A 57034-nucleotide genomic window follows, 5' to 3' on the forward strand; every position below is an offset into this window, starting at 1 on the left:
GAGCGCCTCGTGATCAACGCGCAGAACTGCGTGCACTGCAAGACCTGCGACATCAAGGACCCGACGCAGAACATCGTGTGGGTCACGCCGGAAGGCGGCGGCGGGCCGAATTACCCGAACATGTAACCTGCCGGAACGCGCCGCCACGAGCGGCGCGTTTTTTTGGGACATGGCACACCGCGACAAACGAAACGGGGCGCTGCTTGAAGCAGCGCCCCGTTTTGCATGCTGGGCAGACCACCAGGCGAGGCGCCTCCGCGCCTCCCCTGCTTTGTATCAGGTCGCGCTGCCGGCGATCTTCGGCGTGGGCGTCTCGACGTCGCCGCACTGCGCACGATGGCGCAACGCATGGTCGATCAGCACCAGCGCGAGCATCGATTCCGCGATCGGCGTCGCGCGAATGCCGACGCACGGATCGTGGCGACCGAAGGTTTCGACCGTCGCCTCTTCGCCGGACTTCGTGATCGAGCGGCGCGGCGTGCGGATGCTCGAGGTCGGCTTGATCGCGATCGACACGGTGATGTCCTGCCCCGTCGAAATCCCGCCGAGCACACCGCCCGCGTGGTTGCCGACGAAACCGGCCGGCGTCAGTTCGTCGCCGTGCACCGAGCCGCGCTGCGCGACGCTGTCGAAGCCCGCGCCGATCTCGACGCCCTTCACCGCGTTGATGCTCATCATCGCCTTCGCGATATCGGCATCGAGCCGGTCGAACACCGGCTCGCCCCAGCCGACCGGCACGCCCGACGCGACGACGTCGATGCGCGCGCCGATCGAATCGCCCTCCTTGCGCAGCGCATCCATGTACGCTTCGAGCTCCGGCACGACCGCTGCATTCGGCGAGAAGAACGGGTTCTCGTGCACGTGCGACCAGTCGACGAACGGCACGTCGATTTCGCCGAGGCCGCTCATGTAGCCGCGCACCTCGACCCCGAAGCGCTCGCGCAGCCACTTCTTCGCGACCGCGCCGGCGCCGACGATCGGCGCGGTCAGGCGCGCGGACGAGCGGCCGCCGCCGCGGTAGTCGCGGATGCCGTATTTCTGCCAGTAGGTGTAGTCCGCGTGGCCGGGACGGAACGTCTCGACGATGTTGCCGTAATCCTTGCTGCGCTGGTCGGTGTTGCGGATCAGCAGCGCGATCGGCGTGCCGGTCGTCACGCCCTCGAACACGCCCGACAGGATCTCGACCTCGTCGGCCTCCTGCCGCTGCGTCACGTGCCGCGACGTGCCCGGCTTGCGGCGGTCGAGCTCGACCTGGATGTCGGCTTCGGTCAGCCCCATCCCCGGCGGGCAGCCGTCGATCACGCAGCCGATCGCGGGACCGTGCGATTCGCCGAAGGTCGTGACAGTGAAAAGCGTGCCGAGGGTATTGCCGGACATGATGGAACCGCCCAAAGAGAAATGGGCAAACCGATGCGCTGCCGGGGCCACAGGCAGGTCGATCGTTTGCCGGTCGAGAAAAAGAGGTAAACCGCTATTATGCCAGCCGTCCCGGGCCCGCGGGCCGCGTGAACCGTTCAGACCACACGGGCCGGCGCGGATAAGGGCAGAGGCAACGCGGTACGGCGATCGCAGGCCCTCGGTGTTACGCGCGGGAGCCGCCGAACCGCGGCCCCCATCCCGGCCCGGCGCGCGGATCGATCATTCCGCGCCGGGCTCGGCGCCCGCCTACTTCCGCGCGCCGCGCAGCTCGGTCACCGCCGCCTGCAGCGCCTCGGGCGTCGCCACCGACGCCGGGATCGGTTCGCCGACCGCGAGCGTCAGCCGGCTCATCACGCCGCGCTTGATGGGGCGCGGCATCCGCGCATCGGCATGTCGCGAAAAATAGCTGCCCCACAACCCGCGCAGCGCCATCGGGATCACCGGCGCCGGCGTGCGGCTCAGGATCTCGGTGATGCCGTGATGGAACGTGTTGATGTCGCCCGTCTTCGTCAGCTTGCCCTCGGGGAAGATGCACACGAGCTCGCCGTCCTTCAGCGCGGCCTCGCACAGGTCGTACGCCCGCGCGAGCATCGCGGGATCCTCGTGGCGCGGCGCGATCGGGATCGCCTTCGCATGCCGGAATACCCAGCTCGCGAAACGCGTCTTGAAGATCCGGTGATCCATCACGAAGCGAATCGGGCGCGGGCTCGCGGCGGCCAGCACGAGCGCATCGACGTAGCTGACGTGATTGCACACGAGCACCGCCGCCCCTTCCGCCGGAATCCGTTCCGCGTGCACGAGGCGGATCCGGTAGAACGTATGTACGAGCACCCACGCGACGAAGCGCAGCAGGAACTCGGGCACGAGCAGGTAGATATACGTCGCGACTACGACGTTCAATAGCGCAGTGACGAGGAACAGCCCCGGAATGTCGACCCCGGCCTTGGTCAACCCCATCGCCATCACGGCCGACAGGATCATGAACAGCGCGTTCAGGATGTTGTTCGCGGCGATGATCCGCGCGCGGTGCGTCGGCGCGCTGCGGCTCTGGATCAGCGCGTACAGCGGCACGCTGTAGAAACCGCCGAACATCGCGAGCAGGAACAGGTCGGCGAGGATGCGCCAGTGGCGCGCGCCGGCCAGGAATTCGCCGACCGACAGCAGATGGCCGGGTGACGGCAGCGCGTGGCTCGCGAAATACAGTTCGATCGCGAACACGCTGATGCCGATCGAGCCGAGCGGCACGAGGCCGATCTCGACGCGCCGCTGCGACAGCCGCTCGCACAGGAGCGAACCGAGGCCGATGCCGACCGAGAACGTCGCGAGCAGGATCGTGACGACGTCGGGGCTCGCGGACAGCACGTCCTTCGCGAAATTGAAGAACGACGTGAGGAACGTCGCGCCGACGAACCACAGCCACGAGATGCCGAGCAGGCTCAGGAACACCGTGCGGTTCTGGCGCGCGAGCCCGAGGTTGCGCCAGGTCTCGCTGATCGGGTTCCAGTTGATCACGAGGTCCGGCTGCGGCGCGGGCGTCGACGGCACGCGCTGCGCGACGAGCCGCCCCGCCAGCGCGATGGCGACGACGCTCACCGCGAGCACGCGCTCGCCGCTGCCTTCGATGCCGGCCGCCGCGCCGCCGATGATCGTGCCGATCAGGATCGCGATGAACGTGCCCATCTCGACGAGCCCGTTGCCGCCGACCAGCTCGTGCTCACCGAGATGCTGCGGCAGGTACGAATACTTGACGGGTCCGAACAGCGTCGAGTGCATCCCCATCATGAACGTGCACAGATACAGCAGCGTCGCGCTGTGCGTGACGAAGCCGGCCGCGCCGACCAGCATCAGCACGATCTCGAAGGTCTTCACGAAGCGCGTGAGGGTCGCCTTGTCGTATTTGTCGGCGATCTGGCCGGACGTCGCCGAGAACAGCACGAACGGCAGGATGAAGATCGCGGAAATCAGGAATGCGGCCGTCTTCGCATCGACGCCGGAGAACCGCGCGGTGTGATACGTGACGAGCGACGTGAACCCGATCTTGAAGACGTTGTCGTTCAGCGCGCCGAGGAACTGGGTCGTGAAGAACGGCGCGAAGCGGCGCTCGCGCAGCAGGTCGAACTGGGATGCGTGGGCGCGCCGTTCGTCGCGCCGCCCCGAAGTGGCTTGCGTGTGATCGCTCATGCGGAATGCGCGCGCGTCGTCTGGGCGATGCTGCGCGGGCCTCGTGTTGTCGTTGAAAAAACGGCGGCGCAGGACATGCCTGCGCCGCCGCGTGCCGGATGGCGGCGCCCATGCATCGACGTGCCGGGCGCGACGCGATTCACGGTTTGTGCGCTTCGGCTTCCGATTCCGGCCAGTCGCGGATGTACGCCTTCAGCATCCGGTTCTCGAAGCTCTGCGCCTCGACGACCGTCTTCGCGACGTCGTAGAACGAAATGACGCCCATCAGCACCTTCTTGTCGAGCACCGGCATGTAGCGTGCGTGACGCTCGAGCATCATCCGGCGCACTTCGTTGACGTCCGTTTCCGGCGTGCAGGTGAGCGGCTCGTCCATCACCTTGCGCACCTGCACGTCGCCGATCGCGCCGCCGTTCACGTGCAGGCGCAGGATGATCTCGCGAAACGTCAGCATGCCGACGAGATCGCCGTACTCCATCACGACGAGCGAACCGATGTCGTGTTCGGCCATCGTATCGACCGCTTCGCGCAGCGGCTTATCGGGCGTCACCGTAAACAGCGTGTTGCCCTTCACTTTCAGAATATCGCTGACGCGCATCGTAGTCCCCTCATGCTTGAATGCAAAATCTCTTTCGATCCTATCGGAAAGCCTGTCAAAAGGAAAGCACGGGCCGGCGCGGCGGCCCGCCGCCGCTTGCGGACGCCGGCCGCCGGCCGCACAATGGCCGCATGAACAGCGGCCCGAGGAGACGGCCATGGCGCATACGCATACGGAGCAATTCGCCAGCTTCGCTGATTTCTACCCGTATTACCTGAACGAGCACCAGAATCTCACGTCGCGGCGGCTGCACTTCATCGGCTCGCTCGGCGTGATCGGCTGCGTGGCGATGGCGGTCGCGACCGGCTACTGGCTGTGGCTGCCGGCCGCGGTCGTCTGCGGCTACGGGTTCGCGTGGGTCGGGCACTTCTTCTTCGAGAAGAACCGCCCGGCCACGTTCCGGCACCCGATCTACAGCCTGATGGGCGACTGGGTGATGTTCAAGGACATCTGCACCGGCAAGATCCCGCTGTAGCCGCCGGGCCCGCCTTCAGGCAGGCCGCGGCGGTCGCGCGTGCGGATCGGCCACGCCCGGCGCCGGACCGGCGCTGCCGGCCAGGTGCGCGCCCGCCAGCCGGTGCGCGGCGATCAGCGACGCGAGCGTCACGTCGAACCGGTCGTTCGACAGCACGTCGAGCAGCGCGGCCCCGTCGACGTGGCTGCGGCGTCGCTGGAGTTGGTAGGTCAGCTCGGTGCGATCGATCACCAGCACGTCGAACAGTTGCGCGAGCGTCAACTGCTCCGGATTCGCGAGCAGGATGTAGCGCGGCGTACTCTCGCCGCCGCCGTCGAGCCGCGCGACCCATTCGCGCTCCTCCATCGTCGTCAGCAGCCGCTGCGCGGTTTCCATGTCGCAGCGCAGCATCGTCGCGAGCCGCATCGCCGTGTAGCCGCGCTTGCCGGCCGCGCGCGCTTCGGCCAGCCGCGCGAGCAGCTCCAGCGCGTCGAGCAGGTCGCTGCCCGGATAGTGGATGCGGTGGAATTGCCCGACGCGAATCGCCGGCAGCGCCGACGCCACCATCGCGCCGAGCAGCGCGATGAACCAGCTCAAATACACCCACAGCAGGAACACCGGCAGCGCCGCGAACGCGCCGTACACGGCCGTATAGGTCGGAATGCGCCGCACGTAGTAGCCGAAGCCGCGCTTCGCGAGTTCGAACGCGATGGCCGCGAACAGCCCGCCGATCACCGCGTCGCGCCATGCGACCGCGCAGTTCGGCAGGTACACGTACAGCAGCGTGAACGCGAGCACCGTCAACGGCAGCGACGCGAGCGCGAGCAGCCACTCGACGATCGACGTGGACGGCCCCGCGCCGGTGAACGCGAGCGACTGCGTGAACAGGTACGACGAGATCGACAGGCTCACGCCGAACAGCAAGGGCCCGAGCGTGATCAGCGCCCAGTACGCGAGCACGCGCTGCGCGAACGGCCGCGACTTGCGCACGCGCCAGATCAGGTTGAACGCCGATTCGATCGTCATCATCGTCATCACCGACGTGACGACGAGCACGATCAGGCCGGCCGTCGTCAGCCCCTTGGCCTTCGACGCGAACTGGTTCAGGTACTTGAAGATCTGGATGTTGAACTGCGCGGGCATCAGGTGATCCGCGAGGAACCCCTGCAGCGAGATCTGGAACGACGCGAACATCGGGAACGCGGTGAATAGTGCGAACGCGACCGTCACGAGCGGCACGATGGCCAGCATCGTCGTGAAGGTCAGGCTGCCCGCCACCTGCGGGATCCGGTCCTCGGCGCTGCGCCGGGCCGCGAACTGCGCGAGGCGCTTGATGGTGTCGAGATCGACGCTCAACTTCGGCAAACGGCTTCTCCTTCTTGATGCTGCGCGCGTCACGGCACGCCGCCGCCGCGCTGCGCGACGGCTTCAGCCCCTATAATAGCCGCTCGATTCCAGCAGGGGCCGACTGCACCGGGCACGCGCGCGGCCGCACGCGGCTCCGTCGCCCATGAAAGACATCCTCGTCCTCTATTACAGCCGTCACGGCGCCACGCGCGATCTCGCGCTCGCGATCGCGAACGGCATCGACAGCGTGCCGGGCATGCAGGCCCGCATCCGCACCGTGCCGCCCGTGTCGGCCGTCTGCGAAGCCACCGCCCCCGACATCCCGGCCGACGGCCCGCCGTACGCGGAACTGCGCGACCTCGAGGAATGCGCGGGCCTCGCGCTCGGTTCGCCGACCCGCTTCGGCAACATGGCCGCCGCGCTCAAGTATTTCCTCGACGGCACCACGCCGCAATGGCTGTCGGGCGCGCTGACCGGCAAGCCGGCGAGCGTGTTCACGTCCACCGGCAGCCTGCACGGCGGCCAGGAATCGACGCTGCTGTCGATGATGCTGCCGCTGCTGCATCACGGGATGATGATCGTCGGGATCCCGTACACCGAATCCGCCCTCAGCACGACGCGCACCGGCGGCACGCCGTACGGCGCATCGCACGTCGCGCAGCACGACCGCGCGGCGTCGGGCGGGCTGTCGGCGGACGAGAAGGCGCTCGCGGCCGCGCTCGGCGTACGGCTCGCGCGCGCCGCCGCGGCGCTCGCCAGCGCCCGGTCCGCCGAGGCGGCATGAACGCCCCCGCCCGCCCCGCCGTCGCGGCCCGGCCGCGCTACGCGCTGGCCGCCGCCGCATGTCTCGTCGCGCTGATCGCCCTGTCGCTCGCGTGGGAGCTGTGGCTCGCGCCGCTGCGCCCCGGCGGCTCCGCGCTGATGCTCAAGGCCGTGCCGCTCGCACTCGCGCTGCCCGGCGTCTGGCGGCGTAACATCTATACGATGCAATGGGCGAGCATGCTGGTCCTCGTCTATCTTGCCGAAGGCATCGTGCGCGGCATGTCCGATCGCGGGCTGTCCGCGACGCTCGGCTGGTGCGAGACCGCGCTCGCCGTCGGCTTCTTCGTGGCGGCGCTGGCTTACGTCGCGCCGTTCAAGCGCGCGGCGAAAAAACCGCGCGCCACGTCCTGACCCTTACGCGACAAGGTGATGATGTCCTCCGAAGCTTTCGTTTCCGCGTGCCGCGACGCGATCGGCGCCGACCACGTGCTGACCGATCCGCACGATACCGAACCGTTCCTGACCGACTGGCGCCGCCGCTACAAGGGCGCCGCATGCGCGGTGCTGAAGCCCGCGAACACGGCGGAAGTCGCCGCGCTCGTGAAGCTCGCCAACGCGCACGGCGTCGCGCTCGTGCCGCAGGGCGGCAACACGGGCCTCGCGGGCGGCGCGACGCCCGATGCGAGCGGCAGCCAGGCCGTGCTGAGCGTCGCGCGCCTGAACCGCGTGCGTGCGCTCGATCCGCACAACAACACGATCACCGTCGAAGCCGGCGTGATCCTCGCCGACGTGCAGGCGCGCGCCCGCGAAGGCGGCCGGCTGTTCGCGCTGAGCCTCGCGGCGGAAGGCAGTTGCACGATCGGCGGCAACCTGTCCACCAACGCAGGCGGCACCGCGGTGCTGCGCTACGGCAACGCGCGCGAGCTGTGCCTCGGCCTCGAGGTCGTGACGCCGCAGGGCGAGATCTGGGACGGGCTGCGCGGACTGCGCAAGGACAACACCGGCTACGACCTGCGCGACCTGTTCATCGGCGCCGAAGGCACGCTCGGGATCATCACGGCGGCCGTGATGAAGCTGCATCCGCTGCCGGCCGCGCAGGTCACGGCGCTGGCCGCGCTCGAGTCGCCGCACGCGGCGCTCGATTTCCTCGCGCTCGCGCAGCGCGCGGCCGGGCCTTTGTTGACCGGCTTCGAGCTGATGTCGGATTTCTGCATGCAGCTGGTCGGCAAGCATTATCCGCAACTGCGCTACCCGTTCGCGCAGACGCACGCGCAAACGGTGCTGCTGGAGCTGTCCGACAACGAAAGCGAAGCGCATGCGCGCGCACTCTTCGAGAAACTGATGGAAGAAGCGTTCGAGGCCGGGCTCGTGGTCGACGCGGTGGTCGCGGAGAATCTCGCGCAGTCGCGTGCGTTCTGGGACCTGCGCGAGCACATCCCGCTCGCGCAGGCCGACGAAGGGCTCAACATCAAGCACGACATCGCGGTGCCGATCTCGTCGATCGCACGCTTCATCGACGAGACCGACGCGGCGATCCAGCAAGCCGCGCCGGGCGCGCGCATGGTCACGTTCGGCCACCTCGGCGACGGCAACCTGCACTACAACGTGCAGATGCCCGAAGGCGGCGATGCGAAGGCGTTCCTCGCCGCGTTCCAGGCGCCGATCAACCGGATCGTCTACGACAACGTGCACCGCCACCACGGCACGATCAGCGCGGAGCACGGCATCGGCCAGTTGAAGATCGACGACGCGCAACGCTACAAGTCGCCGGTCGAAACGACGCTGATGCGCACGCTGAAGACCGCGCTCGACCCGCGCGGCCTGATGAATCCCGGCAAGGTCCTGCGCTGAAGCCGCCCACTCCGGAGCCAAGCCCGTGAAAATCCGCGTCCTGTCCGACCTGCACCTCGAAAGCAACCTGCCCGACGCGATCCCGCACGCCGATGCGGATCTCGTCGTGCTGGCCGGCGACATCCACAACCACGCGGAAGGCCTGCGCTGGGCCGCCGAGACGTTCGACCCGGCGGTGCCGGTGATCTACGTGCCGGGCAACCACGAGTACTACGACGGGGAATTCGGCGCGCTGGAGACGGCGATGCGCGACGCGGCGCATACGCTCGACAACGTGCATTACCTGAACAACGGCGTCTACGTCGATCCCGCCCAGCGCTTTCGCGTGCTGGGCACGACGCTCTGGAGCGATTTTTCGCTGTTCGGCCGGGACGAAGCCGACATGGCCGCCGCGATCGACGCCGCGCTGCGCGTGATGCTCGATTTCAAGGGATTGATCCAGGTGACCTGGCCGCACGATGCGGCGCTGCATGCGGCAGCGGGCGAGCCGGAACGGGATTTCGCGCCGGCCGACGCGATCGCGCTGCACCGGCACGGCCGTGCATGGCTGGAAACGCAGCTGGCGGCGCCGTTCGCGGGCAAGACGATCGTCGTCACCCATCATGCGCCGCACCGGCGCTCGCTGGCGGAACGCTATGCGGACGATCTGGCTTCGGCGGGATTCGTGACGGACATGGCGGAACTGGTACGGCCGCCGGTGGATCTGTGGCTGCACGGCCACACGCATACGTCATTCGACTACGTTGCGGACGGCGGCACGCGCGTCGTGTGCAATCCGCGCGGCTACATTCATCGCCGCACCGGCGAACGGGAAAACCCCGCGTTCGCGTGGGACAAGGTCGTCGAGCTCGGCTGAGCGCCGGCCCGGGCGGCCGCGTGGCGCGGCCTTGCCCGTCCGAAACGTGACGGCGGGATCAGCGGCCGGGGCGGCGCGGCTCGCGCACGCGGACCGGCACCGGCTTCATCTGCGCCTTCGCCTTCATCGCACGCAGCAGGTCGCGGGTCGCCGCCGCGGCGGCAGCCGCGCCCAGCAGGACGCCAAGGCCGATCATCAGGTGCGTATCCATCGCTACTCCGGTGTGGTGTATCTCGTTAATTCCAACAGTATCAAACTGTCTGACACACGTTCGTAAAAAAATGTTGCGTGAAGGACAAATCTCGTCAGATTGCGGTCGACCGCGCTGTCATGTCGCACGCGTGTACTGCTCGAGCGCCGCTTCGTCCGCTTCGAGCGTGAGCGGCAGCTCTTCGCGCAGGAAATCGACCCAGGTGCGGATTTTCGCGTCGAGGTACTGGCGCGACGGATACAGCGCGTAGATGTTCATCACGTGCGACCGGTACTCGGGCATCACGCGCACGATGTGCCCGCTACGCAGCCAGCCGATCGCCGAATAGAGCGGCAGCCCGCCGACGCCCATCCCCTCCCGCACGGCCACCGCGAGCGCCTCGGCGACGTTCACGCGAAACGGCGGCGCCGTGATCGGCACAACCTCGTCGCCGTTCGGCCCCGCCAGCGCCCATTCGTCGAAGTGAAAGCCCGGCGCGACCATCCCCAGGCACACGTGCTGTGCGAGATCGGCCGGCCGCTGCGGCACGCCGTGCGACTCGACGTAGCCCGGCGATGCGCAGACGACGCTGTAGCTCTCGCCGAGCCGCTGAGACACGAGCCCCGAATCGGGCAGGTCGCGGCCGACGACGATCGCGACGTCGTACCCCTCGTCGAGCAGGTCGGGCATCCGCTGCGCGAGCGTCAGCTCGACGTGCACGTCCGGATAGCGCTCGCGGTAGCGCGCGATGGCCGGCACCAGATAGTGCTGGCCGAGGCTCGTGAAGCAATGGACCTTCAGCTTGCCGGACGGGCGCGCGTGCGCGTCGCCCGCCTCGGCTTCGGCCTGGTCGACGTAAGCGAGGATCTGTTCGCAGCGCTGCAGATAACGCTCGCCGGCCTCGGTCAGCGCGATCCGGCGCGTCGTGCGGTTCAGGAGACGCGTGCGCAGGTGGGCCTCGAGATCCGAGACCGCGCGCGACGCGTAGGCGGTGGTCGAATTCATCTGCTGGGCGGCCGCGGTAAAGCTGCCCGCGTCGACCACGCGGACGAATACCCGCATGTTTTGTAACGTATCCATCCCATTACCCGTGTGAATCCGGAGGGATTGTTGCACAGGGTCCAACAAATATTATCTCAGGATTCGTAAAAATGACTTGCACCGTTGTCCATTTATTCAGGAATCACTGAAAAATATAATCGCCTCCGACTCATCTATATCCGAAAGGGAGAAAATCGTGCAGTCTCCGGCGACAAAAGGGACGCTCGCACTGGCGGTTCTTGCAGTCTCATTAATAATGGCCGGTTGCGCGAGCATGGGCGACAACAAACCCCAGTCCACTCGCATCGAAGCGAACGCACTCGACGCCGGCGCGGCCATCCGCGCCGCCGACCGCGACGCGGGCTGGCCCGCCGCCGACTGGTGGCGCGCGTACCGCGATCCGCAGCTCGATGCGTGGATTGCCGCCGCCCAGGCCGGCAACCCGACCCTCGCGGCCGCCGAGGCCCGCGTGCGCGAAGCGCAGGCAATGGCGCGCGTCGCCCGTTCGGCCGAACTGCCGCAGATCAACGGCAACCTGTCGCTGATGCGCCAGCACTGGCCGGACAACGTGTACTACGGCCCGGGCCCGCTCGCGAACGCCGACACCTGGAACAATACCGGCTCGCTCGGCCTGTCGTACCACCTCGATCTGTGGGGCAAGGACAAGAACGCGACCGAGCGGGCGCTCGACACCGCGCATGCGACCGCCGCCGACGCACGGGCGGCGAAGCTCGAACTCGAAGTCAACGTCGTGCGCGCGTATGTCGGCATGTCGATGAACTACGCGCTGCTGGATCTCGCGCACGAGACGTTCGAACGCCAGCGCTCGCTCGCGGATCTCGCGCGCAAGCGGCTGCAGGCCGGCCTCGGCACGCAGCTCGACGTGAGCCAGGCGGAATCGACGCTGCCCGACTACGAGCGCCAGATCGACAGCTATGAAGAAGCGATCCAGCTCGCGCGCCATCAGCTCGCCGCATTGGCCGGCAAGGGCCCGGGCGCCGGCGACGCGATCAAGCGGCCGCAGCTTGCGCTCGACGCGCCGGCCGGCCTGCCGTCGGCGATGCCGGCCGACCTGCTCGGCCGCCGCCCCGACGTCGTCGCGGCGCGCTGGACGGTCGACGCGCAGGCACGCGGCATCGACGTCGCGAAGGCGTCGTTCTATCCGAACATCGACCTGCTCGCGACGGTCGGCGGCTTTGGCGTGACCGCGCCGTTCACCGACTTCCTGCGCGCGATGAACGGCGGCTGGACGGCCGGCCCCGCGCTGTCGCTGCCCATCTTCGAAGGCGGCCGGCTGCGTGCGCAGTTGGGCGCCGCGAATGCCGGCTACGACCAGGCGGTCGAGCGCTACAACCAGACGATCGTCGGCGCGCTCAAGGACATCGCCGACCAGGTCGTGCGGATCCGCTCGCTCGATACGCAGAAGAAGGACGCCGCGCGCTCGGTGGCGGCCAACAATCGCAGCTATCAACTGTCGCGCGAAGGCTTCCGCCGCGGGCTGACCGATTACGTGAACGTGCTGGTCGCGCAACAGCAACTGCTGCGCGCGCAGGAGACGGCCGCCCGCATCGATGCGGAACGCCTCGCCGCGCATGCACAGTTGATGGCGGCGCTCGGGGGTGGGGTCGAGACGGGCAGCGACGTGCCGAAGGACGAAGCCGCCGCCGCGGTTGCCGTGCCGGGCACGAAGTCCGCGGCAGCGGTCGCCCGGCCCGCGGAAGTCGCCACCACCGGCGCGTCCGGCGTGCCGGCCGCACGGTAACGCGGAGCGTCGCCATGTCTGCCTCCTCCCCCGCTTCCACGCCCGCCGGCGGTCCGTTCGCGGCCTGGTATGCCGCGTTCGGCGACTGGGCCCGCACCGACGGCGCCGCGTGGCTCTACCTGTTCAAGGCGCTGCTCGCCGCGTTCATCGCGACCGGCGTGTCGATGCGGCTCGACCTGCCCGCGCCGAAAACGGCGATGACGACCGTGTTCATCGTGATGCAGCCGCAAAGCGGCGCGGTGCTCGCAAAAAGCTTCTACCGCGTCGCCGGCACGATCTTCGGGCTGATCGCGACGCTCACGTTCGTCGGGCTGTTCCCGCAGCAGCCGCAGCTGTTCCTGCTGGCGGTCGCGCTGTGGGTCGCCCTGTGCACGGCCGGCGCCGCGCGCAACCGCAACTTCCGCAGCTACGGCTTCCTGCTGGCCGGCTACACGACCGCGCTGATCGGGCTGCCCGCGTCGCAGCACCCGGACGGCGCGTTCATGAGCGCGATGACGCGCGTGGCCGAAATCATGGTCGGGATCGTGTCGGCCGGCGTGGTCAGCGCGCTCGTGTTTCCGCAGACCACCGGCGAGCAGATGCGCACGACGGTGCGCAAGCGCTTCGGCAGCTTCGTCGACTACGTCGCGGCGGCGCTGTCGGGCCAGCTCGACCGCGCGCATATCGAAACCATCCATACGCGTTTCGTCGCCGACGTGGTCGGGTTCGAGGCCGCGCGCAGCATGGCCGTGTTCGAGGATCCGGACACGCGGATGCGCAGCGGCCGCCTTGCGCGGCTGAACAGCGAGTTCATGAGCGCGTCGAGCCGGTTTCATGCGCTGCACCAGTTGATGAACCGGCTGCATGCGGCCGGCGCGCAGGCCGCGATCGACGCGATCGAACCGTACTTTCGCGAGATCGCGCCGCTGCTGCTGACCCCTGCCGGCGAACCGGTGCGCACGTCGGCCGACGCGGGCCATGCGGCCGCGCAACTGCTCGCGTGGCGCGACGCGCTGCCGCGCCGCATCCGCGCGACCCGCGCCGCGCTCGAAACGCAGCCGGACTTTCCGCTGCTCGACTTCGACACCGCCGCCGAACTGCTGTACCGCTTCATCACCGACCTGCACGAGTACGCGGCCACCTACGCGTCGCTGTCGAGCGCGACGCACGAACGCGAACGCTGGATCGAGCGCTACGAGCCGCGCACCAACGCGACGGCGATGGTGATCGCGGCGATCCGCACGGCAACCGTGATCCTCGTGCTCGGCTGGTTCTGGATCGAGACCGCGTGGCCGAGCGGCGTGACGCTCACGCTGACCGCGGCGGCCACCTGCGCGCTCGCGTCGTCGACGCCGCGCCCGACCGCGATGTCCGCGCAGATGGGCATGGGCACGGCGCTCGCCGTCTGCACCGGCTTCCTGCTGACGTTCGGGATCTATCCGCACATCGACGGCTTTCCGCTGCTGTGCGTCGCGCTCGCGCCGCTGCTCGCGATCGGCATCTTCATGACGCTGAAGCCGAAGCTCGCCGGCTACGGGATGGGCTACCTGATCTTCTTCAGCTTCCTCGCCGGCCCGGACAACATCACGCACTACGATCCGACCGGCTTCATGAACGATTCGCTCGCGCTCGTGCTGTCGATGCTCGCGTCGGCGATCGCGTTCGCGGTGCTGTTCCCGCCGACCGCGCCGTGGCTCAAGAAGCGGCTGTTCGCGGACCTGCGCCACCAGGCCGTCGCGGCCGGCCACGCGCGGCTCGCGGGCCTGCGCACGCGCTTCGAAAGCGGCGCGCGCGACCTGATGTACCAGGCGCACACGCTGTCGGCCGACCAGCCCGACGTGCAGCGCGACGCGCTGCGCTGGATGTTCGCGGTGCTCGAAACCGGCAACGCGACGATCGACCTGCGTCACGAGCTCGCGACGCTGCCGTCCGACCCGCGCTATGCGCCCGCGATGCCGTGGCGGCGCGCGATCGAGACGATGCGCAGCGCACTGTCGGCATTGTTCACCCGGCCGAGCGCCGCGCGTTTCGACGCGACGCTCGCCGCGACCAATGCGGCGATCGACGCGACCCGGCAAACGCTCGATGCGTTCGAGCCGTCGCGCGACGAGCGCCACCGGCTGCAGCGCATCCTGAGCCACCTGCATTTCGTGCGGACCGCGCTGCTCGACCCGGAATCGCCGCTCGAGCCGCTCAACCGCAACCGCCCCGTGCATCCCCAACCAGGAGCCTCGTCATGATGCCGCGTGAAATCGCCATTCTCGATGCCTACATGCCGACGGTGGTGCTGATGTTCGTCCTCGGCGCGATCGCGACCTGGGCTGTCGACCGCCTGCTCGCCTATACGGGCCTCTACCGTCTCGTCTGGCACCCGTCGCTGTTCCGGGCCTGCCTTCTCGTCTGCATTTGCGGCGGACTGAGTCTTGCCGTTTACCGTTGATTCCGAACCATCATGATTCTCAGAAAACTCTTCGGCTTCGTCGCGACCGCCGTCATCCTTCTCGTCGCGATCCTGATCGGGCGCTCGCTGTGGGTGCACTACATGGACGATCCGTGGACACGCGACGGGCGCGTGCGCGCCGAGATCGTCAACGTCGCGCCGGACGTGTCGGGCGCGATCGTCGAGCTGCCCGTGCATGACAACCAGCTCGTGAAGAAGGGCGACCTGATCATGCAGATCGATCCGTCGCATTACCAGATCGCGGTCGAGCAGGCGCAGGCGGCGGTGGCCGCCCGTCGCGCGGAACTGCAGATGCGCCGTGACGACGCGGCCCGCCGCGCGGACCTCGATGCGCTCGTCGTGTCGAAGGAAAACCGCGAGAATGCGGCGCACAGCGCGTCGAGCGCCGACGCGCAGTATCAGCAGGCCATCGCCGCGCTCGACGCCGCGAAGCTGAACCTCGCACGCACGCGCGTCGTCGCGCCGGTCGACGGCTACATCACGAACCTGCAGACCTTCAAGGGCAACTACGCGGTGGCCGGCCAGGCGAAGCTCGCGATCGTCGACAGCCACTCGTTCTGGGTCTACGGCTACTTCGAGGAAACCAAGCTGCCGCGCGTGAAGATCGGCGCACCGGCCGAAATGCGGCTGATGAGCGGCGGCGTGATGAAGGGCCACGTCGAGAGCATCTCGCGCGGCATCTACGATCGCGACAACCCGCAAAGCCGCGACCTCGTCGCGGACGTGAACCCGACCTTCAACTGGGTGCGCCTCGCGCAGCGCGTGCCGGTGCGCATCAAGATCGACGAAGTGCCGGCCGACGTGGTGCTGTCGGCGGGCACGACCTGCACGGTCATCATCGACCCCGACAAGCAGAAGAAGTCGTAAGCGCCGGCGCGCGCCGCGCGCTCAGGCGGCGATGCGGAAGCGCCCGACCAGCGCCTTCAATGCCTGCGCCTGCTCGTCGAGCGCGTTCGCGGCGGCCGCCGCCTGTTCGACGAGCGCCGCGTTCTGCTGGGTGCCGGCATCCATCTGCGTGACCGCGCGGCCGATCTCGTCGATCCCCGCGCTCTGCTCGTCCGACGCCGCCGAAATCTCGCCGATGATGTCGGTCACGCGCTTCACCGCGCGTACCACGTCGCCCATCGTACGGCCCGCGTCGTGCGCGAGCGCCGCGCCGTTCGCCACGCGCTCGACCGACGCGCCGATCAGTTCCCGAATCTCCTTGGCCGCGGTCGCCGAGCGCTGCGCGAGCAATCGCACCTCGCCGGCGACCACCGAGAAGCCGCGCCCCTGCTCGCCGGCACGCGCGGCCTCGACCGCCGCGTTCAACGCGAGAATGTTGGTCTGGAACGCGATCCCCTCGATCGTGCCGATGATGTCGCGAATGTTCTTCGCGCTGTCGTCGATCTCGCTCATCGTCGCGACCACGCGCCCGACGACTTCCCCGCCCGTCTCCGCGACCGCCGACGCATTGGCCGCGAGCGTGCTCGCCTGCCGCGCGTTCTCGGCGTTCTGCCGCACGGTCGACGTGAGCTGCTCCATGCTGGCCGCGGTGCGTTCGAGCGCGACGGCCTGCTGCTCGGTGCGCCGCGACAGGTCGAGGTTGCCGGTCGAGATCTCGCCGGACGCGGCCGCGATGGCCTCGGCGCTCACCGCGATCTCGCCCACGGTTGCCGCGAGCCCCGTCTGCATCTCGGCCAGCGCGCGCACCATGCTGTCGCGGTCGTGGCGAGCGAGCGTGATCGGCCGCGTCAGGTCGCCGCGCGCGATGTCCGCGGCAATCTCCTTCGCGAGCGCGGGCTCGCCGCCGAGCTGCGACGCGAGGCGTCGCACGACGCGCTCGGCGATCGCGACGGCCAGCACGATCAGCGCGGCCGTCATCGCCGCGATCATCGCGAACGACGACGAAAAAATGGTCGCGGACGCATCGAGCGTCGCCTTCGACTTCTCGCCGCGCGTCTTCACGAGTTCGGCGACGAGTTTTTCGAGCTTGCCGGTTTCGACCAGCAGCGACACGTCCTGCGTGCCGACCTGCCAGTTCATCTGCGACAGGTCGAGCGGCTGCGCGCGCACCAGCGTGACGAAATCGCGCAGATGCGTGCTCCACGTGCCGACCGCCGTCGAGAAGGCGTGCAGCCGCGCAGAATCGCCGGCATCGGCCGGATCGGCATAGCGCTGCAGCGTGCCGAGCGCCTGGCCGATCGACGCAAGCCCCGCGCTCACGTCGGCGCCGAGTTCGTCGCGCTCCTTCGCGGTGGTCGCGGTCAGCAGCATCTTCTGCGCGCGGCTCGCCCGCAGCACTTCGGCGCGGACTTCCTCGGCCGCCCGGCTCGCGACGTGCCCCTGCTCGTAGACCGACGCGATCGACGCGTTCAGCCGGCTGATCTGCCACAGCGAAAACACGCCGATCGCGAGCGTGCCGGCCAGCAGGATCGCGAATGCGGCGCGCAACGTCGCCTTGACGGTCCACGGCCGACGCGTGCGACGCGCCGCGCGCGCACGCCGAGCGGCGCGACCGGCGGCAACGTCGGGTGCGGCGGCGGCCGCACCCGGCTGTGGATGCAAAGATGCTGCTTTCATCGATCTATCCCCGTATTGATCACGCTGCCGGAAAGGTCGGTCCGGCGTTCCCGCGACGGCTGGCCATGCCGCGCGTCCTGCGCCCTGTCCGGCGGGTAGCCGGCGTCGGACGCGGCGCGCCTGTTGTCATTGGGTCGTTCTACGGCCGCCACCGCCGTTTCTTGAGTCCGGTAAACCACCACCCGGCCCCAGCGCGGCCGCCGCCGAAGCGGCCGACGCGCCGCCAGCGTTATACCTGTCCAAAAAAGCCCGCACCGGCCGATCCGTCACACGAATGTCCGATTCGCGATAAAACTTGGCCTGACATTCTCGATACGCCACATTACACTTCTTTGACGCATCAACGAATCGACAACGCGCCGATCCCCAGCAGAGCGCGCCAGCCACCTCAACTCGTTCAGCTCACATGGAAACCAGCCTCGACTCCGGCTCCGCCGGCGCAGCCGCCGCCCAGCCGTCCGCCCCGCCCGTCGCCCGCACCGTCTACCCGGTGCTCGGCGCGATCAGCTTTTCGCACATGCTCAACGACATGATCCAGTCGTTGATCCTCGCGATCTACCCGATGCTCAAGAGCCAGTTCGCGCTGTCGTTCGCGCAGATCGGCCTGATCACGCTCACCTACCAGATCACCGCGTCGCTGCTGCAGCCGCTGGTCGGCCTCTATACCGACAAGCGTCCGAAGCCGTATTCGCTGCCGGTCGGCATGGGCTTCACGCTCGCCGGGCTGCTGCTGATGTCGGTGGCGTCGAATTTCCCGATGCTGCTGGTGGCCGCCGCGCTCGTCGGCTGCGGCTCGTCGGTGTTCCATCCCGAATCGTCGCGGGTCGCGCGGATGGCGTCGGGCGGCCAGCACGGGCTCGCGCAGTCGGTGTTCCAGGTGGGCGGCAATGCCGGCTCCGCGCTCGGGCCGCTGCTCGCCGCGCTCGTGATCATTCCGCACGGCCAGCACAGCATCGCGTGGTTCTCGGCGGCCGCGCTCGTCGCGATGATCGTGCTCACGCAGATCGGCCACTGGTACAAGAAGCATCCGTCGATGAAGAAGAAGGCCGTGGCGGCCGGCCACCCGACGCTGTCGCGCGGCCGCGTGATGGGCGCGATCGGCGTGCTGGTGCTGCTCGTGTTCTCGAAATACTTCTACCTCGCGAGCATCAACAGCTATTTCACGTTCTACCTGATCGACAAGTTCCACCTGTCGGTGCAGGCCGCGCAGATCCACCTGTTCGTGTTCCTCGCGGCGGTGGCGGCCGGCACGCTGATCGGCGGGCCCGTCGGCGACCGGATCGGCCGCAAGTACGTGATCTGGGTGTCGATCTTGGGCGTCGCGCCGTTCACGATGCTGCTGCCGTACGCGAACCTGTTCTGGACGAGCGTGCTGACCGTGATCATCGGCGTCGTGCTGGCGTCGGCGTTCGCCGCGATCCTCGTCTACGCGACGGAGCTGATGCCCGGCAAGGTGGGGATGGTCGCGGGCCTGTTCTTCGGCTTCGCGTTCGGCCTGGGCGGCGTCGGCGCGGCGGTGCTCGGCCAGCTCGCCGACGCGACCAGCATCCCGTTCGTCTACAAGGTGTGCTCGTTCCTGCCGCTGATCGGCGTGCTGACGGTGTTCCTGCCGAACCTCGAAAGCAGCGGGCGCAAGAAGGCGTGACGAACGACCAGCCGCGGCGTGCGCGCCGCGGCTGGTCGAACGGTACGAACGGAAAATTCGACGGCGGCTTCAGGCCGCCGTCGTCGCATGCAGCGTCAGGAAACGCCTGAGGATGCCGGACGAATAGCTGCTCGCGATCGCCGACAGGAAGTGCGAGAACGACTGCGTCGCGTGATCGTCGGCCGTATCGGAGATCGTGCGCACGAGCGCGAACGGCACGTCGTGTTCCGCGCACACCTGCGCGATCGCCGCGCCTTCCATTTCGACCGCGAGCGCATCCGGCAGCGCGTCGCGCAGCGCGACGACCTCCTGCTCGCTCGACACGAAGCGGTCGCCGCTGATGACGAGCCCCGCGTGCAGCGCCGCGCCGGCGAGCCCGAAGCGCTCGGCGAACTGCGCGCCCTCCTCCTCGACGAACAGCGTGCACGCGGCCCGCAAGCGGGCCGTCAGCGCCGCGTCGGTCGCGAAACGCGTGATGCCGAGCAGCGGCACCTCGTAGCGCGGAAAGAGCGGCGACGCATCGAGATCGTGCTGCAGCAGCGTATCGGCCACGACGACGTCGCCGACCCGCACCGTGCGCGACACACCGCCCGCGACGCCGGTGAACACGACACCCGACACGCCGAACACATGGATCAGCGCGCTGACCGTCGCGGCGGCCGCGACCTTGCCGACCCGCGCGAGCGTGACGACGCAGGCCGCGCCGTGCACGGTGCCGACGTGATAATCGCGGCGGCCGAGCGTGACCGTCTTCATCGCGCCGTCGGCGCGCATCGCGGCGATCAGGTCGCCGAGCTCCTCGGGCAGCGCGGCCAGGATGCCGAGCGGACGCGCGGCGGGCGTCACGATCATGTCGACGTCCATCATTCCACCGCCTGCAGTTTCGCGACCGCGAGCGCGAGCCATTTCTCGCCGTGGCGCTTGAACTTCACCTGCGCCTTCGCATCGGTGCCGTTGCCTTCGAGTGCGGTGACCGTGCCTTCGCCGAACTTGGTATGGAACACCTGCTGGCCGACCCGGAAGCCGGCGTCGGCTGCGCGCTGCTTGTCCGCGAACGCGGGCAGCGGCGCGGACACGGCCGCGTCGACGATCTGCTCGCGACTGCCGCCGCCCGGCCGCGCGAACCAGTCGCGCCCGTACCCGGCGTTGTCCGAACGTCCGCCCCAGCGCGAGCCGGCCTCGACCTTCGGCGTGAGCCACTTCAACACGTGCTCGGGCAACTCGTCGAAGAAGCGCGAGCGCACGTTGTAGCGGGTCTGGCCATGCAGCATCCGGCTTTGCGCGAACGACAGGTAGAGCCGCTCCTTCGCGCGCGTGATCGCGACGTACATCAGCCGGCGCTCTTCCTCGAGGCCGTCCGATTCGAGCACGCTGTTCTCGTGCGGGAACAACCCTTCCTCGAGCCCCGTGATGAACACGGCCGAGAACTCGAGCCCCTTCGCCGCGTGCACCGTCATCAGCTGCACGGCGTCCTGGCCGGCCTGCGCCTGGTTGTCGCCGGCCTCCAGCGACGCATGCGACAGGAAGCCGGCGAGCGGCGTCATCGTGTCGGGGTTCTGTGCAGGGTCGGCGGGCGAGGCGGGATCGAGCACGTCGACCGACGGATCGTCCGTCGCGGTGCCGAGTTCAGGCGCCGCGATCGCCCCCGCGCGCAGCGGGATCGAGCGGGCCGGCGTGTCGAGCCCGTAGCCTTCCTCGGCGATGAACGCGGTGGCCGCGTTCACGAGTTCCTGCAAGTTCTCGAGGCGATCCTGCCCTTCGCGCTCGCCCTGGTAGAAATCGGCGAGACCGCTCGCGCGTACGATGTGCTCGACGGTGTCGGGCAGGTTCATGTGCTGCGTGTCGGCGCGCATCTTCGCGATCAGGTTCGCGAACCCGCCGAGGCTCGTGCCGGCCTTGCCGGTCACGTACGGAATCGCCGCGGCCATCGAGCAGCCGTACAGGCGCGCGGCGTCGGCCAGTTGCTCGATCGAGCGCGCACCGATGCCGCGCGTCGGGAAATTCACGACGCGCGCGAATGCCGTGTCGTCGTTCGGGTTGTCGATCAGGCGCAGGTACGCGAGCGCGTGCTTCACTTCCTGCCGCTCGAAAAAGCGCAGGCCGCCGTACACGCGGTACGGAATGCCCGACGACATCAGCGTGTGCTCGATCGAGCGCGACTGCGCGTTGCTGCGGTACAGGACGGCCACTTCGCTGCGCGCCATCCCGGTATTGATCAGCGAGCGGATCTCCTCGACGATCCAGCCGGCTTCCTGCGAATCCGTGCTGGCTTCGTACACGCGCACCGGTTCGCCGTGGCCGGCGTCGGTGCGCAGGTTCTTGCCGAGGCGGTGCGCGTTGTTCGAGATCAGCTGGTTCGCCGCGTCGAGGATGTTGCCGTGCGACCGGTAGTTCTGCTCGAGCTTGATCAGGTTGCGCACGCGGAATTCGTCTTCGAAGTCGCGCATGTTGCCGACGTTCGCGCCGCGGAACGCGTAGATCGACTGGTCGTCGTCGCCAACCGCGAAGATCGCGTTCTCGCCGCCCGCGAGCATCTTGAGCCACGCGTACTGCAGCTTGTTGGTGTCCTGGAACTCGTCGACGAGGATGTGCCGGAAGCGCGCCTGGTAGTGCGCGCGCAGCGGCGCGTTGTACGCGAGCAGTTCGTAGCAGCGCAGCAGCAGCTCGGGGAAATCGACGACGCCTTCGCGCTGGCACTGCTGGTCGTACGCCTGGTACAGCTCGACGAACTTGCGGTTGAAGTTGTCGGTCGCGTCGACCTTGTCCGGGCGCAGCCCCTGCTCCTTCGCGTTGTTGATGAAGTACTGGACGTTCTTCGGCGGATACTTTTCGTCGTCGACGTTCGCCGCCTTCATCAGCCGCTTGATCGCGGACAGCTGGTCGGCCGTGTCGAGGATCTGGAAGGTCTGCGGCAGGCCGGCGTCGCGCCAGTGCGTACGCAGCATCCGGTTGCACAGGCCGTGGAACGTACCGATCCACATCCCGCGCGTGTCGATCGGCATCATCGCCGACAGGCGCGCCATCATCTCGCGCGCGGCCTTGTTCGTGAAGGTGACGGCGAGCACGGTGGGCGGCGACGCATAGCCCTGCTGGATCAGCCAAGCGATGCGCGTGATCAGCACGCGGGTCTTGCCGCTGCCCGCCCCTGCGAGGATCAGCGCCGGTTCGTTCGGCAACGTGACGGCGGCGAGTTGTTCGGGGTTCAGATTGGCGAGCAGATCGGGCATGGAGCGGCAGCTGGCGGGCGAGAAAAATGCGGACCCGACATTATAAGTCGGCCGCGCGATGCCGTTTCCGATCCGTCCGGTCGCAGGTCGCATGCGCGTTGCAGGCCGGTTGCGCGCGCGTCCCGACAGGCCCGCGCCGGCAAGGCGATGGCTGGCCGATGGGCATCCATTTATAATTGTCAGATTCGGCATCCAATTCACGCATTTTTCGGCAGATTTCCAACATGAGCGACAACACGCTTGCGAAGAGCTTCGAGCCCCATACCATCGAGTCCCAATGGGGGCCGGAGTGGGAAAAACGCGGCTATGCCGCCCCGGCATTCGATCCGTCCCGCCCCGATTTCGCGATCCAGTTGCCGCCGCCGAACGTGACGGGCACGCTGCACATGGGCCACGCGTTCAACCAGACGATCATGGACGGCCTCGCCCGCTACCACCGGATGCTCGGCGAGAACACGCTGTGGGTGCCCGGCACCGACCACGCGGGGATCGCGACCCAGATCGTCGTCGAACGCCAGCTCGACGCGCAGGGCGTGTCGCGCCACGATCTCGGCCGCGAGAAGTTCGTCGAGCGCGTGTGGGAATGGAAGCAGAAATCCGGTTCGACGATCACCGACCAGGTGCGCCGCCTCGGCGCATCGACCGACTGGTCGCGCGAATACTTCACGATGGACGACAAGATGTCGGCCGCCGTGCGCGACGTGTTCGTCACGCTGTACGAACAAGGGCTGATCTACCGCGGCAAGCGCCTCGTCAACTGGGATCCGGTGCTGCTCACCGCCGTGTCGGACCTCGAAGTCGTCAGCGAAGAGGAAAACGGCCACCTGTGGCACATCCGCTACCCGCTCGTCGACGGCTCGGGCTCGCTGACCGTCGCCACCACGCGCCCCGAGACGATGCTCGGCGACGTCGCGCTGATGGTCCATCCGGAAGACGAACGCTACGCGCACCTGATCGGCCAACGCGTCACGCTGCCGCTGACCGGCCGCGAGATCCCGGTGATCGCCGACGACTACGTCGACCGCGAATTCGGCACGGGCGTCGTGAAGGTCACGCCCGCGCACGACTTCAACGACTACCAGGTCGGCGTGCGCCACAAGCTCGCACCGATCGAGATCCTGACGCTCGACGCGAAGATCAACGACAACGGCCCCGAGCAGTATCGCGGCCTCGACCGCTTCGACGCGCGCAAGGCGATCGTCGCCGACCTCGACGCGCAGGGCTTCCTCGACTCCGTGAAGCCGCACAAGCTGATGGTGCCGCGCGGCGACCGCACGGGCGTCGTGATCGAGCCGCTGCTGACCGACCAGTGGTTCGTCGCGATGACGAAGCCCGCGCCGGAAGGCACGTTCAATCCGGGCAAGTCGATCACCGAAGTATCGCTCGACGTGGTGCGCGACGGCCAGATCAAGTTCGTCCCGGAAAACTGGACGACCACCTACTACCAGTGGCTCGAGAACATCCAGGACTGGTGCATCTCGCGCCAGCTGTGGTGGGGCCACCAGATTCCCGCGTGGTACGGCGAGAACGGCGAGGTGTTCGTCGCGCGCAACGAGGAAGACGCGCGCGCGCAAGCCGCCGCGAAGGGTTACACGGGCGCGCTCAAGCGTGACGAAGACGTGCTCGACACGTGGTTCTCGTCGGCGCTCGTGCCGTTCTCGTCGCTCGGCTGGCCGAACGAAACGCCCGAACTGAAGCACTTCCTGCCGTCGTCGGTGCTCGTCACCGGCTTCGACATCATCTTCTTCTGGGTCGCCCGGATGGTGATGATGACCACGCACTTCACCGGCAAGGTGCCGTTCCATACCGTCTATATGCACGGCCTCGTGCGCGACGCGGAAGGCCAGAAGATGTCGAAGAGCAAGGGCAACACGCTCGACCCGATCGACATCGTCGACGGCATCGACCTCGAGTCGCTGGTCGCGAAGCGCACGACGGGCCTGATGAACCCGAAGCAGGCCGCGACCATCGAGAAGAAGACGCGCAAGGAATTCCCGGACGGCATCCCCGCGTTCGGCACCGACGCGCTGCGCTTCACGATGGCGTCGATGGCGACGCTCGGCCGCAACGTGAATTTCGACCTCGCGCGCTGCGAAGGCTATCGCAACTTCTGCAACAAGCTGTGGAACGCGACGCGCTTCGTGCTGATGAACTGCGAAGGCCACGACTGCGGCAACGACAAGCCGGAAGTGTGCGGCGCGGGCGACTGCGGCCCCGGCGGCTACCTCGACTTCTCCGCGGCCGACCGCTGGATCGTGTCGCTCTTGCAGCGCACCGAAGCCGACATCGCGAAGGGTTTCGCCGATTACCGCTTCGACAACATCGCGAGCAGCATCTACAAGTTCGTGTGGGACGAGTACTGCGACTGGTATCTCGAACTCGCGAAGGTGCAGATCCAGAACGGCACGCCGGAACAGCAGCGCGCCACCCGCCGCACGCTGCTGCGCGTGCTGGAAACGGTGCTGCGCCTCGCGCACCCGGTCATCCCGTTCATCACCGAAGCGCTCTGGCAGAAGGTCGCGCCGCTCGCCGGCCGCTATCCGCAGGGCAAGGCCGAAGGCGAAGCGTCGCTGATGACGCAGGCGTATCCGGTCGCGAACCTGCAGAAGCTCGACGAGGCGTCCGAGCAGTGGGCGGCCGACCTGAAGGCGATCGTCGACGCGTGCCGCAACCTGCGCGGCGAGATGAACCTGTCGCCGGCCACCAAGGTGCCGCTGCTCGCGGCGGGCGACGCCGAGCGCCTGCGCTCGTTCGCACCGTACGTCCGGGCGCTCGCGCGCCTGTCGGAAGTACAGATCCTCGCGGACGAAGCGGCGCTCGACAAGGAAGCGCACGGCGCGCCGATCGCGATCGTCGGCCCGAACAAGCTGGTGCTGAAGGTGGAAATCGACGTCGCGGCCGAACGCGAGCGCCTGTCGAAGGAAATCACGCGCCTGACGGGCGAGATCGCGAAGTGCAACGCGAAGCTCGGCAACGAGGCTTTCGTCGCGAAAGCCCCGCCGGCCGTGGTCGAACAGGAGCAGAAACGCGTCGCGGAATTCCAGAGCACGCTCGAAAAACTGCGTGCGCAGCTCGATCGGTTGCCTGCGTAACAAACGGTAAGGTCGTTTGCGTTCACTATAATGCGAACGTGAACATAGACCGTCTGACAAGTCGATTACAGGAATAAAGGTTCGATCATGTTGAAAGTCACCAAGGCGGTATTCCCCGTTGCCGGTCTCGGCACGCGGTTCCTCCCGGCAACGAAGGCGAGCCCGAAGGAGATGCTGCCGGTCGTCGACAAGCCGCTGATCCAGTATGCGGTCGAGGAAGCGATCGCGGCGGGCATCACCGAGATGATCTTCGTCACCGGGCGCAGCAAGCGCGCGATCGAGGATCACTTCGACAAGTCGTACGAGATCGAGGCCGAACTCGAGGCGCGCGGCAAGGAAAAGCTGCTCGAACTGGTGCGCAGCATCAAGCCGAGCCACGTCGACTGCTTCTACGTGCGCCAGCCGGAGGCGCTCGGCCTCGGCCACGCGGTGCTGTGCGCGGAAAAGCTGGTTGCCGACAACCCGTTCGCGGTGATCCTCGCGGACGACCTGCTCGACGGCAACCCGCCGGTGATGAAGCAGATGGTCGACGTGTTCGACCACTATCACAGCTCGGTGATCGGCGTCGAAGAGATCCCGCCGTCGGAGACGAAGTCGTACGGCATCGTCGACGGCAAGGAATGGGAAGAGTCGATCGTCAAGATGTCGGCGATCGTCGAGAAGCCGGCGCCGGAAGTCGCGCCGTCGAACCTCGGCGTGGTCGGCCGCTACATCCTGAAGCCGCGGATTTTCGAGCACCTGCGCGCGCTGAAGCCGGGCGCGGGCGGCGAGCTGCAGCTCACCGACGCGATCCAGGCGCTGCTCGCCGACGAACAGGTGCTGGCCTACAAGTATCAGGGCACGCGCTACGACTGCGGCAGCAAGCTCGGCTACCTGAAGGCGACGGTCGAATTCGCGCTGCGCCACCCGGAAGTCGGTGCGGAGTTCGAGACGTACCTGCGCACGCGCGACGGCGCTCAACCGACCGTCTGAACGCGGCAAGGGCGCGCCCCGGCGGGCCCGCCCTCACCTCACGGCCACCGCTTCAGCGCGCGTCGGCCGGCTTCACCGAGACGACGCCCGGCATGCCGCCCGCGTCGTCTTTTTTCGTCTTGACCAGCCAGCCGCTGCCGTCGCCGAACGGCACCTTCGCCAGCGCGCTCTTCACGAGCGCCGGCGCGGCCTGCTGCGTGCCCGGATCGCGGTCGCGCAGCGAGGCCGATACGCGATAGACGTCGGCGCCGGATTTCGCATCGACGAAACGCAGCGTCAGCACGTGGCGGTACACGCGCCCCATGAACGGCAGCGCGAGCGGCGCGGGCCCGTCGACCGTCACGCAGGCGCTGCTCGCCGCGCCGCACCGCTCGGCGATCGCCGCGACCGCCGCCGGCTGCGTCGCATACGCGATCGACAACCGGTAACGCGCGTCCTTGAGCGGCTGCGCATCGAAGCCGCGGCGCGCGAGCTCGTCGCGCACCAGCGTCTCGATCTGCCGGTACTCGGCATCGCCCGCCTGTGCGGCCGTCCGCACGAAATCGTAGCCGTGCGCACCGGATGCAAATGCATTCGGCTGCCCGACCGCGCTCACGCCGGTCGTCACGCCGGCGCAACCCGTCAACAGCGACGCCGCCAGCGCGGTCGCTGCCCATTGCTTTCTCATGACTTTCCCCAAATGCCTGCCGTCGCGCCCGGCCCTGTCAGGCGGACGGCTCGTCGATCGCGGGCAGCGACACCGTCACCGCGGTACCGACACCCACTTCGCTGTCGACCGACACGCTGCCCCCATGGCGCGTGACGACCGTCTTCACGAACGCCATGCCGAGCCCGGAACCCGAGATTTCGGGCCGCTCGCCGGCATGGAATCGCTTGAAACGCTCGAACAGATGCCGCTGATCTTCCGGCGCAATGCCGTACCCCTGATCGCGAATCGTACAGAACATCCGCTTCGATGCGTGTTCGACCGTCAGCGTACACGTGATCACCGTGTCGGACGGACTGTATTTGACCGCATTGTTCAGCAGGTTCACGAAGGCGCGCGTGATCAGCGAACGGTCCGCGCGCACCCAGCACATGTCGGTGCCCACGCCGGTCTCGACGCGGATGTGTTTCGCCTGCGCCTGCGGCCACACCTCGTCGCTCGCATCGATCAGCACGTCGACGAGGCTCGTCACCTCGAGCTGGTACGCCTGCGACTCGGCGCGCGCCAGCTGCACGAACTCGTCGGCGAGCGACAGCGCGCGGTGCGCATAGCGCTCGATCCGCGCGAGCAGCCCGCGCATCGCGTCGCTCTCGACGCGGTCGCGCTCGATCTCGACCAGCGCGAGGATCGACGACTGCGGCGAGCGCATGTCGTGCGACAGCAGGTGCAGCGCTTCCTCGCGCTGCCGCTCGGCCGCGTGCAGCTCGGTCACGTCGACGAGGCCGGCAATCCAGCCGGTCACGCGCCCTTGCGCGTTGGTACACGCCGCGTAGCGTAGCAGATGGTCGAGCCCGTCGCGATCGCGCACCTCGATGCCGCGCGCCATCGCGTCGTGCTCGGCCTCGAGCGTCGGATCGAGCACGGCCGGCCAGTGCTCGCGGATCGCCGCGTCGTGCTCGGCGTTGCCGTCGACGGTCTTCATGAACGTCAGCTCGCCAAGTGCGGTGCGCAGCGGCCGCCCTTCCGGCAGCGGCAACGCGAGCCGCGACCCGTAGCGTTTCGCCGCATGGTTCGCGATCAGCACGGTGCCCGCGAGATCGGTCACGAAGATCGGCTCGGGCATGCTGTCGAGGCTGTCCCACACGAAGCGCTTCATGTCCTGCACGCGCTGCGCGGCCTGCGCCATCAGCGCCATCTGCCGCTCCAGCACGTCGCCGCCGACGCTGCGCGTACGCGGCGCCTCCGGCAGCAGGTGCGGTTCGTCGGCAAGCTTCTGCAGCTCGCGACGCAGGTACGACATCGTCATTTCGAGCCGCCGCCAGTTCCAGATCGGGTAGACGGCAATCAACCCGAAGATCGCCGGCGCCGGCGTGAGCCAGATGCGCGCCTCGAACAGCAGCACGAGGCTCGCGACGACGGCGAGCGCGGCCAGGCTCAGCGTCAGCAGCAGCGCGCGCCACGGCGACAGCATCAGGAAGCCGCCGAGCAACACGGCGAGCGGCAGCAGCGACGCGACGAACAGCCCCGCGCGCGACGCGGGCGAGATCGCGCTGCCGGTTGCCAGCATGTCGAGCACGTTCGCATGGATGTACACGCCGGCGAGCGGGCCGAACTCGCCGGACACCGGCGTCGCGAAGCGGTCGTACAGCCCCGACGCGGTCACGCCGACGACGACGATCTTGCCGCGCAGCGCGTCGGGCTTCACGCGCCCTTCGAGCACGTCGTCGAACGACAGCGTCGGATACGCGGGCGTATTGCGGCTGAACGGGATCAGGTAGCGGCCGTCGCCCGCCGCATCGCGCGACAGGTCGTGCGCGTTCGCACCGGGCACGCCGCCGACCGGGTGCAGCCGGCCGGCCTGGATCGCCCGATAGACGGGCACCATCAGTTGCGGCCAGCGCACGCGCCCGTCGCTTTCGAACAGCGCGACGCTGCGCACGATGCCGTCGCGATCGACTTCGAGATTGATATGGCCGAGCCCCGTCGCGCGCGCGGCGAGCGCGGCGACCGGCGGATCGACCGAGCGCGTGCCGTCCGCCTGCTCGGGGCTCAACAGCACCGGCAGGAAAGTCGGCACGCGGCTCATCGCATCCGCGAACGTGCGATCCTCCGGCGACGGTTCGGTAAACAGCACGTCGTAGACGACGGCGGCCGGCTGCGCGCGCGCGAGCGTGTCGAGCAGCCGTGCATGCACGTCGCGCGGCCACGGCCAGCGACCGAGCGCGGACACGCTCTGGTTGTCGATGTCGACGACGACCACGTCGGGCGACAGCGGCAGGCTGCGCAGCATCAGCAGCCGGTCGTAGATCAGCCCGTCGACGCTCGACGACAGGCGGCCGAGCGCGCACGCGAGAATCACCGCGATCCCGAGACAGCCGATCGCGATCCATTCGATCAGGAAGCGGCGGCCGAGGCGCCGCCGCGGAGAAACGGAGTCGGGTTTCATGCGCCGCGGGTCAGCGCGACAACGTGAACGCGCTGACCGGACTGGTCTTCTCGTAGAACTTGCCGCCTTCGAATTCCTCGACGGTCACGGCCCAGAAATAGTCGCCCGGCGGCAGGTGCGCGACGGTGATCTGGCGCGCGTGCAGGCCGACCTGGTCGACGACCGGCGCGCTCAGGTCCTTCGAGCGCGACAGCACGAACCGGTAACGCGCGCCCTTGCCCGAACCGTTCGGCGACCAGCGGAACTCGTAACCGCCCGCGCCTTGCGACGCGCTCGCGTCGAGCCCCATCACGCGGCGCTCGAACGCATAGGTGCGCGGCAGCCCTTCGAGGCCGTTCGCATCGATCGCGGCGATCCGCACGAAGTAATTCCCGTTCGGCACGTCGCGGAACACCGCACGCGGCGAATCGGTGCGCGTTTCGCGGAACAGGTCGAGCAGCCCCGCGTCGTGCGCGAGCTGCACGCGATACGCGTGCGCCTGCGGGAGCGGCGCGACGTCGAATGCGACGTCGGGCTCGTCCTGCACCTTGTCGGGATGCGCGAGCGAGGGCGCGCCCAGCAGCTGGACGGGCGCACCGACCGCGCCGGACGACGTCGCGACGCTGCCGAAGTTCGCATGCACGAGGGTCGCGCCGGCCGGCTGCCGGCCGCCCGCGACGCCGACGGTGCCGTCGAGCACTTCGACGCGCGTCGCCGCATTGCCGGCCGCATCGTAGTTCACGCGAAAACGCGTGCCGCGCACGCCGGCCACGACCGACGGCGAGCGGATCTGGAAGCGGTCGTCGCGTTTCTTCAGGTGGGTGACTTCGCTGTCGACCGAGCCGCGCGTGAGTTCGAACTCGCGATCGAGCGTGCCGGTCAGCACCGTGCGGCGCAGCGACTTCAGGTCGAGCTGGCTGTCGGGCGGCAGGCTCATGTGCGTGCCGTCGGTCAGCTCGATCGTCACGAAGCCGTTCGGGCCGGTGCGCACGCGGTCGCCTTCGGCGAGCGTCGCATCGTTCGCGAGCGGCGCGAAAGCCGCGCCGGACGCGCGCTCGGCCGTGCCCTGCACCGCGATCACGCGTGCGGTGAGCTTTTCCTTGCGCAGCCGCGCGACCGGCAGTTTCAGCGCGACGCCGGGCTGCAGGTGCTTCGGCGCCGGCACGCCGTTGATCTGCTGGAGCAGTTGCCAGTCGTCCGCGCCCTGCAGGTAGCGCGCGGCGACGTCGTACAGCGTGTCGCCCGCCTGCGTGCGATAGACGACCATCTTGCCCGCGGCGGCGGGCGGCTGCGCCGCGGCCTGCTGCGCGGTGAACGCCAACGCGACCGCGCAGGCGGCGCGCAGCGCCGCCGTGCGCACACTCGCCGTGCGCTGCGTGATTCGCATGGTCACTCCGGTTCCCCCTGGCCGACCCGCTCGAGCCGGTAGCCGTACCCGTAGATCGGCGCCAGACGGTAGCCGTTTTCGGGCCGCAGGCCGAGCTTGGTGCGCAGCATCGAAATATGCGTATCCATCGTGCGCGACGGGATGTCGGTCGCCTGCTTCCACACGAGGTCGAGAATGTGCGCGCGCGACAGCGGCCGGTCGAGATGCTGGAACAGCAGCAGCGCGAGCTCGAATTCCTTTTGCGTGAGGCTCACGGCCTTGTCGCCGACGTACGCCTGCTTCAGGTTCACGTCGAAACGGAACTGGTCGAATTCGCGGACGGTCGCCTCGGCGTTGACCGGATACGCGCGGCGCAGCAGCGAACCGATGCGCGCGCGCAGGATCGGGCCCGACACGGGCTTGACCACGTAATCGTCGGCGCCGGCGTTGAGGATCTGCGTGATCCCCGCCTCGTCGTCGCGGCTCGTCATGAAGATAATCGGCAGGCTGTGCTCGGTCTGATTGGCGCGCACCCACTTGAGCACTTCCTCGCCGGACATGTCGGGCACGTTCCAGTCGAGCACCAGCAGATCGAACGTCTCGCGCTGCAGGCGCTTCTTCAGGGCCTTGCCTTCCTTGAACGCATAGCACGTATGGCCAACGGCCGTCAGCGTTTGACTGACGAAATCCGTCTGGGCCGGATCGTCATCCAGTACAGCAATTCTCATAGCACCCCGCAAATCGAAGTCGATTCGTCCATCCGGCTCCCGCGCCTGCCCCGGCCGCGCAGCCTGCGCGCGGCGTCCGGATACCGGCCGGCGAGCCGTCGTTCGCCGCTCGCGCCACCTGCGCAAACCGGCGACCCCGGTCAAATATCTCAAAAACGGGGCACGGACGAACCGGCGATTTCATCATAGTAGTATGAAATTCGCCAAGAAATTGCGCGGACTATCGCCCTTTCTTCGAATAATCCTTTCTGTTGCGCAACCGGGCGCCTATTCGGCGCCCGCGATGCCGGCCACCGGCTCGGCAAAATCGTCGATCGGCATGCGTGGCGACGGCGACTCCGACAGCGGCGATTGCGCAAGCATCCGCTGCAGCTGGTCGCGCACCCGCTCCCAGGCATGGGCTGCATAGTCGGGCTGGCCCGCCGCCCATGCCTGCGCCAGATCGAACACGCGTTCGATCGTCGCACCGCAGTAGGTCAGGCCGGAGCCGTCGTCCCGCGCGGCGTCGCGCAGCCGTTCGTCGAGCCATTCGGCCAGCCACGGCATCTCGGCCGCGGCCGAATCCGCATACGCCTCCAGCGCGGCACGCGCGTGGCGGTCCTGTTGCGGATCGAGCTCGATCCGGCTCAATTCCGAGGTGCGCACGGGCGCAATGCTTTCCGCTCCGGACGGACTTCGAAGGGTCCCTGGTCTGAAGGACATGTCCTCTCCCCGTTGTACGACGGTAGCGTCAGGCATGGCCCCCGTGCCCGCCGTACGACGTACCGTGGCCGGCGCCTCCGCTGGGAGCGGACGACCGGCCGGGTCAGTATACGCAGCCGGTCACGCAACGAGGTTTAAGAATTGTCAGAGAGGGGCGCCCGGCTAGGGGCGCCCGGTCAGGTGCGGCCGGTCAAGCGCACCGGCCAGGAGCCCGGCGCGGCGGGACGTGCGACGCGCGCCGTCAGCGGCGACGCATCAGGAACACGAAGGTCTTGTCCTGGGTCGTCGATTCGACGATCTCGTTGCCCGTCTGCTTCGCGAACGCGGCGAAATCGCGCTGCGAGCCCGGATCGGTCGCGAGCACCTTGAGGATCTGCCCGCTTTCCATATCGGCAAGCGCTTTCTTGGCACGCAGGATCGGCAACGGGCAATTGAGCCCGCGCGCGTCCACTTCCTTGTGAATCTGCATCGGCTGTCGACCTTCGAATGACGCGCCACACACGGCGCGGGAGGAAGCCGCGATTTTACCGCAGCGCCGCGGCGCCTGCCCGGCCCGCCCACGGCCGGGCGCCCGCCGGCGCCCGGCTCACGCGCCGGAAAAGCCGCCCGCGAGCCGGTCGCGCAGATGCCGCACGAGCGCGCGCACCGCGCTCGGCACGACCGGGCTGTACGGGCGGATCGCGAAAATGTGGTCGCCGAACGCGCCCGACGGCCGCCAGCCGTCGAGCAGCGCGACGAGCCGGCCGGCGTCGAGATCGCGCCGCGCGCTGAAGTCCGGCAGCAGCGCGATGCCGAGCCCGCCGAGCGCGGCCTCGCGCATCGCCTCGCTGTTGTTCGCCGCGAAACTGCCGCGCACCGGCACGCTCACGCGCTGGCGCCGGCGGCCGTCCGGCTCGAAGCTCCACGCGGCCGGCTCGTTGTCGCGCAGGTAGCACAGGCAGCTGTGATCGACGAGTTCGCTCGGGTGGCGCGGCGCGCCGCGCGCGTCGAGATAGTCGCGGCTCGCGACCAGCAGCGAACGCGTGTCGCACAGCTTCCATGCGACGTGGGTCTGCGGTGCGGTGGTCGTATGGCGGATCGCGAGGTCGAAGCCCTCCTGCGTCAGCGAATGCAGGCGGTCCGACAGGTCGAGCTCGATCTGTACGCCCGGATGCTGGCGCAGGAAATCGGGCAGGTGCGGCACGACCTGCTGGCGGCCAAGCGCGACCGGCACCGTCACGCGCAGCAGCCCGCGCGGCTCGCCGGCGAGATCCTTCACGCGCGCGAAGTGCTGGCCGATCGACTCGAACGCGTCGCGCGTGCTGTCGACGAGCGTCTGGCCCGCATCGGTGAGCCGCACGCTGCGCGTGGTGCGGCGCACGAGCGGCACGCCGGCCGCCTTTTCGAGATCGGCGATGCGCTGGCTCATCGCGGCCTTGCTGATGCCGAGCCGCTGCGCGGCAGCGGTGAAACTGCCGGCCGCGGCCAGCACCGTCAGCGAATGGATATGCGGCCAGAGCGCCTGGACATTTTGCTGATTCATCCACTGATTATTCAGAATTCTGAACAGTGAATCAAGTTTCGCGGCCTTCTCGCGCCCTGCCGCTTTGCCTAGACTAGGTTCCGTCCACCCCCTATTCCCAGGAGACACGCATGACCACGGTTCCCGCCTATACGTCCGACGCCGACGTCGGCCACTACCTCGACGGCGCGCCCGTCGCCGGCCGCAGCGGCCGCTTCCAGGACGTCTTCAATCCCGCGCTCGGTCGCGCGGTGCGCCGCGTCGCGCTCGCCGGCCACGACGAAGTCGAACGGGCCGTCGCGTCGGCCCGTGCCGCGTTCCCGGCCTGGGCCGACACGCCGCCGATCCGCCGCGCGCGCGTGCTGCACCGCTTCCTGCAGCTGATGAACGAGCACCGCGACACGCTCGCGGCGATCATCACCGCCGAGCACGGCAAGGTGTTCTCGGACGCGCAGGGTGAAGTCGCACGCGGCATCGACATCATCGAATTCGCGTGCGGCGTGCCGCAACTGCTGAAAGGCGACTTCACCGACCAGGTCAGCACCGGCATCGACAACTGGACGATGCGCCAGCCGCTCGGCGTCGTCGCGGGCATCACGCCGTTCAACTTCCCGTGCATGGTGCCGTGCTGGATGTTCCCGGTCGCGCTCGCGACGGGCAACACGTTCGTGCTGAAGCCGAGCGAGCGCGACCCGTCGGCCGCGCTGTTCATCGCCGACCTGCTCACGCAGGCAGGCCTGCCCGCCGGCGTGTTCAACGTCGTGCAGGGCGACAAGGGCGCGGTCGATGCCCTCCTCGACCACCCGGACGTGCAGGCCGTCAGCTTCGTCGGTTCGACGCCGATCGCGGCCTACGTGCAGCAGCGCGCGGTGCAGTCGGGCAAGCGCGTGCAGGCGCTCGGCGGCGCGAAGAATCACCTCGTCGTGATGCCCGATGCGAACATCGACCAGGCCGTCGACGCGCTGATCGGCGCCGCGTACGGCTCGGCCGGCGAGCGCTGCATGGCGATCAGCATCGCGGTGCTGGTCGGCGACGTGGCCGACAAGATCGTGCCGGCCGTCGCCGAGCGCGCGCGCAAGCTGGTGATCGGCGACGGGATGTCGCCGGAAGTCGAGATGGGCCCGATCGTCACCGGCGAAGCGTTGAAGCGCATCGAAGGCTATATCGAGCAAGGCGTGAACGAAGGCGCGCAACTGGTGGTCGACGGCCGCGGGCTGCGCGTGCCGGGCCGCGAGGCAGGCTTCTTCACCGGCGGCACGCTGTTCGATCACGTGAAACCCGACATGCGGATCTACAAGGAAGAGATCTTCGGGCCGGTGCTCGGCTGCGTGCGCGTGAAGGATTTCGGCGAAGCGGTCGACCTGATCAACGCGCACGAGTTCGGCAACGGCGTGTCGTGCTTCACGAGCGACGGCGGGATCGCGCGCGAATTCGCGCGGCGCATCCAGGTGGGGATGGTCGGCATCAACGTGCCGATTCCGGTGCCGATGGCATGGCACGGCTTCGGCGGCTGGAAGAAGAGCCTGTTCGGCGACATGCACGCGTACGGCGAGGAAGGCGTGCGCTTCTACACGCGCCAGAAGTCGGTGATGCAGCGCTGGTCGTCGAGCATCGGCAAGGGCGCCGAATTCGCGATGCCGACCGCGAAGTAAGCCGGCCGGAGCGCCCTCCGCCGCCGCGTTCGGCGGGCGGCGCACCGGCAGCCGGGATCAACCGGCCTTCGTGCCGTGCGCGCCGTCGGCGGTCGGCAGGTACGACAGCTCGAGCCGGTACGCGAGCGCGACGAACAGGCTCTGCGCGAGGCCCATCGTGGCCGTCAGCGCACGAAAACCGAACGTCGCGCTGTCCTGCACCATCAGCGTCACTTCCGCCTCCCGCGCGAGCGGGCTCATCCGGCTGTCGGTGATCGCGATCAACCGCGCGCCGCGCTGCGCGGCCTGCTGCGCGACCTGCACGGTCTCGTCCGCATACGGCATGAACGAGATCGCGATCATCACGTCGCCCTCGCGCACGGACCGGATCTGGCCGAGATGCATGCTGCCGAGCGCGCTGAACAGCCCGATGCGCTTGTCCGTGTGCTGCAACGCATAGTCGAGATACACGGCGATCGGGAACGCGCGCCGCGACCCGGCGATCCAGATCGCCTGCGTATCGGCGAGCAGGTCGACGGCCTGCGCGAGCGCCTGCGAATCGAGCGTCTGCCGCAACTGCTGCATCCCGGCAATGCTGCCCTTGATGAATTCGTCGGCGATCTGTTCGGGCTGCAGGCTCGACGAGCCGGCCTCGATCACGTCGCGCAGCCGCAGGTTGTACGCGCGCCCCGGCGCGATCTGCTGCGCGAGCCCTTCGCGGAACAGCCGCTGCATCTCGGAGAACCCGGAGAAGCCGAAGTGCTTCGCGAAGCGCACGACGGCCGACGGCTGCACGCCGCAGGCCTCCGCGAGCGACTGGATGCCTTCCAGCCCAAGCTGGTCCCGATGCGTTTCCACGTGGCGCGCGATCACCTTCAGGCGATTGCTGAGGCCGTCGTACTCCTGCGTCAGGTGCTGCAGGAACGCCTCGACGGTGGCGGGAGGTTTCTCGGATGAACTCATCGGATAGCGCGAAGTTGACGGCCCCGGTGCGCGCGCGTGGCTGGCCGGCGCGGCCCGGGGCTCGACTGGATACATGCATGAAGGGCGAATTTAATCACGTTTGCGGCACGGCCCGCGCCGCCTGCTCGCTCCCACGCGCTCGATCATCACTTGCACACGCTCCACGGCAAGACTGGAAACGATTGTCCAACGCGCTCGCGGCGTCGTAAAGATTAGGGCGTCTACCGAGGCCGGCGGTCGCGAAAAAACGCGACCAAACGCGACGACGCGCGGCACAGCCGGCCCGCCCCCGTTTCAACGATAGTCGACCCACACGCTGCCCGCATCGGCCGAACGCACGCAATTCTCGACCCACCGTACGCCCTCGACGCCGGCGTGCACGTCCGGAATACGGATGGCCTTCACCGCCGCCATGTCGCCGCGATCGGCCGCGTCCATTGCGAGCGCGAAGCGCGCGTAGAGGTTCGACCAGGCCTCGAACAACCCTTCCGGATGCCCGGCGCCGATGCGGTCTTCGCGCAATGCGTGCGGATGGAGGTACGGCATCCCGCGATCGAGCACCTGCGCGGGCTGCCCCTGGATTTCGTAGCGCAACTGGTTCGGATGCTCGTCCCACCATTCGATGCTCGCCTTCGAGCCGATCACGCGCACCTTCTGCCCGTGCATCGAGCCGGCATTCACCGCGCTCGACCATACGTAGCCGATCGCGCCGGTGTCGTATTCCATGATCGTGAACGCGTTGTCCTCGAGCGGCGCGCGGCTCTTCACGAAGCTCTGCCGCGAACACATCAGCCGCCGGATCTTCAGTGCCGGCGCCATCACCTCGGAGATGTACAGCGGATGCGTGCCGATGTCGCCGAGCACGTAGCTCGGGCCCGCGAACTTCGGATCGACGCGCCAGCGCGCGGCCGCGCTCGCGGCCTCGACGCCCTCGCTGTGAAAGCCGTGCGCGAACTGCATCTGCACGATGCGGATCTCGCCGAGATCGCCGCGCGCGATCATCTCGCGCGCCTGTTCGATCATCTGGTGTCCGGAATAGCCGTACGCGACGCCGACGATCCGGTTCTTCTCGACCGACAGACGCTGCAGCGCCTCGGCCTCTTCGGTCGTGAAGCACAGCGGCTTCTCGCAGACCACGTGCAGCCCCGCGTTCAGCGCGGCGCGGCAGATCTCGAAGTGCGTGTTGTTCGGCGTCGCGATCGACACCGCACGAATGCCGTCGGGGCGACGCGCCTCGGCGTCGAACATCGTCGCGTAGTCGGGATAGCAGCGCTCGGCCGCGACACCGAGCTTCACGCCGAACTGGCGGCCGCGCTCGGGATCGAGGTCGAATGCGCCGGCGACCAGCTGGAAGCTGCCGTCGCGCAGCGCGGCCGACCGGTGGCTGTAGCCGATCTGGCTGCCGAGACCGCCGCCGACCATGCCCCAGCGAATCGAATGGCCAAGCAGAATCTGTCCGTCAATCATGATGGTGGTGTTCCTGGTGCGGGTTCAGGGGATCATGCAAAACCGGCCGACGCGAGAAACGCGCGGCTCGCGGCGACGTCGCGCAGGCTCGTGCCGGCGTTGCGCGGGTCGCGCTCCTGTTCGATCGTGATGTAGCCCGCGTAGCCGATGTCGACGAGCGCCTGGCGGATCGCCGGGTAGTCGAGCACGCCGGTGCCGATCGGGCACATCACGCCGCGCGCGCAGGCCGCGAAGAACGCGATGTGCTCGCCCATCACCGCGTCGTATACGGCCGCGTCGATATCCTTGAAGTGCACGTAGTCGAGCCGTGCCGCATGGCGGCGCAACCACGTTTCGGGGTCCATGCCCGAGTAATACAGGTGGCCGGTGTCGAGACACAGGCCCGCCGTGTCGGCCGGCATATCGGCGACGATCCGGTCGATCTCGTCCGCGAACTCGATGTAGCCACCCGCATGCGGATGGATCACCGCGCGCACGCCGAACTCGTCGCGCGCGATCGTCGCGATCTGCCGGATATGGTCGACCATCCGCGCCCAGCGCTCGGCGGACAGCCGCGGCGCGCGATCGCCGTGGCCGGCCGCGTAGTCGCGTTCCTCGTGGCCCCAGTCCATCACGACCAGGTATGGCGCCGCGTAGCGCTGGCCGTCCTGCGTCGGCAGCTTCGGCAGTTGCGTGATCAGCGCGCAGATGTCGCGCGTCTGGCGCAGCAGGTTCGGCAGGTTCTCCGGCGACACGAGATCGTCGAAGATCGTGCCGGCCGTGATGCTCAGGCGTTGCCGTTCGAGCTCCGCGCTCACCGCGTCGAGATCGAGCGGGATGTAGCCGTACGGCCCGAGCTCGATGCCCGAGTAGCCGGCCTGCGCGGCCTCGGCAAGCACGTGCCGCCACGGCGGCAGGTGCGGGTTCTTCACGTCGTCGACGCCCCAGCAGCAGGGCGCGCAGCCAATCTTCATCGTCATGTCGGTCGGTCCGGCAAGTAAGCGGCGCGCAGCCGCGGGTCAGCCGCGATAGAACGCGGGACGCTCGGCCATCGCGATCGGCTCGACCGCGCCGCTCTGCTGGGCCCGCACGCACGCGTCGGCCGCGACCGCCGCCGCGTAGCCGTCCCACGCGGACGGCCCGGTCAGCGCGCCCTGCCGCACACCGTCGATGAACGCCTGCAACTCGACGTCGTACGACGCGATGAAGCGCTCCTTCCAGTCGGTCATGATCTCGACCGACTGCCGCGCCGCATGCTTGAGCCCGACGGCGGGCGGATCGGGCAGCTTCGCGATGCCCTGCTCGCCGACCACCTCGCACTGGATGTCGTAGCCGTACTGGCAGTTCACGAAGATCTCGACGTCGATGCGCACGCCGCTCGCGGTCTCCAGCAGCACGATCTGCGGATCGGCGAGATGCGCGCTCGCATGGCGCGTCTTCTTCGGATAGACGACCTGCGCGCTCGTGTAGTCCTCGCCGAGCAGCCAGCGCAGCACGTCGAGTTCGTGGATCAGCGTGTCGGTGATCGCCATGTCGGTCGTGTAGCGCTCGCCGACCGACTGGTTGCGGTGCGCGCAATGCAGCATCAGCGGCGCGCCGATCTGGCCGCTGTCGATCACGCGCTTGAGCGCGCGATAGCCTTCGTCGTACGGCCGCATGAAGCCGACCTGCACGAGCCGCTTGCCGTGCGCGACTTCCGCTTCGACGATCCGCATGCAGCCGTCGGCCGTGACGGCCAGCGGCTTCTCGCAGAACACCGGCTTGCCGTGCGCGATCGCGCCGAGCACGAACGCTTCGTGCGTCGGCCCCCACGACGTGACGAGCACGGCCTGCACGTCGGCGGCCGCGACCACTTCGTGGCCGTCGCCGTAGATCTCGGCGTCGAGCCCGTACTTCGTCACCGCATCGCGCGCCTGCTGCGGATCGATGTCGTTGACGGCCACGACGCGCGCGCCGGACAGCGTGCGGGTCAGTCTGCGGATGTGGTCCTGGCCGATCGCGCCGCAGCCGATCACGCCGATTTGCAAGGTCATGCAGTTCTCTCCAGTCGTTCGTTCATCAGCGACGCGGCCCGTGCCGCGCCGGTCAGTCATCGGTCATCAGCCGTTCAGCGCACGGTGCGATCGAAATGGCGATCGACGTAGCGCTGGATCGCGTCGCGCATGTAGCGCGACGAGGCTTCCGCGCGGTCTTCCCACGCGAACACGCACGACGACATCACGCCGTCGAAACCGGCCGCGCCGAGCGCGCGGAAAAACACGTCCCAGTCGATCTCGCCCTGCCCGATGTCGAGATGCTGGTGCACGCGGATCTGGTTCGAGCCGGGCGGGTTCACGATGTAGCGCAGCTGGCTGCTCTTGCGGTGGTCGAACGTGTCGGCCACGCGTACGTGCGCGAGGATCGGCGCGGCCTGCGCGATCATCGCGGCCATGTCGTCGCCGTAGTAGAACGTGTGCGGCGCGATGTACGACAGCTTCAGCGACGGCGAACCGAGGTTCGTGACGATGTCGATCGCCGGCTGCAACTGCTCGATCCAGTCCTCCGGATGCGGCTCGACCGACAGCACGATGCGTTCGCGCTCGAGGATCGGCAGCAGCTCGTCCATCGAGCGGAACCACGCGGCCTCGCACATCTCCTTCGGGTTCGCGCCCGGCCGCTCGCCGACCGAACGCTCGGTCGACGCGCCGCGCCCGAACTCCGACACCATCAGCGGGCACTCCATCTCGACTGCCACCTCGATCGCCTTCTTCCAGCAGCGCACCGCCCATTGCCGCTCGTCGTCGAACGGGCTTGCCCAGCGGTACATCGGCTGCAGCGACGCGAGGCCGACGCCGCTCGCGCGCAGCGCCTGGCGGAACGCGGCCATGCGTTCCCGCGTCGCGCGCGGCATCACCCACCAGTCGAGAAAGTCGCTGCGCGGCGACAGCTCGATCTGGTCGTAGCCGAGCTCGGCCACCGCGTGCGGCAGCCGGTCGAGCGGCAGATGGCGAATCATGTAGGGGTCCAGCGCGATCTTCATCGGTTGTCCTATGCGAAGTCTGATTTCGGGATCACGCGCGCGCTCAACGGCGCGACTTCTTGTTGCGGTACTGGTCGGCGATCACGGCCGCGACGATGATCGCGCCCTTCACCATCTCCTGGTAGTACGCGTCGATGCGGATGAACGTGAAGCCCGACGTCATCACGCCGAGGATCAGCACGCCGATCACGGTGCCCGTCACGCGGCCGAGGCCGCCCGACAGCGACGTGCCGCCGATCACGACGGCCGCGATCGCATCGAGCTCGTACATCACGCCCATGCCCGACTGGCCGGAGATCGCGCGCGCGGCCGTCACCGTGCCGGCGATCCCGCTCAGCAGGCCCGCGATCGCATAGACGAACACCAGGTGCCGCGTGACGTTGATGCCCGACACGACGGCCGCATGGCGGTTCGCGCCGATCGCATAGGTGTACTTGCCGAAGCGCGTATAGCGCAGCACGACGTGGAAGATCGCGGCGATCACGAGAAAGATGATCACCGGGTTGGCGCCCGCGCCGATCGCCGCGAACTGGTCGGTCAGCATCGACACCGGCATCCCGTTGGTGAACCACTTCGCGAAGCCGCGCGCGGCGACCATCGTGCCGAGCGTCGCGATGAACGGCGGGATGCCCGTCATCGCGATCAGCGAGCCGTTCAGCAGGCCGACCAGCAGCCCGACGCACACGCCGGCCAGCACCGGCCAGATGATCGGCAAGTCGGTGAGGTGCGGAAACACCGCGCGCGGGAAGTCGGACACCTGCGCGAGGCTCGCCGACACGACGGCCGCCGCCGCGACGACCGACCCCGACGACAGGTCGATCCCGCTGGTGATGATCACGAGGTTCACGCCGACCGCGATGATGCCGATCACGGCCATCTGCAGCACGATGATCTCGAGCCGCTCGGTATTGAACAGGAAGCTCTGGCCGACGACGATCCAGCCGACGATCTCGAAGAACAGGCTGATGCCGACCAGCACGAGGAAGATGCTCAGTTCGGGCGGCCACTTCGTATGCCGCGACTTGAGTGTCATGGTCTGCGCATCCGCGACCGGGTTCAGGTTGCCCATTTCAGTTGTCTCCAATCTTGTTTCGGCTCAGCGCGACGCGAGATCCATGATGCGGACCTGGTCGGCGTCCTTGCGATCGACGATGCCGGTCATGCGCCCTTCGTGCATCACCATCACGCGATCGCTCATCCCGAGCACTTCCGGCATTTCCGACGAGATCATCAGCACCGCGACGCCCTTGCCCGCGAGCGCGCTGACGAGCCGGTGAATCTCGGCCTTCGCGCCGACGTCGATGCCGCGGGTCGGTTCGTCGAGAATCAGGATGCGCGGCTGCGTGAGCAGCCACCGGCCGATCAGCACCTTCTGCTGGTTGCCGCCCGACAGGTTCTGGATTTCCTCGTGCAGCCCGGGCGATTTCACGCGCAGCATCCGGCTCATTTCCTCGCAGTCGCGCTTCAACTGCGCCTGCTGCACGAAATTGAACTTCACGTAGCGGTGGCTGAGCACCGCCGCTTCCATGTTCGCGAGCAGGTCGAGATTCAGGAAGCAGCCGGAATCCTTGCGGTCCTCGGTGAGGAACGCCATCCCGTGCTTCATCGCCTGCGCGGGCGTCGCGATCCGCACCGGCTTGCCGTCGATGCGGATTTCGCCCGAGGTGGCCGGCACGACGCCGAACAGCGCCTCCGCGACGTTCGAGCGCCCCGAGCCGACGAGGCCGGCGACGCCGAGAATTTCGCCCGCGCGCAGCTCGAAGCTCACGTCGCGGAACACGCCGTCGACGCAGAGATCCTTCACCGACAGCACGACGTCGCCGATCGGCACGTCCTCCTTCGGGAACATCTGCGTGATCTCGCGCCCGACCATCATGCGGATGATGTCGTCGCGCGTGACGTCGCTCGACGCATGCGTGCCGATGTACTTGCCGTCGCGGAACACCGAGAACTCGTCGGCGATCTCGAACAGCTCGTTCATCTTGTGCGTGATGTAGACGATGCCCTTGCCCTGCTCGCGCAGCTGGCGAATGATCCGGAACAGGTGCGTGACTTCCTTGTCGGTCAGCGCGGAGGTCGGCTCGTCCATGATCAGCACGTCCGAGTCGAACGACACGGCCTTCGCGATCTCGACCATCTGGCGGCTCGCGACCGTCAGCGTGCGCACGTCGGTTTCCGGATCGATGTCGATCGACAGCCGCTCGAACAGCGCGGCCGTGCGGCGGCGCAGCTCGGCGTGATCGATCAGGCCGAAGCGGTTCTTCGGTTCGCGGCGGATCCAGATGTTCTCCGCGACCGTCATGTACGGCATCAGGTTGAGTTCCTGATGGATCATCGCGATCCCGCGGTCGAGCGCGTCGAGCGGGCCGTTCAGCACGACCGGTTCGCCGTTGATCAGGATTTCGCCCTGGTCGGGCGTGTAGACGCCCGCGATGATCTTCATCAGCGTGGACTTGCCGGCGCCGTTCTCGCCCATCAGCGCATGAACGGTGCCGCGGCGCACGCGGAACTGCACGCCGTCGAGCGCGACGACGCCGGGAAAGGACTTGCCGACCCCGCGCACCTCGAGCACGCAGTCGGCCGCGGAAGGCGGCGGCGAACCGGACGCGCCGGCCGCCCCGGACGAAGCGGCCGGCGCGTCGCCGGCGGCCATCGGGCGCGCGATCCTGGCTGTAAACATGGACGTTCCTCGACAAGTCGCGCGCGAACCCGGCGTACCGGGCCCGCGCAGTTCAACGGAAAAACCGGTCAGTGCTTCGCGTACTGGTTCATGTTGTCGGGCGTCACGAGCTCGAACGGCACGTTCACGTAGCGATCGACGGGCTGCTTCTTCGCGAGCTTGAGCGCCGCGGCCACCGCCTGCGCGCCCTGCCCGGTCGCGTTCTGGTACACCGACACCTTCAGCTCGCCGGCCTTCATCGCGGCAAGCCCGTCCGGCGTCGCGTCGATGCCGGCGACGACGGTCTTCGGCGTGAGCTTGCGCGCGGCCTTCAGCGCGTTGATCGCGCCGATCGCCATTTCGTCGTTGTTCGACACGATCGCGTCGAACTTGGTCCCGGAGCTCAGCCAGTTCATCGTGATGTCCTGGCCCTGCGTGCGGCTCCACTTGCCTTCGCGCTTGTCGACGATCTTCATGCCCGCGCAATCCTTCGTCGCGATCACGTCCTCGATGTCCTTGGTGCGGGCGCGCGCCGATTCGTTGGACAGCTCGCCCATCAGCACGAGGATGTCGCCCTTGCCGCCGAGCAGCTTGCACACCTGGCGCGCCTGCAGCGTGCCCGACTGCTTTTCGTCGGAGGCGACGACCGCGACGCCGGCCGGCAGCTTGTCGAAATCGACCGGCTTGCGGTTCACGTAGACGAGCGGGATCTTCGCGGCGGTCACCATCTTCGTGATCTTCGGCGTCGCGTCGGTATCGACCGCGTTCACGATGATCGCGTCGACCTTCTGCGCGATCATGTTCTGGACCTGGCTCAACTGCTTGCCGACGTCGTTGCCGCCGTCCTCGATCTGCACCGTCGCGCCGTCCTTCTTCGCCGAATCGGCGATGCTGTTGCGCAGGATGGTCAGGAATGTGTCGTCGAACGATGCCATCGTCACGCCGATCTTCTCGGCATGCGCGAGCGGCGCAGCCAGGATCGCGGCGGCCGCGACGGCCATCAGCTTGGTCTTCATGATCAATCTGTCTCCTCATCTCCGGGGGGCGGAAGACGGCGCGTTGCGCGCCGCCGGGCCGAGTCCGATCGGGTCCGATCGGGACTGAAGCATCCGGATGAAACTGTAGATCACTTCCTCGAAAATTTGGAAATTTATTTCTACGTGATTTCACCTAGGGAACTGGATTTCCAAAAAGTCTAGACTCCGTTCCGTAGCCCGAATCCCGGCGACAGGCAGCCTCGCGTCGTGCAGCACCTGCTGCGGACAGCCGTCGCCGGATCGGTCCTCTAATCTGCCGGCAGCGCCGAACGCCGGCCGCGAGCGTGACACGTGATATGAGCCTGCTGAACTTTCCGAGTGACCGCCCCATCGATCTCGCCTGCCTCGGCCGCGTGGCCGTGGATCTCTATGCGCAGCAGTACGGCAGCCGCCTCGAGGACGCGCGCAGCTTCCAGATGTATCTCGGCGGCTCGTCGGGCAACGTCGCGTTCGGCGTCGCGCGGCTCGGGCTGAAGACCGCGATGATTTCGCGCGTCGGCGACGAGCAGATGGGCCGCTTCCTGCGCGAGACGCTCGAGCGCGAAGGCTGCGACACGAGCCAGTTGCAGACCGACCGCGAGCGCCTCACCGCGCTGGTGCTGCTCGGGCTGAAGGATCGCGATACGTTTCCGCTGCTGTTCGTGCGCGAGAACTGCGCGGACATGGCCGTGCGCGCCGACGAGATCCGCGAGGACTTCATCGCCGGTTGCCGCGCGCTCGCGATCACCGGCACGCATCTGTCGACGCCGGGTACGCGCGAGGCGTCGCTGACCGCGTTGACGTATGCGCGTAGCCACGGCACGGTGCGCATCCTCGACATCGACTACCGGCCGGTGCTGTGGGGACTGACCGCACGCGGCGCCGGCGAAAACCGCTACGTGCCCGACGCGCAGGTGACGCGGCAGTTGCAGCAGGTGCTCGGCGAATTCGACCTGCTGGTCGGCACGGAGGAAGAATTCCTGATCGCGGGCGGCGTGCCGCACGACCTGATCGGGTCGTTGCAGGCGGTGCGCGCGATCACGAACGCGACGCTGGTCGTCAAGCGCGGTGCGCTCGGCTGTTGCGTGATCGAAGGCGACATTCCGGCCAGCATCGACGCTGCGCCGACCTTTCTCGGCGAGCGCGTCGAGGTGCTCAACGTACTCGGCGCGGGCGACGCATTCCTGTCGGGCCTGCTGTCGGGGCTGCTGCGCGGGCGCGACTGGGCCGAATCGACGCGCATCGCGAACGCGTGCGGCGCGATCGTCGTGTCGCGCCACGCATGCTCGGCCGCGATGCCGACGCCGGCCGAACTCGCGCACTGGTTCGACGGCAGCCGCAATCCGCAGGTCGATGCCGACCGCACGCTCGCGCACCTGCATCGCGTGACGGTGCCGCGCCGCGACTGGGACGACCTGTGCGTGATGGCGTTCGACCATCGCAGCCAGTTCTACGAGCTCGCGGTGCAGGCCGGCGCGGACGAAGCGCGGATCAAGACGCTGAAGCGCCTGCTCGTGCGCGCGGTCGAACAGGTCGAGCGCGATCGCGGCATCGCCGGCCACGTCGGCGTGCTGATCGACGGCGGCGCGTACGGCAGCGACGCGCTCGCGTCGGCCACCGGGCGCGGCTGGTGGGTCGGCCGTCCGGTCGAGCTGCCGGGCTCGCGCCCGCTGCGGTTCGACGACACGCGCTCGGTCGGCTCGTCGCTCACGCACTGGCCGACCGAACAGGTCGTGAAGTGCCTGGTTCACTATCACCCCGACGACCCCGTCGACCTGCGCGTCGAGCAGGAGCAGCGCGTGCTGGAACTGTGGGAAGCCACGCGTGCGAGCGGCAACGAGCTGCTGCTGGAGATGATTCCGCCGCGCGCGGTCACGCCGGCCGGCACCGAGGACGACGCGGTGCTGCGCACCGTCGCGCGCTTCTACAACCTCGGCGTGAAACCCGAATGGTGGAAGCTCACGCCGCTCACCGCCGACGGCTGGACGCGGCTCGCCGCGCTGATCGCCGAGCGCGACCCGTATTGCCGCGGCGCGGTGATCCTCGGGCTGAACCAGCCGCTGCAATACCTCGTCGACAGCTTCCGCTCGGCGACCAACCCGATCGTCAAGGGCTTCATGGTCGGCCGCACGCTGTGGGCCGATGCGTCGCTGAACTGGTTCGCGGGCCGGATCGACGATCAGGCGCTGATCGACGAAGTGGCCGGCAATTTCGCGCAACTGGTCGACGCGTGGCTCGGCCGCCGGGCCGCCGCCCGCGCCGCCGCGGCCTGATGCCTCCGTTCGTGACGACCACCCGACTTCTCTCTATCGACCGACGATGACCACCACCGTAAGACTGACCGTCAGCCAGGCGCTCGTGCGCTACCTGGCCGCCCTGCGCGCCGAAGTCGTCCAGCCCGACGGCCGCACCGAGATCCTGCCGTACTGCGGCGGCGTGTTCGCGATCTTCGGCCACGGCAACGTGGCCGGGCTCGGCGAAGCGCTGCACGCGGAGAAGGATCGGCTGCCGACGTTTCGCGCGCACAACGAACAAGGAATGGCCAACGCGGCCGTCGCGTTCGCGAAGGCGAATTTCCGCCAGCGGATGATGGCCGCGACGTCGAGCATCGGCCCCGGCGCGACCAACATGCTGACCTCGGCCGCGCTCGCGCACGTCGGCCGCCTGCCGCTGCTGCTGCTGCCCGGCGACGTGTTCGTGTCGCGGCTGCCCGACCCCGTGTTGCAGCAGGTCGAGGATTTCGAACAGGGCGACGTCAGCGCGAACGACTGCTTCCGGCCCGTGACGCGCTACTTCGACCGCATCACGTCGCCCGAGCAACTGCTCGTCGCGCTGCCGCGCGCGATCCAGGTGATGACCGATCCCGCGCAGTGCGGCCCCGTCTGTCTCGCGCTGCCGCAGGACGTGCAGACCTTCGCGTACGACTGGCCCGAGGCGTTCTTCGCGCCGCCGCTGATCCGGATGCGCCGCCCGCCGGCCGACGCGCTCGAGCTCGCCGATGCGCTCGACGTGCTGAAGGCCGCGAAGAAGCCGCTGATCGTCGCCGGCGGCGGCGTGCTGTACAGCCAGGCGTGGGACGCGCTGCGCGCGTTCGCCGACACGCATGGCGTACCGGTCGCCGAATCGCAGGCCGGCAAGGGCAGCCTCGCGTGGGATCACCCGCTGAACCTCGGCTCGATCGGCGTGACGGGCTCGCCCGCCGCGAACCGCGCGGCCGCGCAGGCCGACGTCGTGTTCGCGGTCGGCACGCGGCTGCAGGATTTCACGACCGGTTCGCACGCGCTCTACGGCGACGCGACGCTGCTGAGCCTGAACGTGCAGCCGTTCGACGCGGGCAAGAAACGCGGCCGGCAACTGGTGGCCGATGCGCGCACGGGCCTCGGCCAATTGTCGGCCGCGCTGGCCGGCTGGCGCGCCGACCCGGCGTGGACCGCCGCGAGCCGCGACCAGGCCGCCGCGTGGAACGCGCGCGTGACGGAGCTGACCACGCGGATTCCGACGGACACGCTGCCGTACGACGCGGAAGTGATCGGCGCGGTGCGCGACTCCGCGGCCGACGCGGGCCTCGACAGCGCGCGCGACGATCTCGTCGTGTGCGCGGCCGGCACGCTGCCGGCGGAGTTGCACAAGCTGTGGCGCAGCGGCGTGCCGGGCAACTACCACATGGATTACGCGTATTCGTGCATGGGCTACGAAGTCGCGGGCGGCCTCGGCGCGAAGCTCGCGCGGCCCGAGCGCGAAGTGATCGTGATCGTCGGCGACGGCTCGTACATGATGCTCAACGCCGAACTCGCGACCTCCGTGATGCTCGGCCGCAAGCTGATCGTCGTGATCCTCGACAACCGCGGCTACGGCTGCATCGAGCGGCTGCAACTGAATTGCGGCGGCGCGAGCTTCAACAACATGCTCGACGACTGCGTGCCCGAAGGCGGCGAACGCTCGACGATCGACTTCGCGATGCACGCGCGCGCGATGGGCGCCGAAGCCGTGCACGTGCGCGACATCGGCGAATTGCGCGACGAAATGAAACGTGCCCGCGCGGCGAAGAAGAGCCAGGTGCTCGTGATCGACACCACGCACCGTCGCACGACCGACGACGGCGGCGCATGGTGGGAAGTCGCGGTGCCGCAGGTGTCCGAACGCGCGGGCGTCGTGGACGCACACCGTGCGTATCTCGACGCGAAAACCCGCCAGCGACGCTGAGCCGCCCCCCTTTCCATCGGCCGCGCCGACACAACTACATTCGAATCAAGGAAGCACGTCATGAGCTGGAACGTCCGCATCGGTATCAACCCCCTGTCGTGGATGAACGACGACCTGCCGTCGCTCGGCGGCGAGACGCCGCTCGAAACGGCGCTGAAGGAAGGCGCCGAAATCGGCTATGCGGGCTTCGAGCTCGGCAACAAGTTTCCGAAGACCGGCCCCGAACTGAAGGCGAAACTCGCCGAATTCGGGCTCGTATGCGTGTCGGGCTGGTATTCGGGCTTCCTCGCGGAGCTCGCGCCGGGCATGACCGACGCCGATGCGGTCGCCGCCGAAATCGAGCGCTGCCGCGCGCACATGACGAAGCTGCAGTACAACGACGTGACGGTGGTCGTGTACGGCGAGTGCGCGGGCACGATCCAGGGCAGCATCGACACGCCGGTCGCGAAGCGGCCGCGTTTCGTCGACGACGCAGCGTGGCGGCGCTATGCCGCGCGCCTCGATGCGTTCGGCGCGCACCTGCTCGACACGTACGGGATCCGGCTTGCCTACCATCACCACATGGGCGCGTACGTCGAATCGCCGGACGACGTCGACCGGTTGATGGCGCTGACCGATCCGGCGAAGGTGTTCCTGCTGTTCGACACCGGCCACGCGTATTTCGGCGGCGCGGCCGACCCGGTCGCACTGCTGAAGAAGCACGTATCGCGCGTGGCGCACGTGCATTGCAAGGACGTGCGGCCGCAGGTGGTCAACCAGGCGCGCAACGACGGCTGGAGCTTCCTGAACGGCGTGATCAACGGCACCTTCACGGTGCCGGGCGACGGCGCGCTCGACTACGACGCGACGCTGCGCACGCTGAAGGACGCCGGCTACGAAGGCTGGCTCGTCGTCGAGGCCGAACAGGACCCGGCCGTCGCGCCGAGCTACGCGTATGCGAAGAAGGGCTACGAGTCGCTGCGCGCGATCGTCGACCGGTTGAGCGCGTGAGCCCGCACGAAGGCGCGTGAGCGCTCGAGCCCTACCCTATTGCGGAGACCCCTTTCATGACGATTTCTCCCCTGCTGGTCAAGGCATCCGCCGACCGCGAAATCTGCAACGTCACGCCCGAATCGGCCGGCTGGCAGCACGTCGGCTTTCGCGCGCTGCGCCTGAAGGCCGGCGATACCGAAACGGTCGCCACCGACACGCGCGAGCTGTGCGTCGTCGTGCTGACCGGCACGGTGCGCGCCGAAGTCGACGGCGAGACCTACGATGCGCTCGGCAAGCGCGACAGCGTATTCGAGGACGTGTCGCCGGACGCGCTGTACGTGCCGGGCGGCAAGACCGTCACGCTGGTCGCGACGCGCGATGCGGAAGTCGCGCTGTGCACCGCGCCGTACGCGAGCGGCGACAAGCCGGTACGGCGCCTCGACGGCGAGCGGATGCGCCGCTCGGTACGCGGCCAGGGCACCAACACGCGCTATGTGTGCGACATCCTGATGGGCGACAATCCGGCCGCCGACCGGCTGCTGGTCGTCGAAGTCGTCACGCCGGCCAGCCATTCGAGCAGCTATCCGCCGCACAAGCACGACCGCGACGCGGCGCCCGACGAAACCTCGCTCGAGGAAACCTACTATCACCGGATCGATCCGCCGCAGGGTTTCGCGTTCCAGCGCGTGTACACCGACGACCGCAGTCTCGACGAGGCATGCGCGGTCGAGAACCACGACGTCGTGATGGTGCCGCGCGGTTACCACCCGGTCGTCGCGCCTCACGGCTACAACCTGTACTACCTGAACGTGATGGCGGGCCCCAGCCGCGCATGGGCGTTCAAGAACGATCCCGCGCACGAGTGGATGCTCGATGCGGCGCCGAAACGCTGAAGCGTTGAAGCGCTGAAGTGCCGAAACACCGAAGCACTGAACGAAACACGGGCCCGCGCGCGGCCCTTGACGATGCGACGCCCGGCGCGCGCGGACAGCGCCGGCAACGCTACGGAGCCGCCATGGTGACGCCCCCTTTTCGCCTCGAAGCCTTCGACGACGATGCGTCGAATCCGGCGCTGCCGCACTTCAACGCGGCCGTCGCGCGCCGCATGGGAGAAATCGCGGTCAACCTCGCGTCGCGACGCGGGCTGCCGATCGCGGTCAGCATCGTGGGCGAGCAGGCGCCGCTGTTCTACTGCGCGCTCGACGGCAGCGACGCGCACGACAGCGACGCGATCCGCCGCCGGCAGAACACGGTGCTGCGGTTCGGCCAGAGTTCGCTCGCGGTCGGCGCGCGCTTTCGGCGGGCCGGCTGGTCGCTGCGGTCGCAGGGCCTGTCGGACGACGACTACGCGCTCGACGGCGGCGGCGTGCCGTTGCGGATCGCCGGCGCCGGCATCGTCGGCGCGATGACGATCGCGGGGCTCGGCTCCGAAGCCGATCACGCGCTCGTCGTCGAATGTTTGCGGTGGCACGTCGGCGCGAATGCGCTGGCGATGAGCGCGTAGCGGCGCGAACGGCGCCCACCCACCGTTCGCGCGGTACCGCGGACGATCAGTTCAACCCGCCGCTCACGACGAGGTGCTCGCCAGTCATCCAGCGCGCATCGTCCGAGGCGAGGAACACGGCGACCGACGCGATGTCGTTCGGCTCGCCGAGGCGGCCGAGCGGCGTCTGGCCGAGCACCTGCGCTTCCAGATCGGAGCCGATGATGCCCGCGCTGTGCGTGCCCTCGGTCACGATCATCCCCGGGTTGATCGCGTTCACGCGGATCTTGCGCGGGCCGAGTTCGAGCGCGAGCACGCCGGTGATCGCGTCGACCGCGCCCTTCGTGCCGCTGTACACGGCGCTGGCCGGCGGCGTGATGCTGGTCACGACCGAACTGATGTTGATGATGCTCGCGCCTTCGCCGAGATGCTTGACCGCCGCCTGCGTGGTCAGCAGCACGCCGAACACGTTCGTGTCGAACTGCCGGCGATAGTGTTCCTCGGTGATCGCTTCGATCGGCGCGAATTCGTACACGCCCGAATTGTTGACGAGCACGTCGAGACGGCCATACGTTTCGATCGCCGTATCGACGATGCGTTGCGCGTCGGCGGCCTTCGACACGTCGCCGCCGACCGAGACCGCGCGGCCGCCCGCTTCGGTGATCGCGCTGACGACCGCGTCCGCGCCTGCCTTGCTGCTCGCGTAGTTGACGACGACCGCCGCGCCTTCGTCGGCCAGTGCCTTCGCGATTGCCGCGCCGATGCCCTTCGATGCGCCCGTGACGATCGCGACCTTGCCTGCCAGCTTGCTCATGATTTCATTCTCCAGTCCGAAGACGTTCGATGGATGGTGCCGGTTGCCGCAGCGAGGCGGTGATGCGTCGTTGCATCGTTGCGTCGCGATGGCGACCGGCCTGACTGGCAATGTACTTGTGCGGCACCGCAGCGATAAAGCGGCTTGAAGCGAATTGACTGGCGGAGTTTGCCGAACAATCGATCGGGCGTCGTCAGCCGGCGCTCAGCCATGCGCGGGCGACTTCGCCGCCCAGCCCGTCGAGCGCGCCGTCGTAGACGATCCGTCCCCGCCCCATCACCGCCACGCGCCGCGCGAGCCGCGGCGCGAGCTGCAACCGCTGCTCGATCAGCACGATCGCGACGCCGTCGGCCTGCAGCGCGGCAAGGCACGCGCCGACTTCATCGACCGCGAGCGGCGCGAGTCCTTCGGCCGGCTCGTCGACGATCAGCACGCGCGGGCGGCCGGCGAGCGCGCGCACCAGCGCGAGCACCTGCTGCTCGCCGCCCGACAACCGCCCCGCCTTCACGTCCGCGCGTGCGGCCAGCAGCGCAAACCGGTCGAACAGGCGGTCGAGCGCCGCGCGTTCGGCCGTGCCGCGCGCGCCGCGCAAACCGAGCCGCAGGTTGTCGCGCACGGTCAGCAGCGGGAACACGTCGCGGCTTTCAGCCACGTAAGCGACGCCGCGCCGCGCGATTTCGAACGTGCGCGCGCCCGTGCATTCGGCGCCGGCGATGCGCACCGAGCCGGCCGTGCGTACGAGCCCCATCACGGCCTTCGCGAGCGTCGAACGCCCCGAGCCGTTGCGACCGAGCAGCGCGAGCGTCTCGCCCGGCGCGAGCGCGAGATCGACGCCGTCGAGCACGGGCTGCGCCCCGTACCACGCGCGCAGCCCGCGAATGTCGAGCACGGCGCTCATGTCGCGCCCTCGCCCAGGTACGCGGCCCGCACGCGCGAATCGGCGCGGATCGCGTCGGGCGCGCCGGTCGCGACCACCGCGCCGCGCACGAGCACCGTGATGCGTTCGGCGAACCCGAACACCGCGTCCATGTCGTGCTCGATCATCAGCACCGTGCGGCCCTGCGTCGTCGCGCGGATCAGCGCGATCATCCGCGCCGCCTGCGCGCGGCTCATGCCGGCCGTCGGCTCGTCGAGCAGCAGCGTACGCGCGCCGCTTGCAAGCGCGATCCCGAGATCGAGCGCGCGCTGCTCCGCATAACTCAGTTCGCCGGCCGGCGTGTCGCGCCGCGCGTCGAGGCCGACGTCGTGCAGCACGCGCGCGGCCGCGAGATCGATCGACGCCGATTCGCGCAGCCGGTTCCACCAGCGCCGCCGTTCGGCCGGCGCATGCAGCGCCGCGCAGCGCAGATTGTCGAATACGGTCAGCCGCGCGAACGCGCTCGTCTGCTGGAAACTGCGGCCGATGCCGAGGCGGCTCGCGACGACCGGCCCGCGTCCGCGCAGCTCGACGCCGTGCAGCACGACACGCCCGCGCGTCGGCCGCGTCGCCCCGGCGATCACGCCGAACAGCGTCGACTTGCCTGCGCCGTTCGGCCCGATCAGCGCGTGACGCTCGCCGGCCGCGATGCTCAAATCCACACCGTCGAGCACCGTCTGCGCGCCGAAGCGCTGCACGACGCCGTGAAGCGCGATCGCGTTGCCGTTCATCGCGCGTCCTCCCGCGGAGTCGCTGCCGCGTCATGCGCGAGCCGCGCGCGCCAGCCCCACAGCAGTGTGCCGATGCCGGCCGCCGAGCATGCGACGGCCCAGCCGACCGGCGTATCGGCATCGATGCCCCACGCACCGAACGCGAGGCCCGTGCCGTCGTCCTGCGCGAACCGCCACGCATAGCCGAGCTCGGCCGCGCAGACGATCGCGACGCCCCAGAACGCGCACGCGCCGACGCCGCACAGCACGCGCCACCGCTCGGCCGCCGGCGCGCCGCGGCGCAGCGCATGCGCGAGCGTTTGCGCAATGCCGGCGATCCCGCCCGGCGCGGCCACGACGACCGCGACGAACAACACGCCGAGATACAGCGCCCACGCGCGCGACACGCCCGCGACGACGATACTCAGCGCGGTCAGCACGGCCGCGCCGACCGCGGGCCCGAAGAATGCGCCGGTGCCGCCGATCACCGCGGCGATCAGCACGGTCGCCGAGCGCGCCATCGACACGCTGTCGGGCGTCGCGATTTCGACGTCGATCAGCGTCAGCGTGCCGGCGATGCCGGCGAAGAACGATGCGCAGGTCACCATCGCGAGCCGCACGCGGCGCGGATCGGTGCCGAGCGCCGCGACGCGCGCCGGGTTGTCGCGCACCGCGTTCGCGAGCCGCGCGAGCGGCGTGCGCGTCAACGCATGCATCGCGCACGCCGACACGACGCACCACGCGGCGATCACCGCATACGCGTGCGCCGGCGCGCCGAAATAGCCGTTGCCCCACGACGCGCCGCTCGCCCGGTCGATCGGCACGCCGCCGAGGCCGCCGAACCACGCGGGCACGCTCCACGCGGCCGCCGCGACGCATTCGCCGAGCCCGAGCGTGATCATCGCGAACGCGGTGCCGGAGCGGCGCGTCGCCAGCAGCCCGGCGACGAACCCGAAGCCCGCGCCGGCCGCGCCGCCGACGAGCGGCAACAGCGGCAGCGGGCCGCCGACGTGATTGAACCAGTGGGCGGCCGCGAACGCGCCGAGGCCCGCGAACGCCGCATGCCCGAACGACAGCAGCCCGGTCGTGCCGAGCTGCAGGTTGTACGACAGCGCGAGCACGACGAGCGCGGCCGTCTGCGCGAGATAGCCGAGCACCGCGCCGTGCGGCCACAGCCACGCGGGCAGCGCGACGCACGCGGCGAACAGCGCCCAGCGCGCGGATCCGGCCAATGCGCGGCTATGCATCGACACGCTCGCCGAACAACCCGCGCGGTCGCGCGACCAGCACCGCGACGAGCAGCAGGTACGGCACCAGCGGCGCCAGTTGCGCGATCGACACGGCGGCGACGCTATCCGGCAGCGCGATGCCCGTCCATTGCACGAGGTCGCGCAGCGACGTGTCGCTCGCCGCCGCGAAGGTCTGCGCGAAACCGACCGCGAGCGACGCGACGAACGCACCGCCGAGCGAGCCGAGCCCGCCGATCACGACCACCGCGAACACGACCGACCCGACGGTTTCGGCCAGCGAGGGCTCGATTACCGCGAGCGGCGCACCGATCACGCCGGCCAGCGCCGCGAGCGCGGTGCCCGCGCCGAACAGCGCCGTCATCACGCGCGGCACGTCGTAGCCGAGCGCCTCGACGGCCGCGCGATGCGTGAGCGCCGCGCGCACGACGAGCCCGATACGCGACGCACGCAGCAGCACGCCGAGCGCGACCAGCATCGTCGTGGACATCGCCATCATGAACAGCCGGTAGCGCGGCAACGCGAGACCGAACACGGTCACGGGCGCGCCGTCGAACAGCGGCGGCACGGGCGCCGGCAGCGGCGCGAGGCCCCACGCGAGTTTCGCGCCCTCGCCGATCAGGTACGCGAGACCGAAGGTCAGCAGCAGTTCGCTCGTATGGCCGCGCGCCTGCACACGGCGCAGCAGCGCGCGTTCGCAGCCGGCGCCGAGCAGCCCGACCGCGAGCGGCGCGAGCACGAGCGCGGACCAGAAGCCCGCCCAGGCCGCGATGCCGTAGCCGACGTACGCACCGAGCATGTAGAAGCTCGCATGCGCGAAGTTGAGCACGCCCTGCACGCTGAAGATCAGCGTGAGGCCGGCCGACAGCATGAACAGCAGCAAGCCGTAGCTGAGGCCGTTGAAGGCCTGGAGCGCGAACGCGTGCACCGCGTAGCGTCAGGCGGCGAGCGGTTCGAGCGCGGCGCGCAGCGCGTCGGGCAGCGGCACCGGACGGCGCGTGCCGCGATCGACGTACACGTGCACGAAGTGCCCCTGCGCGGCGGGTGACGCATCGCCCTGCGCGAACAGCCCGACTTCGTAGCGCACGCTCGACGTGCCGAGCTTCACGACGCGCAGCCCCGCGTCGACCGCTTGCGGGAACACGAGCGGCGCGAAGTAGTTGCACTGCGTCTCGACGACCAGCCCGATCGTCTGCCCGTGCTCGACGTCGAGCACGCCCGCGCGGATCAGGTACTCGTTCACGACGGTGTCGAAGTAGCTGTAGTAGACGACGTTGTTCACGTGCCCGTAAACGTCGTTGTCCATCCAGCGGGTCGTGATCGGCAGGAAGTGGCGATAGGCGTCGCGCGGACGCGGCTGTGGCTTGTCGGACATGGCGATGGCGGTCAGGACGATGGAAGCGAAGGGAACGATGGAGATGACGGCGGCGAAGACGACGCGTGGCGGCCGCACGACGCGGCGCGCCGGCCGGCGACGAAGCGCCGCGTCGCGATCGCGCGCGCCGCGGCGGATGAAACCCTGCGGGCAGGCCGGCCCGTCACTGCCCCGGCCGGTCGACGAATTCGAAATCGAGGCCGCGCGCGCGCATCCAGTCGGCGAGCGCGACGCCCGTGCCGGCGCGCCACGGGCGCAGCAGCGGCGGATCGACGAGCTTGTACTCGAGCAGTTCCGGCGACAACGACACCGTGCCCGACGCCCGCACGTGGTACGCGATGATCAGTTCGTTCTTGCGGATGAATTCGTACACGCCGACGAGCGATACCTGCTCGGCCTTCAGCGCGGTTTCCTCGAACACCTCGCGCGCGATGCCGTCCTCGGGCGTCTCGCCGTTTTCGAGAAAGCCGGTGATCAGCGCGAACATCCCTTCGGGCCACGCCGCGTTGCGCGCGAGCAGGATCTTGCCGTCGAGTTCGACGATCGCGGCGACGACCGGCAGCGGGTTGTTCCAGTGCACGTAGCCGCACGACTCGTCGGGGCACGCCTGGCGAACGCGGCCGCCCTCATGGTCGGGATCGGCCCGCTCGGTGAGCGGGCTCGCGCAGCGCGGGCAAAAACGGTAGTCGGCGGTGGTCATCGATGAGAATCTGGCGGGCGCCGGACGGCCGCCTGCCGGCTGCCCGCGCACCCGCTCGGCGCGGGAAAGGCTTCATTCTAGCGAGTTTGCCCGCGCCCGAGACGATCCGGCCCTAC

At 68.6% G+C, this 57034-nt stretch carries 51 protein-coding genes (1 of these 51 cut by a window edge); 19 read left to right on the forward strand and 32 right to left on the reverse strand.

The genetic code is table 11. The annotated features are described in order from the left end of the window. Window positions 1–126 (forward strand): 4Fe-4S dicluster domain-containing protein (locus H0X91_RS14035; protein WP_141718689.1); only part of this gene is annotated, 126 nt, incomplete at its 5' end. 150 nt (window positions 127–276) lie between these two features. Here H0X91_RS14035 and aroC read toward each other — a convergent pair. From aroC to H0X91_RS14050, 3 genes are all read right to left on the reverse strand, one after another. Beyond that, window positions 277–1377, reverse strand: a complete 1101-nt coding sequence (aroC, locus tag H0X91_RS14040; protein ID WP_006488506.1) for a chorismate synthase — start codon at window positions 1375–1377, stop codon at window positions 277–279. A gap of 288 nt (window positions 1378–1665) precedes the next feature. After that, window positions 1666–3600: an MFS transporter gene (locus tag H0X91_RS14045; RefSeq protein WP_006488514.1), complete on the reverse strand. Its 1935-nt coding sequence runs from the start codon at window positions 3598–3600 to the stop codon at window positions 1666–1668. A gap of 139 nt (window positions 3601–3739) precedes the next feature. Further along, complete coding sequence (locus H0X91_RS14050; RefSeq protein ID WP_006488504.1) at window positions 3740–4195, reverse strand: CBS domain-containing protein; 456 nt, start codon at window positions 4193–4195, stop codon at window positions 3740–3742. 157 nt (window positions 4196–4352) lie between these two features. Here H0X91_RS14050 and H0X91_RS14055 point away from each other — a divergent pair, with 157 nt between their 5' ends. Then, on the forward strand, window positions 4353–4670 hold the full coding sequence (locus tag H0X91_RS14055) for an Mpo1-like protein (protein WP_006488510.1): 318 nt from the start codon (window positions 4353–4355) through the stop codon (window positions 4668–4670). A 15-nt stretch (window positions 4671–4685) separates the two neighbouring features. Here H0X91_RS14055 and H0X91_RS14060 read toward each other — a convergent pair whose 3' ends face one another. Continuing rightward, complete coding sequence (locus tag H0X91_RS14060; protein WP_196433096.1) at window positions 4686–6014, reverse strand: YihY family inner membrane protein; 1329 nt, start codon at window positions 6012–6014, stop codon at window positions 4686–4688. Window positions 6015–6159: 145 nt separating this feature from the next. On the opposite strand from H0X91_RS14060, the gene wrbA reads away from it, so the two are divergent. From wrbA to H0X91_RS14080, 4 genes are read left to right on the forward strand one after another with little or no spacing between them, the layout of a single operon-like run. Further along, on the forward strand, window positions 6160–6780 hold the full coding sequence (gene wrbA / locus H0X91_RS14065) for an NAD(P)H:quinone oxidoreductase (protein WP_012492548.1): 621 nt from the start codon (window positions 6160–6162) through the stop codon (window positions 6778–6780). Further along, on the forward strand, window positions 6777–7169 hold the full coding sequence (locus H0X91_RS14070; protein WP_006497741.1) for a DUF2069 domain-containing protein: 393 nt from the start codon (window positions 6777–6779) through the stop codon (window positions 7167–7169). Before wrbA ends, H0X91_RS14070 begins: the two co-directional genes overlap by 4 nt. Before the next feature lie 18 nt (window positions 7170–7187). Continuing rightward, window positions 7188–8609, forward strand: a complete 1422-nt coding sequence (locus tag H0X91_RS14075; protein ID WP_034200667.1) for an FAD-binding oxidoreductase — start codon at window positions 7188–7190, stop codon at window positions 8607–8609. 25 nt (window positions 8610–8634) lie between these two features. Continuing rightward, complete coding sequence (locus tag H0X91_RS14080) at window positions 8635–9465, forward strand: metallophosphoesterase (RefSeq protein ID WP_006485635.1); 831 nt, start codon at window positions 8635–8637, stop codon at window positions 9463–9465. Window positions 9466–9523: 58 nt separating this feature from the next. Here H0X91_RS14080 and H0X91_RS14085 read toward each other — a convergent pair whose 3' ends face one another. Further along, window positions 9524–9676, reverse strand: coding sequence for a hypothetical protein (locus tag H0X91_RS14085; RefSeq protein WP_006476208.1), 153 nt, complete (start codon window positions 9674–9676; stop codon window positions 9524–9526). Window positions 9677–9793: 117 nt separating this feature from the next. Continuing rightward, window positions 9794–10735 (reverse strand): LysR family transcriptional regulator, encoded by a 942-nt coding sequence (locus H0X91_RS14090; protein ID WP_006485634.1) that lies wholly within the window; start codon window positions 10733–10735, stop codon window positions 9794–9796. A gap of 157 nt (window positions 10736–10892) precedes the next feature. Here H0X91_RS14090 and H0X91_RS14095 point away from each other — a divergent pair, with 157 nt between their 5' ends. From H0X91_RS14095 to H0X91_RS14110, 4 genes are read left to right on the forward strand one after another with little or no spacing between them, the layout of a single operon-like run. Then, window positions 10893–12458: an efflux transporter outer membrane subunit gene (locus H0X91_RS14095; protein WP_012492547.1), complete on the forward strand. Its 1566-nt coding sequence runs from the start codon at window positions 10893–10895 to the stop codon at window positions 12456–12458. Window positions 12459–12472: 14 nt separating this feature from the next. Beyond that, window positions 12473–14677 (forward strand): FUSC family protein, encoded by a 2205-nt coding sequence (locus tag H0X91_RS14100; RefSeq protein ID WP_062884578.1) that lies wholly within the window; start codon window positions 12473–12475, stop codon window positions 14675–14677. Continuing rightward, window positions 14674–14877, forward strand: a complete 204-nt coding sequence (locus H0X91_RS14105; protein WP_006476212.1) for a DUF1656 domain-containing protein — start codon at window positions 14674–14676, stop codon at window positions 14875–14877. Before H0X91_RS14100 ends, H0X91_RS14105 begins: the two co-directional genes overlap by 4 nt. 12 nt (window positions 14878–14889) lie before the next feature. Then, a complete protein-coding gene (locus H0X91_RS14110) occupies window positions 14890–15765 on the forward strand; it encodes an efflux RND transporter periplasmic adaptor subunit (RefSeq protein WP_006490438.1) in 876 nt (291 codons plus the stop codon). Between the two features lie 21 nt (window positions 15766–15786). Here the strand turns inward: H0X91_RS14110 and H0X91_RS14115 are convergent, their stop codons facing one another. Next, a complete protein-coding gene (locus H0X91_RS14115; protein ID WP_060210699.1) occupies window positions 15787–17460 on the reverse strand; it encodes a methyl-accepting chemotaxis protein in 1674 nt (557 codons plus the stop codon). Window positions 17461–17866: 406 nt separating this feature from the next. Between H0X91_RS14115 and H0X91_RS14120 the strand changes: the two genes are divergently transcribed. Next, a complete protein-coding gene (locus H0X91_RS14120) occupies window positions 17867–19105 on the forward strand; it encodes an MFS transporter (protein WP_006491594.1) in 1239 nt (412 codons plus the stop codon). 69 nt (window positions 19106–19174) lie between these two features. Here H0X91_RS14120 and H0X91_RS14125 read toward each other — a convergent pair whose 3' ends face one another. Then, window positions 19175–19969: a 5'-methylthioadenosine/adenosylhomocysteine nucleosidase gene (locus H0X91_RS14125; RefSeq protein WP_369718803.1), complete on the reverse strand. Its 795-nt coding sequence runs from the start codon at window positions 19967–19969 to the stop codon at window positions 19175–19177. Continuing rightward, the gene (locus H0X91_RS14130) at window positions 19969–22332 is read right to left on the reverse strand and encodes a UvrD-helicase domain-containing protein (protein WP_069352013.1); all 2364 of its coding nucleotides are present in this window, start codon (window positions 22330–22332) and stop codon (window positions 19969–19971) included. Before H0X91_RS14130 ends, H0X91_RS14125 begins: the two co-directional genes overlap by 1 nt. A 224-nt stretch (window positions 22333–22556) precedes the next feature. Between H0X91_RS14130 and H0X91_RS14135 the strand changes: the two genes are divergently transcribed. Next, the gene (locus H0X91_RS14135; RefSeq protein WP_196433097.1) at window positions 22557–25424 is read left to right on the forward strand and encodes a valine--tRNA ligase; all 2868 of its coding nucleotides are present in this window, start codon (window positions 22557–22559) and stop codon (window positions 25422–25424) included. An 87-nt stretch (window positions 25425–25511) separates the two neighbouring features. After that, entirely contained in the window at window positions 25512–26396 is an 885-nt protein-coding gene (gene galU / locus H0X91_RS14140) for a UTP--glucose-1-phosphate uridylyltransferase GalU (protein ID WP_006490437.1), read from the forward strand. A gap of 52 nt (window positions 26397–26448) precedes the next feature. On the opposite strand, the gene H0X91_RS14145 is transcribed toward galU, so the two are convergent. The 7 genes from H0X91_RS14145 to H0X91_RS14175 form a co-directional block, all read right to left on the reverse strand. Continuing rightward, a complete protein-coding gene (locus H0X91_RS14145; RefSeq protein ID WP_006490440.1) occupies window positions 26449–27063 on the reverse strand; it encodes a DUF4136 domain-containing protein in 615 nt (204 codons plus the stop codon). Window positions 27064–27100: 37 nt separating this feature from the next. After that, a complete protein-coding gene (locus H0X91_RS14150) occupies window positions 27101–29488 on the reverse strand; it encodes a CHASE2 domain-containing protein (RefSeq protein WP_006490408.1) in 2388 nt (795 codons plus the stop codon). 10 nt (window positions 29489–29498) lie between these two features. Then, the gene (locus H0X91_RS14155; RefSeq protein ID WP_048988915.1) at window positions 29499–30860 is read right to left on the reverse strand and encodes a FecR family protein; all 1362 of its coding nucleotides are present in this window, start codon (window positions 30858–30860) and stop codon (window positions 29499–29501) included. Next, window positions 30857–31561 carry a response regulator transcription factor gene (locus tag H0X91_RS14160; protein WP_006490421.1) on the reverse strand — a complete coding sequence of 235 codons (705 nt, stop codon included), beginning with the start codon at window positions 31559–31561 and terminating at the stop codon, window positions 30857–30859. The genes H0X91_RS14155 and H0X91_RS14160 overlap by 4 nt, the downstream gene beginning before the upstream one ends. Before the next feature lie 267 nt (window positions 31562–31828). After that, window positions 31829–32263, reverse strand: coding sequence for a hypothetical protein (locus H0X91_RS14165; RefSeq protein ID WP_012492542.1), 435 nt, complete (start codon window positions 32261–32263; stop codon window positions 31829–31831). Window positions 32264–32504: 241 nt separating this feature from the next. Next, window positions 32505–32732: a sulfurtransferase TusA family protein gene (locus H0X91_RS14170; RefSeq protein WP_006402122.1), complete on the reverse strand. Its 228-nt coding sequence runs from the start codon at window positions 32730–32732 to the stop codon at window positions 32505–32507. A 117-nt stretch (window positions 32733–32849) separates the two neighbouring features. Further along, window positions 32850–33785, reverse strand: a complete 936-nt coding sequence (locus H0X91_RS14175; protein ID WP_059721325.1) for a LysR family transcriptional regulator — start codon at window positions 33783–33785, stop codon at window positions 32850–32852. Between the two features lie 110 nt (window positions 33786–33895). Here H0X91_RS14175 and H0X91_RS14180 point away from each other — a divergent pair, with 110 nt between their 5' ends. Next, the gene (locus tag H0X91_RS14180) at window positions 33896–35416 is read left to right on the forward strand and encodes a CoA-acylating methylmalonate-semialdehyde dehydrogenase (RefSeq protein ID WP_006497757.1); all 1521 of its coding nucleotides are present in this window, start codon (window positions 33896–33898) and stop codon (window positions 35414–35416) included. A gap of 57 nt (window positions 35417–35473) precedes the next feature. Here the strand turns inward: H0X91_RS14180 and H0X91_RS14185 are convergent, their stop codons facing one another. The 8 genes from H0X91_RS14185 to H0X91_RS14220 form a co-directional block, all read right to left on the reverse strand. Next, window positions 35474–36358 (reverse strand): MurR/RpiR family transcriptional regulator, encoded by an 885-nt coding sequence (locus tag H0X91_RS14185; RefSeq protein WP_006488922.1) that lies wholly within the window; start codon window positions 36356–36358, stop codon window positions 35474–35476. Between the two features lie 294 nt (window positions 36359–36652). After that, entirely contained in the window at window positions 36653–37825 is a 1173-nt protein-coding gene (locus tag H0X91_RS14190) for a Gfo/Idh/MocA family protein (RefSeq protein ID WP_006488917.1), read from the reverse strand. A 32-nt stretch (window positions 37826–37857) separates the two neighbouring features. Continuing rightward, window positions 37858–38784: a TIM barrel protein gene (locus H0X91_RS14195; RefSeq protein WP_058901380.1), complete on the reverse strand. Its 927-nt coding sequence runs from the start codon at window positions 38782–38784 to the stop codon at window positions 37858–37860. Window positions 38785–38823: 39 nt separating this feature from the next. After that, the gene (locus tag H0X91_RS14200) at window positions 38824–39837 is read right to left on the reverse strand and encodes a Gfo/Idh/MocA family oxidoreductase (RefSeq protein WP_196433098.1); all 1014 of its coding nucleotides are present in this window, start codon (window positions 39835–39837) and stop codon (window positions 38824–38826) included. Window positions 39838–39911: 74 nt separating this feature from the next. Continuing rightward, a complete protein-coding gene (locus tag H0X91_RS14205; RefSeq protein ID WP_034200676.1) occupies window positions 39912–40823 on the reverse strand; it encodes a sugar phosphate isomerase/epimerase family protein in 912 nt (303 codons plus the stop codon). Window positions 40824–40866: 43 nt separating this feature from the next. Further along, window positions 40867–41892, reverse strand: coding sequence for an ABC transporter permease (locus tag H0X91_RS14210; RefSeq protein ID WP_034200677.1), 1026 nt, complete (start codon window positions 41890–41892; stop codon window positions 40867–40869). Window positions 41893–41919: 27 nt separating this feature from the next. Then, window positions 41920–43503: a sugar ABC transporter ATP-binding protein gene (locus tag H0X91_RS14215; protein ID WP_012492539.1), complete on the reverse strand. Its 1584-nt coding sequence runs from the start codon at window positions 43501–43503 to the stop codon at window positions 41920–41922. Between the two features lie 68 nt (window positions 43504–43571). Beyond that, entirely contained in the window at window positions 43572–44498 is a 927-nt protein-coding gene (locus H0X91_RS14220) for a sugar ABC transporter substrate-binding protein (RefSeq protein ID WP_012492538.1), read from the reverse strand. 317 nt (window positions 44499–44815) lie between these two features. Here H0X91_RS14220 and H0X91_RS14225 point away from each other — a divergent pair, with 317 nt between their 5' ends. The 5 genes from H0X91_RS14225 to H0X91_RS14245 all read left to right on the forward strand — a co-directional run bounded on the left by H0X91_RS14225 (window position 44816) and on the right by H0X91_RS14245 (window position 51177). Next, window positions 44816–46771: a bifunctional 5-dehydro-2-deoxygluconokinase/5-dehydro-2-deoxyphosphogluconate aldolase gene (locus H0X91_RS14225; protein WP_062884583.1), complete on the forward strand. Its 1956-nt coding sequence runs from the start codon at window positions 44816–44818 to the stop codon at window positions 46769–46771. A gap of 46 nt (window positions 46772–46817) precedes the next feature. Then, window positions 46818–48701, forward strand: coding sequence for a 3D-(3,5/4)-trihydroxycyclohexane-1,2-dione acylhydrolase (decyclizing) (iolD, locus tag H0X91_RS14230; protein ID WP_006494057.1), 1884 nt, complete (start codon window positions 46818–46820; stop codon window positions 48699–48701). A gap of 60 nt (window positions 48702–48761) precedes the next feature. Further along, window positions 48762–49691, forward strand: a complete 930-nt coding sequence (gene iolE / locus H0X91_RS14235; RefSeq protein WP_006481603.1) for a myo-inosose-2 dehydratase — start codon at window positions 48762–48764, stop codon at window positions 49689–49691. A 56-nt stretch (window positions 49692–49747) separates the two neighbouring features. Beyond that, window positions 49748–50566, forward strand: a complete 819-nt coding sequence (gene iolB, locus H0X91_RS14240; RefSeq protein WP_034200680.1) for a 5-deoxy-glucuronate isomerase — start codon at window positions 49748–49750, stop codon at window positions 50564–50566. A 122-nt stretch (window positions 50567–50688) separates the two neighbouring features. Continuing rightward, the gene (locus H0X91_RS14245) at window positions 50689–51177 is read left to right on the forward strand and encodes a heme-degrading domain-containing protein (protein WP_062884584.1); all 489 of its coding nucleotides are present in this window, start codon (window positions 50689–50691) and stop codon (window positions 51175–51177) included. 46 nt (window positions 51178–51223) lie between these two features. On the opposite strand, the gene H0X91_RS14250 is transcribed toward H0X91_RS14245, so the two are convergent. From H0X91_RS14250 to H0X91_RS14285, 8 genes are all read right to left on the reverse strand, one after another. Continuing rightward, window positions 51224–51970, reverse strand: coding sequence for an SDR family NAD(P)-dependent oxidoreductase (locus H0X91_RS14250; protein ID WP_062884585.1), 747 nt, complete (start codon window positions 51968–51970; stop codon window positions 51224–51226). Between the two features lie 193 nt (window positions 51971–52163). Further along, window positions 52164–52868 carry an ABC transporter ATP-binding protein gene (locus H0X91_RS14255; protein ID WP_062884586.1) on the reverse strand — a complete coding sequence of 235 codons (705 nt, stop codon included), beginning with the start codon at window positions 52866–52868 and terminating at the stop codon, window positions 52164–52166. After that, window positions 52865–53617, reverse strand: coding sequence for an ABC transporter ATP-binding protein (locus H0X91_RS14260; RefSeq protein WP_058901375.1), 753 nt, complete (start codon window positions 53615–53617; stop codon window positions 52865–52867). Before H0X91_RS14260 ends, H0X91_RS14255 begins: the two co-directional genes overlap by 4 nt. Continuing rightward, window positions 53614–54843 carry a branched-chain amino acid ABC transporter permease gene (locus H0X91_RS14265; RefSeq protein WP_062884587.1) on the reverse strand — a complete coding sequence of 410 codons (1230 nt, stop codon included), beginning with the start codon at window positions 54841–54843 and terminating at the stop codon, window positions 53614–53616. Before H0X91_RS14265 ends, H0X91_RS14260 begins: the two co-directional genes overlap by 4 nt. Next, window positions 54836–55771, reverse strand: a complete 936-nt coding sequence (locus H0X91_RS14270; protein ID WP_062884588.1) for a branched-chain amino acid ABC transporter permease — start codon at window positions 55769–55771, stop codon at window positions 54836–54838. The genes H0X91_RS14265 and H0X91_RS14270 overlap by 8 nt, the downstream gene beginning before the upstream one ends. Before the next feature lie 9 nt (window positions 55772–55780). Further along, complete coding sequence (locus H0X91_RS14275; protein WP_006485994.1) at window positions 55781–56218, reverse strand: acyl-CoA thioesterase; 438 nt, start codon at window positions 56216–56218, stop codon at window positions 55781–55783. Between the two features lie 163 nt (window positions 56219–56381). Beyond that, complete coding sequence (locus H0X91_RS14280) at window positions 56382–56918, reverse strand: NUDIX domain-containing protein (RefSeq protein WP_006494058.1); 537 nt, start codon at window positions 56916–56918, stop codon at window positions 56382–56384. Between the two features lie 112 nt (window positions 56919–57030). Continuing rightward, window positions 57031–57034, reverse strand: partial view of a YbfB/YjiJ family MFS transporter gene (locus H0X91_RS14285; RefSeq protein WP_196433099.1) — the final stretch only. Its footprint extends 1268 nt past the window's final position; only the last 4 of its 1272 coding nucleotides appear in the window; its start codon lies off the right edge, out of view; it ends in the stop codon at window positions 57031–57033.

The organism is Burkholderia sp. 9777_1386 (genome assembly GCF_015712265.1).
Taxonomy (GTDB): Bacteria; Pseudomonadota; Gammaproteobacteria; order Burkholderiales; family Burkholderiaceae; genus Burkholderia; species Burkholderia cenocepacia.

Bases quoted from the DNA above. Each gene is read 5' to 3' on its own strand.
- wrbA (WP_012492548.1), top strand. From the start codon at position 6,160: ATGAAAGACATCCTCGTCCTCTATTACAGCCGTCACGGCGCCACGCGC.
- H0X91_RS14255 (WP_062884586.1), bottom strand. From the start codon at position 52,868: ATGAGCGCCGTGCTCGACATTCGCGGGCTGCGCGCGTGGTACGGGGCG.
- H0X91_RS14075 (WP_034200667.1), top strand. From the start codon at position 7,188: ATGATGTCCTCCGAAGCTTTCGTTTCCGCGTGCCGCGACGCGATCGGC.
- H0X91_RS14215 (WP_012492539.1), bottom strand. From the start codon at position 43,503: ATGTTTACAGCCAGGATCGCGCGCCCGATGGCCGCCGGCGACGCGCCG.
- H0X91_RS14170 (WP_006402122.1), bottom strand. From the start codon at position 32,732: ATGCAGATTCACAAGGAAGTGGACGCGCGCGGGCTCAATTGCCCGTTG.
- H0X91_RS14120 (WP_006491594.1), top strand. From the start codon at position 17,867: ATGGAAACCAGCCTCGACTCCGGCTCCGCCGGCGCAGCCGCCGCCCAG.
- H0X91_RS14245 (WP_062884584.1), top strand. From the start codon at position 50,689: ATGGTGACGCCCCCTTTTCGCCTCGAAGCCTTCGACGACGATGCGTCG.
- H0X91_RS14260 (WP_058901375.1), bottom strand. From the start codon at position 53,617: ATGAACGGCAACGCGATCGCGCTTCACGGCGTCGTGCAGCGCTTCGGC.
- H0X91_RS14050 (WP_006488504.1), bottom strand. From the start codon at position 4,195: ATGCGCGTCAGCGATATTCTGAAAGTGAAGGGCAACACGCTGTTTACG.
- H0X91_RS14085 (WP_006476208.1), bottom strand. From the start codon at position 9,676: ATGGATACGCACCTGATGATCGGCCTTGGCGTCCTGCTGGGCGCGGCT.
- H0X91_RS14125 (WP_369718803.1), bottom strand. From the start codon at position 19,969: ATGGACGTCGACATGATCGTGACGCCCGCCGCGCGTCCGCTCGGCATC.
- H0X91_RS14275 (WP_006485994.1), bottom strand. From the start codon at position 56,218: ATGTCCGACAAGCCACAGCCGCGTCCGCGCGACGCCTATCGCCACTTC.
- H0X91_RS14165 (WP_012492542.1), bottom strand. From the start codon at position 32,263: ATGTCCTTCAGACCAGGGACCCTTCGAAGTCCGTCCGGAGCGGAAAGC.
- H0X91_RS14055 (WP_006488510.1), top strand. From the start codon at position 4,353: ATGGCGCATACGCATACGGAGCAATTCGCCAGCTTCGCTGATTTCTAC.
- H0X91_RS14200 (WP_196433098.1), bottom strand. From the start codon at position 39,837: ATGACCTTGCAAATCGGCGTGATCGGCTGCGGCGCGATCGGCCAGGAC.
- H0X91_RS14250 (WP_062884585.1), bottom strand. From the start codon at position 51,970: ATGAGCAAGCTGGCAGGCAAGGTCGCGATCGTCACGGGCGCATCGAAG.
- H0X91_RS14105 (WP_006476212.1), top strand. From the start codon at position 14,674: ATGATGCCGCGTGAAATCGCCATTCTCGATGCCTACATGCCGACGGTG.
- iolD (WP_006494057.1), top strand. From the start codon at position 46,818: ATGACCACCACCGTAAGACTGACCGTCAGCCAGGCGCTCGTGCGCTAC.
- H0X91_RS14205 (WP_034200676.1), bottom strand. From the start codon at position 40,823: ATGAAGATCGCGCTGGACCCCTACATGATTCGCCATCTGCCGCTCGAC.
- H0X91_RS14190 (WP_006488917.1), bottom strand. From the start codon at position 37,825: ATGATTGACGGACAGATTCTGCTTGGCCATTCGATTCGCTGGGGCATG.
- iolE (WP_006481603.1), top strand. From the start codon at position 48,762: ATGAGCTGGAACGTCCGCATCGGTATCAACCCCCTGTCGTGGATGAAC.
- H0X91_RS14070 (WP_006497741.1), top strand. From the start codon at position 6,777: ATGAACGCCCCCGCCCGCCCCGCCGTCGCGGCCCGGCCGCGCTACGCG.
- H0X91_RS14045 (WP_006488514.1), bottom strand. From the start codon at position 3,600: ATGAGCGATCACACGCAAGCCACTTCGGGGCGGCGCGACGAACGGCGC.
- H0X91_RS14185 (WP_006488922.1), bottom strand. From the start codon at position 36,358: ATGAGTTCATCCGAGAAACCTCCCGCCACCGTCGAGGCGTTCCTGCAG.
- H0X91_RS14195 (WP_058901380.1), bottom strand. From the start codon at position 38,784: ATGACGATGAAGATTGGCTGCGCGCCCTGCTGCTGGGGCGTCGACGAC.
- galU (WP_006490437.1), top strand. From the start codon at position 25,512: ATGTTGAAAGTCACCAAGGCGGTATTCCCCGTTGCCGGTCTCGGCACG.
- aroC (WP_006488506.1), bottom strand. From the start codon at position 1,377: ATGTCCGGCAATACCCTCGGCACGCTTTTCACTGTCACGACCTTCGGC.
- H0X91_RS14110 (WP_006490438.1), top strand. From the start codon at position 14,890: ATGATTCTCAGAAAACTCTTCGGCTTCGTCGCGACCGCCGTCATCCTT.
- iolB (WP_034200680.1), top strand. From the start codon at position 49,748: ATGACGATTTCTCCCCTGCTGGTCAAGGCATCCGCCGACCGCGAAATC.
- H0X91_RS14280 (WP_006494058.1), bottom strand. From the start codon at position 56,918: ATGACCACCGCCGACTACCGTTTTTGCCCGCGCTGCGCGAGCCCGCTC.
- H0X91_RS14130 (WP_069352013.1), bottom strand. From the start codon at position 22,332: ATGCCCGATCTGCTCGCCAATCTGAACCCCGAACAACTCGCCGCCGTC.
- H0X91_RS14265 (WP_062884587.1), bottom strand. From the start codon at position 54,843: ATGCATAGCCGCGCATTGGCCGGATCCGCGCGCTGGGCGCTGTTCGCC.
- H0X91_RS14175 (WP_059721325.1), bottom strand. From the start codon at position 33,785: ATGAATCAGCAAAATGTCCAGGCGCTCTGGCCGCATATCCATTCGCTG.
- H0X91_RS14145 (WP_006490440.1), bottom strand. From the start codon at position 27,063: ATGAGAAAGCAATGGGCAGCGACCGCGCTGGCGGCGTCGCTGTTGACG.
- H0X91_RS14135 (WP_196433097.1), top strand. From the start codon at position 22,557: ATGAGCGACAACACGCTTGCGAAGAGCTTCGAGCCCCATACCATCGAG.
- H0X91_RS14160 (WP_006490421.1), bottom strand. From the start codon at position 31,561: ATGAGAATTGCTGTACTGGATGACGATCCGGCCCAGACGGATTTCGTC.
- H0X91_RS14100 (WP_062884578.1), top strand. From the start codon at position 12,473: ATGTCTGCCTCCTCCCCCGCTTCCACGCCCGCCGGCGGTCCGTTCGCG.
- H0X91_RS14180 (WP_006497757.1), top strand. From the start codon at position 33,896: ATGACCACGGTTCCCGCCTATACGTCCGACGCCGACGTCGGCCACTAC.
- H0X91_RS14210 (WP_034200677.1), bottom strand. From the start codon at position 41,892: ATGGGCAACCTGAACCCGGTCGCGGATGCGCAGACCATGACACTCAAG.
- H0X91_RS14220 (WP_012492538.1), bottom strand. From the start codon at position 44,498: ATGAAGACCAAGCTGATGGCCGTCGCGGCCGCCGCGATCCTGGCTGCG.
- H0X91_RS14225 (WP_062884583.1), top strand. From the start codon at position 44,816: ATGAGCCTGCTGAACTTTCCGAGTGACCGCCCCATCGATCTCGCCTGC.
- H0X91_RS14115 (WP_060210699.1), bottom strand. From the start codon at position 17,460: ATGAAAGCAGCATCTTTGCATCCACAGCCGGGTGCGGCCGCCGCCGCA.
- H0X91_RS14090 (WP_006485634.1), bottom strand. From the start codon at position 10,735: ATGGATACGTTACAAAACATGCGGGTATTCGTCCGCGTGGTCGACGCG.
- H0X91_RS14150 (WP_006490408.1), bottom strand. From the start codon at position 29,488: ATGAAACCCGACTCCGTTTCTCCGCGGCGGCGCCTCGGCCGCCGCTTC.